This is a genomic window from Nocardioides furvisabuli (assembly GCF_021083185.1).
In the GTDB taxonomy this organism is placed as follows: domain Bacteria; phylum Actinomycetota; class Actinomycetes; order Propionibacteriales; family Nocardioidaceae; genus Nocardioides; species Nocardioides furvisabuli.
In genome coordinates this window covers 54,769-102,120 of record NZ_JAIGQB010000012.1, presented here as the reverse complement: position 1 = coordinate 102,120, position 47,352 = coordinate 54,769, and the positions used below count along the sequence as shown (strand labels likewise).

Below are 47,352 nucleotides of genomic sequence, written 5' to 3'. Positions count from 1 at the left end.
GCGTTAACGTGGGCCATGAAGGCCTCCCTCTGGAAGTGAAGTCCTAGACAGCTCCACTCCACACCGGGAGGCCTTCACCTATCTACGGCTCGCCGTGCCCGATCGCACAACGTGACTGGGCATCACACCTAGACCTTCGATCTTCGCGCATCTTGCGGACAGGTCGCGGATGCTCTGCCAGACAGCCGCTCGGGGCGCGTCGATCTTGAGTGCTCGGATGTATTCGTCGAGACGCTGCGGGCGATCTCGGAGGTAGGTGACTGCTTTGTCGAGGCTCTCGCCGACTGTCTTGCCGTACGCATCGACTGCCTTGCGCGCGCCGGCCTTCAGGGCGGTGGTGTCGGGTTTCATCATGGCCAGGTCGATCAGGTCGCGACTGAACGTCGACGTGTCTGCCCAACGGTCGTCGTTGGCGAGCAGCTTGGTTGCGACCTGGTCAGTTCGCGTCAGGATCCGTACGCCGCAGATCTCATCGCCCGGGGCGGGAGTGTCGAGGTCGATGCGGCCTTCATGGATGATCTCGATCTTGATCGCAACCCCCGCAACGAGCGCCGAGGTCCTGATCCCGTAGCCGTCGACAGAGGGTGTTCGACCCAGGTCCAGTGCTCGGGTAGCCAGAGCGTCGAGCCCGTGGTCCCTGACCATCTGGCGCAGCGCGCGGTAGGACTGCGGGTCGGAGACCAGGAAGTCGATGTCAACCGATTCGCGGAACTCGCCGTTGGCAAGGACGATCGCGGTCCCGCCTCCGAACCAGCAGTTGTGCTCTGCCAGGAGCGGTGCGTCGAGGATCGACAGCAGCTCGGCCACCTGTTGATGGTGCAGCCGCCTAAACAAGGAGCCTCCCGTTGCTGTAGGTGTCCGCCAGGTGCTGGATGAACGCCTTCTCGTGATCGGTCAGCGTCTCCTGGTCGAGGTGTCGCCAGCCGCGTTCGTAGAGGTTGAGTGCCTCTGTCTCGGTGACGGTGGTGCCGGCGTCGGTCTGCCATGCCAGAGTGCGGAGGCCGGGGTAGTCGCCGACCGTGATCGTCGCCGGTTCTGCTGTCGGAGCGTCGAGGATCGGGACGACGAGGTGAAGTCCGAGTGCGGCGGCAACATTGACGTAGGCGCCGATCGTGACCGAGGGGTTGCCCGCTTCGATCCTGTGCAGGGTGACACGCGAAACGCCAGCAGCTTCGGCACAGGCGACTGCGGTGACACCGAGGGCCTTTCGGCGTTCGCGCAGCCGAGCGCCTAGGCGTTCGAGGTCCGCCTGCTGCTCGCGGCTCGTGTGCGGGCTGGGGGCTGGCATGTTTCTCATTTTAGTCGTTCGATCCCTCAGGTCAACAATGAGAAACGTTTCGGAGGACTTCTTGGTCAACTGAACTAGCCCAGCGCGCAGCTCGCCGCGCCCGCTGACGACCTCGTCCACGCGGGGACGAAGCCCAGTGGTCACGGTCGAGTCGACCGTGTCGCCATCACCTGATCCGACCGACTCGTACAGCCGGATGGCGAAGCCCACTGCGCCGTCGAAGGGGCGCCTTGCGACGGGTTCGCTCGTAGCACGCCGGGGTCCGGAGATCGGCCCTTCGAGCGGCGCAAACGTGCCGGGTTCAGACGTTGAAGCGGAACTCCACCACGTCACCGTCGGCCATGACGTAGTCCTTGCCCTCCATGCGCACCTTGCCGGCCTCCTTGGCCTTGAGCATGGAGCCGGCGGCCATCAGGTCGTCGAAGGAGACGACCTCGGCCTTGATGAAGCCCTTCTGGAAGTCGGTGTGGATGACACCGGCGGCCTCGGGAGCGGTGGCGCCCTTCCTGATCGTCCAGGCCCGCGTCTCCTTGGGCCCGGCGGTCAGGTAGGTCTGCAGGCCGAGGGTGTCGAAACCGACGCGCGCGAGCTGGTCGAGGCCGGACTCGGTGATGCCCATCTCGGCGAGCATCTCGTGCGCCATCTCGTCGTCGTCCATCTCGGCGAGGTCGGCCTCGAACTTGGCGTCGAGGAAGATTGCCTCGGCCGGCGCGATGATCGCGCGCATCTTGTCCTTGAGTGCCTCGTCGGCGAGCTCGTCGGCGTCGCAGTTGAAGACGTAGATGAACGGCTTGGCCGTCAGCAGCGACAGCTCGCGCAGCAGCGAACGGTCGATGTCGGTGGCGATGACCGGGGTGCCCGACTCCAGCGCGTCCTTGGCAGCCCTGGCGGCCTCGAGGTTCGCCACGAGGTCCTTGACCTTGCGCGACTCCTTCTCGAGCCGGGCGATCGCCTTCTCGACGGTCTCGAGGTCGGCGAAGATCAGCTCGGTCTGGATCGTCGAGATGTCGTTGGCGGGGTTGACCTCGCCGTCGACGTGGGTGACGTCCTCGTCGCGGAAGACGCGCGTCACCTGGCAGATCGCTGCGGACTCACGGATGTGGGCGAGGAACTTGTTGCCGAGGCCCTCGCCCTGCGAGGCGCCGCGGACGATGCCGGCGATGTCGACGAACTCGACGGTGGCCGGCAGCTGCTTGGCGGACTCGAACACCTCCGCGAGCTGCGGCAGCCGCTCGTCGGGGACACCCACGACACCCACGTTGGGCTCGATCGTCGCGAACGGGTAGTTCGCCGCGAGGACGTCGTTCTTGGTCAGAGCGTTGAAGAGCGTCGACTTGCCCGCATTGGGGAGACCGACGATGCCGATGGTGAGAGCCACGGGCGGGGAGTCTACGGGCGCGACGCTCCCCCGCGCGAAACGTCACCGGGACGCGAACCGGACGTGACCTGGACGCGCCCCGGACGCGACAGAGGGCCCGACCGTGCAGGGTCGGGCCCTCTGTCCTGGAGCGTCAGCGTCGCGTCAGGAGCCGTACACCGCGCGGATGCCGGCGCGGTCGGTGCTGGTCATCGAGAGGTTGCTCGAGGTGCCGTTGCACTGCGGGTAGTGCATGATCGACGACGAGTCGTACGGCGTCAGCGGGCGCCAGTTGTTGTCCTCGAAGCAGGTGCCGGACTCGGGTCGCGTGTGCTCGTGGCGGAAGCCGAGGGCGTGCCCGAGCTCGTGGGCCATGATGTTGCCCGGCGTCCAGGAGCCGCTGTTCATCAGCGACGAGGCGTTGACCAGCACGTTGCGCTGGCTGTCCGAGGAGCTCGGGAAGAACGCGCGGGCGATGTACTGCGTCGTGTAGGTCGGCTCGACGGAGAACAGCACCGCGTTGTTGCTGGTGCGACAGTTGGAGTCGGCCGAGGGGACGTAGGTGAAGTTCACCCCGGACGAGGCGGCCTCCCACTGGGCTGCACCGTTGGCCATCGCGTTGACGATGTTGGTCTTCTGGGAGCCGAAGTTGTTGGACACGCAGTAGGTGAGGTTGCGCGCCGTCGTCGCCGACCACTTGTCGTCCACGCCGTAGATGCGGTTGATGATGAGCTGCGTCGACGGCTCGTCGCCGGCCTCGTAGGACGCGACCATCTCGTCGTAGTAGTCGCGCAGCATGCGGGTGCTGCCGATGGTCTCGTCGCCGTTGACGACGTACTGGCCGGCGACGTCGCGGAAGGTCGCGGCCTGGAACTCGCCGAAGGTGGGCACGCGGTCCCGGGCCGGGGCCGCGGTGGCGGACGGGGCGAGGGAGCAGGCGAGCGCGGCGGCTGCGAGGGTCGCGGTGGCGGCTCGCAGCATCATGCGGAGTGACATCGAGGTGGTCCTTCTGGTCATCGGATGGATGGGTGGGCGCCGGGACACACTCAAACCGGACCAGACCACCGGGCGGAAGGCGTGCGTTGGGCCATGAGTGTGCATTGCACGAACCTGCAGAACCTCGGTGCTGCATCGACGATGCGTCGTCCGTTGCACAACTTCGCCGACGCGGGACCACCTGCAAGACTCGCCCCATGAGTCACGTGGGGGGTACGCCGGTGCTGCGGGAGCCTGCGTACCAGGTCTCGCCGCAGGCGATCGGCTTCTGGACGGTGTCGGCGCTCATCGGTGACGTGCTGCTGGTGCTCGGCGCGGTCCTCGCCTGGCTGGTCGTCCCGGGCGCCCCGGGCTGGGTCGGCCTCCTGGTCCTCCTCCTCGCCCTCGTCGCGGTCGCCCACGTCGTGCTGATGCCGCGGATCCGCTTCCGCGTCCACCGCTGGGAGGTCACCGACACCGCCGTCCACACCCGCGAGGGCTGGATCGGCCGCCAGACCCGGATCGCGCCCATCAGCCGGGTGCAGACCGTCGACTCGCGGCAGGGCGCACTGCAGCGGTTGTTCGGCCTCGCGTCGATCACTGTCACCACCGCCTCGGCCGCCGGCCCCATCACCGTCGACTGTCTCGACGCCGAGACCGCACGCCACGTCGTGGCGCGGCTGACGGCGATCACCGCCACGACCGAGGACGACGCCACGTGATCCCCGCCCCCGGCTCCCCGGGCGAGGGGTGGTCGAGGCTCAGCCCCCGCAAGCTCCTGCTCGACCCGGTCAAGGCGATCGGCCAGGCGATCGTGCCGGTGGTGATCGCCCTCGTGGGCATCAGCCAGAGCGACACCCGTTTCTGGCCCTTCATCTTCCCCGTGGTGGTCGTCGCACCGCTCGTCTTCGGCGCCCTGCCGTGGCTCACCACGCACTACCGGCTCACCGACTCACAGATCCAGGTGCGCAGCGGCGTGCTCAACAAGACGACGTCGACCGCGCCGCTCGACCGGGTGCGCAGCGTCGACCTCGAGGCCTCGCTGCTCCACCGTGTCCTGGGCCTGCAGAAGGTGCAGGTCGGCACCGGCGTCGACGACGACCGGATCACCCTCGATGCCCTGGCGCTCGCCGACGCGCAGGCACTGCGGACGACTCTCCTGCGCCGGCGCGAGGCCGAGCAGCCCGCCGCCGCCCCGGTCCTGCCCGCGGAGGACGGAGCTCCCGCACCCGCCGTCGTCCCCACCCCGCCTCCGTCGCCCACCCTCCTCGCGCGCATCGACTGGTCATGGCTGCGCTTCGCCCCCTTCAGCCTCGCGCGCCTCGTCCTGCTCGCCGGCGCCGTCGGCGTCGTGGCGCAGTTCGGCGACGACCTGCCCATCTGGAACGAGGAGACCGCGACGTCGGCGTGGGCGTGGATCACCCAGTTCGCGATCGCCCTGGTCGCCCTCGTGCTCGCCGTGGGCGGGCTCGCCCTGTGGCTCGTCGTGTCCGTGGCCGGCTACGTCGTGCAGTGGTGGGGCTTCCGCCTGGTGCGCGAGCACGGCTCGCTGCACCTGACCTCCGGGCTCTTCACGACGCGGTCCATCACCGTCGAGGAGGCCAAGGTGCGCGGCGTCGAGCTCGTCGACCCGCTGCTGATGCGCCTGGTCGGCGGCGCCGAGCTCTCCACCCTCGCCACGGGCGTGGAGGACGGTGTCACCCAGGTGCTGCCACCGTGCCCGCGCGCGGTCGCGATCGGCGTCGGCGAGTCGGTGCTCGACCAGCCCGGCCCGCTGACCGAGCCGCTCGTCGAGCACGGACCGCGGGCGCACCGCCGGGCGTGGTTCCGTCAGCTCGGCAACGCCGTCGACGTCACCGTGGTGGCGGGCGTCGCGTGGTGGCTCCTCGACTTCTCGGGCCTGTGGGTGCTCGGCGTGGCGCTCGCCGCGCTGCTCCTCGCCGCGGTGGCGGGCGAGGCGTCCTATCGCCACCTCGGGCACGCGTTGCACGAGCGGCACCTCGTCGCCGGGAGCGGCACGTTGGCACGGGTGCGCACCGTGCTGGAGACCGACGGCATCATCGGCTGGGTGGTGTCCCAGTCGTGGTGGCAGCGCCGGATCGGCCTCGCCGACCTCACGGCCACCACCGCGGCCGGCGCCGAGCGGGTGCTCGTGCGGGACGTACGCGTCGACGTGGCCGTCGCGCTGGCCGACCGGGCGACGCCCGGACTGCTGACCGACTTCCTCGAGCCTGCCTAGAACCAGTCCTCGCGCATCTCCAACGTGGTGGTGTCGCCCGAGGCGAGCAGGTCGAGCTGGGGCGCCACCTTCGGCAGCTCCCAGCGGAAGAAGTAGCGCGCGGCCGCCCGCTTGCCGTCGTAGAAGTCGCCGGTCCGCTCCCCCACGGCCACCAGCTGCTCGAGCCACATCCAGGCGATCACCACGTGACCGGCGGCCTCGAGGTAGACGGTGGCGTTGGCGAGCATCCGGTCCGGGTCGCCCAGACCGGCCAGGCCCATCGTGACCTCGCCGAGGCGGTCGACCGCGGCCTTCAGCGCATCGGCGTACGCCGTCGGCTCCCCGCCTAGCTCGCTGGCGCGAGCAACGGTCTGCTCGATCCGCCCCGCGAGGGCCATCAGCGCGGCACCTCCCCCACCGAGGATCTTGCGCCCCAGCAGGTCGAGGGCCTGGATGCCGTGGGTGCCCTCGTGGATCGGGTTCAGACGCTGGTCGCGCCAGTGGGCCTCCAGGTCGTGGTCGCGGGTGTAGCCCGAGCCGCCGAGCACCTGGATCGCGAGGCTGCAGCTCTCCTGCCCCCACTGCGAGGGCCACGACTTGGCGATCGGCGTCAGCACGTCGAGGAGCTGGCCCGTCGCGAGCCGTTCAGCGTCGTCCTCGGCGCTGGCCTGCTCGTCGAGGAGCCGCGAGCAGTAGAGGTTCAGCGCCAGCGCGCCCTCGACGTAGGACTTCTGCGCCAGCAGCATCCGGCGCACATCGGCGTGCTGGATGATCGGCACCTGAGGGCCCGCCGGGTCGGCGGCGGTGAGCGCACGACCCTGCGGCCGGGTGCGGGCGTAGTCCAGCGACTTCAGGTAGGCGGTGTAGGCCGTCGTGGTCGCCGACATCCCCACGCCGAGACGCGCGGCGTTCATCATGTGGAACATGTAGGACAAGCCCTTGTGGGCCTCGCCGACGAGGTATCCCACCGCGCCCGCTGCTCCGCCCGGCGTGAAGGCACCGCTGCCGAAGACCGGCGCGGTGTTGACCGTCCCGCGACTGCCGAGCTTGTGGTTGATGCCGGCGAGCACGACGTCGTTGCGCTCCCCGATCGAGCCGTCCTCGCCGACGAGGTGCTTGGGCACGATGAACAGCGAGATGCCGCGCGACCCGGCGGGGGCGTCGGGCAGCTTGGCGAGCACCAGGTGGACGATGTTGTCGCCCATCTCGTGGTCGCCGCCGGAGATCCACATCTTGCTGCCGAAGATGCGGTGGGTGCCGTCGTCGGCGGGCACCGCGCGGGTGGTCACGTCGCCCAGGCTCGAGCCGGCGTGCGGCTCCGAGAGCGTCATGGTGCCGAAGAAGCGGCCCTCGAGCATCGGCTGCACGTAGCGCTCGACCTGCTCGGGGGTGCCGTGGGCCAGCAGCAGCCCGGCGTTGGCGACGGTGAGGAAGGAGTACGCCGCGGTGCCGATGTTGGCCGCGGTGAACCACGCCATGCAGGCCGAGGCCACCACGTGCGGCAGCTGGAGCCCGCCGTGCTCCTCGTCGATGGTGAGGCCCATGAGGTCGGCCTGGGCGAACTTCTGCAGCGCGGACTCGATCTCGGGGATCAGCCGCACCTTCTCACCGTCGAACACCGGCTCCTCGGTGTCGCTCTTGCGGTAGTGGGGGGCGAAGTGCTCGGTGGCGATCTCCTCGCAGAGCCCCAGCAGGGCGTCGTACGACTCGCGGTCGTGCTCTGCGAAGCGGGGGCGTGCGCTGAGGTCCTCGACGTGGAGCCACTCGAAGAGGAGGAACTCCAGGTCACGGGCGGAGAGGATGGTGGACACGCCATGACGCTACCGGCCGCGCCGGTGCGGACATGACGAACGCCCCCTCCGCTCGGGACGGAAGGGGCGTTCGCGACTGCGGTCGAGCCTAGCCGATCAGGCGCCGTAGAGCGCGGCTGCGCCCTGACGGTCCGTCGCAGTCATGCTCAGGTTGCTCGAGGTGCCGTTGCACTGCGGGTAGTGCATGATCGAGGAGGAGTCGTACGGCGTCAGCGGGCGCCAGTTGTTGTCCTCGAAGCAGGTGCCGGACTCGGGGCGGGTGTGCTCGTGACGGAAGCCGAGCGTGTGGCCGAGCTCGTGGCCCATGATGTTCGCCGGGGTCCAGGAGCCCGAGGTCCAGATCGAGTCGTCGACCAGGACGTTGCGTGAGCGCTTGGGCGTGCTCGGGAAGAACGCGCGGGCGATGTACTGCGTGGTCTGCACCGGCTCGACGGAGAACAGCACCGACTTGTTGCGCGTGGTGCAGCTCGCGTCCTGGGACGGCACGTGGACGTAGTCGATGCGCGAGGACGCGCCCTCCCACAGGGCCGCACCGGCCGCCATCGCGTTGACGACGTCGGAGTGGCGCGAGCCGAACTTGGTGCTCACGCAGTAGGTCAGGTTGCCGACCTGCGAGGTCGACCACTTGTCGTCGACGCCGTAGACGGTGTTGACGACCAGGCCCTCCTCCATGGCCTCCTCCGAGCCGTGGACCATCCGGTCGTAGTAGGCCTTCAGGTCACCGCTGTTGGAGATGGGCTCGTCGCCGTTGACGATGTACTGCCGGTCGGTGTCCTTGAACGTCGAGGACGCGAACTGCTGGAACGTCGGGATCTCCGAGTCCGTGCCCGCCACGGCCGAAGGGGCCAGGGCGGTGCCGAGGAGGGCCGTTGCACCGAGGGCGATCGCCCCGAGTCGAGTGCGCTGCATGGTGGTTGTTCTCCTAGATGGGGGGATGTGGACACACGCCATCTCGGAAAGGTCGAGCAGGTGGGCACGAGTTCCCGAGACCAGTGCGTTGCCGACGAACCTCTCCCACGGAGGCCGCATCTGTAAAGGGTTTCCTGCACAAAGCCTCATCTGCCCCGTGACGTCCGGCGTGGGACCCTTCCCTAGGGTGGAGCGGTGCGCATCGCCACCTGGAACGTCAACTCCCTCCGCTCCCGCATCGACCGCGTCGAGGCGTTCCTCCAGCGCCACGACGTCGACGTCCTCGCGCTGCAGGAGACCAAGGCCCGCGAGGACCAGCTGCCGCTGATGGGCTTCCAGGCCCTCGGCTACGAGGTCGCGGTGGCGGGGGTCAACCAGTGGAACGGCGTCGCGCTGCTGTCGCGTGTCGGCCTGGAGGACGTCGAGGTCGGCTTCGCGGACATGCCGCCGTACGGCGACCCTGCCGCCGCGGAGGCGCGGGCGATCGGGGCCACCTGCGGCGGGGTGCGCGTGTGGTCCCTCTACGTCCCCAACGGCCGCAAGCCCGACGACCCGCACTACGTCTACAAGCTCGACTGGCTGGCCCGGCTGCGCGACAGCGCCCGCGACTGGCTCGACGTGCCGACCGCACTCGTCGGCGACTGGAACATCTGCCCGACCGACGACGACGTCTTCGACGTCCGGCAGTTCGCGAAGTCCACCCACGTCACCCCGCCCGAGCGCGCGGCCTTCCAGGGCTTCCTCGACGACGGCTGGGTGGAGACGACGCGCGCCCACGCGCCGGGCTACACCTACTGGGACTACTACCGCCAGCGCTTCGAGCGCGACCGCGGGCTGAAGATCGACTTCGTCCTCGGGTCACCGGCACTGGCCTCGCGCGTCACGGGTGCGTTCATCGACCGCGACGAGCGCGACCCGGCCCAGGGCTCCGGCTCGCCGTCGGACCACGCCCCGGTGGTCGTCGACCTGGACTGAAGCCGCCCCGGTGTCGGTGGGCACGTCCATGCTGGGCCCATGGACACCTTCCCCCTCCTGATCGTCCTGGCCCTGGTCCTCGCGGTCGGTCTCGCCCTCGGCGCGCTGATCGGAGTGCTGTGGGCCCGCAGCCGCCCTGGCGACGACGCGGCCGTCGCGGCGCTCGAGCAGCGGGTTGCCGACCACGCCGTGGTGCAGGACGGCCTCGAGCGGCTGCAGGACCAGCTCAGCGACCTCGCGCACGACCGCGTCGCCTGGCAGGCCCAGCTGCACCAGCAGGTCGCCGACATGCGGCTGTCCACCGAGACGCTGCGCCGCGAGACCACCACCCTCGCCACCGCGCTGCGCAAGCCGCAGGTGCGCGGTCAGTGGGGCGAGCTGCACCTGCGCCGCACCGTCGAGCTGGCCGGGCTGGTTGACCACTGCGACTTCGCCGAACAGGTCCGCATGGACGACGGTCGGCTGCGTCCGGACCTGGTGGTGACGCTCGCGGGCGGGCGCACCATCGCCGTCGACGCCAAGGCGCCACTGGCGGCGTTCCTCGACCTGACCGGGACCGACGATCCGGCCGAGCACGACAGGGCGCTGGCCCGGCTCGGTGAGCACATGCGCACCCACATCACCGACCTCGGCTCGCGGCGCTACTGGGAGGCGCTGTCCGGCACCCCGGAGTTCGTCGTCCTCTTCGTGCCCGGTGAGGCGATCCTGCAGGCCGCGCTGCAGGCGGTGCCCGACCTGGTCGAGCAGGCATCGGCGAAGAACGTCGTGCTGGCCACGCCGTCCACCCTGATCGCGCTGCTGCGCACCGTCGCCCAGGGGTGGCAGCACGAGGTCCTCAACGAGCAGGCCCAGGCCGTGCAGCGGCTCGGCCAGGAGCTCCACGCCCGGCTCGGCTCGATGGCCGGCCACCTCGACCGCGTCGGCCGCTCGCTCAACGCCAGCGTCGTGGCCTACAACCAGGCGATGGGCTCGCTCGAGGGCCGCGTGCTGGTGTCCGCACGCCGGTTCGCCGAGCTGGGAGTCACCTCCGAGCCTCTCGTCGAGCCGCGCCAGGTCGAGACCGTCCCTCGCTCGGCCGCAGCCCCCGAGCTGGCCGCGCTCGACGGCGTACGAGGTGCGACGCAGGAGCCCTCGATCGACGACCTGCTCGCCCAGCAGGCGCGCTCGCCGGGCGAGCCCCCGGCGCGCCGCGCCCGGGGAGCGTGAGACCGGTCCTAGGTTGAAGGACGTGACACTGGCCGAGGCGTGGTGGCAGGTCGGGCGCGAGCCCGGCCGTCAGGTCGTGTCCCTCGGCGTCGCCGTCACCCTCACCGCGGTGAGCATCGACGTGCTGCTGGTGGGGCGGCTGACGTTGTTCTTCGACCTGTGCTTCATGGTGCTCTGCCTGGGCCTGGCCGCGCTGGTGCGCCGGCGCGACTTCTTCTTCGTGGCGCTGCTGCCCCCCGTGCTGCTGACGACGGTCTTCACCTTCGTCGCGCTCGTGGCCCGCGGCGCGATCGCCGACCCCAGCGACAGCTTGCTCCAGGCCGTGGTCTCCGGCGTCGCCACTCACGGCATCGCCCTCGGCGTCGGTTACGCGCTGTGCCTGGGCTGGCTGGCCTGGCGCCTCCACCGCGAGGGCGAGGCCGACATCGCCACCGAGCTCGAGCGTGAGCTGAGCCAGCCGACCGGCTGACCGGGCGCTTCGCTGCGCTGCGCCGTGCCGACCGGGCGCTTCGTTGCGCTGCGCCGTGCCGACCGGGCGCTTCGTTGCGCTGCGCCGTGCCGACCGGGCGCTTCGTTGCGCTGCGCCGTGCCGACCGGGCGATCACTTCCGCACCAAGCGCCCGCTCAGCGGGTTGCAGCGCGAGGAAGTGCCCACTCAGGCCTCGAAGCGCTCCACGTCGCCGGCCCCGCGGCGTACGACGACGGGCTCGACCTCGGACCAGTCGATCACGGAGGTCGGCTCGGCGGTGACCTCGCCGGACTCGACCACGACGTCGACGACGTGGTCGAGGTCCTCCTTGATCTCCCAGCCCATGGTCCGCGCCTCGGTCTCGCCGGGCAGGATCAAGGTGCTGGTGAGGATCGGCTCACCGAGCTCCTCGAGCAGCGCGCACACGAGCGTGTGGTCGGGGATGCGGACCCCGACGGTGCGCTTCTTCGGGTGCATCAGCCGCTTCGGCACCTCGCCGGTCGCGGGCAGGATGAACGTGTAGGGCCCCGGCGTCGCCGCCTTGATCGCGCGGAAGGCCGCGTTGTCGACGTGCACGAACTGCCCGAGCTGCGAGAAGTCCTTGCACATCAAGGTGAAGTGGTGGCGGTCGTCGAGCTCGCGGATGCGCAGGATGCGGTCGCGGCCGTCGCGGTTGCCGAGCTGGGCGCCGAGGGCGTAGCCGGAGTCGGTCGGATAGGCGATCAGCTCGTCGTTGCGGAGCGCGTCGACGACCTGGGTCACCAGCCGCGGCTGCGGGTTGTCGGGGTGGACGTCGACGTAGCGGGCCATGACCTGCTCCCCGTCAGGCCTTCTGGGCGGCGCGCAGGTCGCGGCGCAGCTCCGGGGGCAGCGCGAAGATCAGCGACTCCTCCGCGGAGTGCACGGCCTTGGCGTCGGGGTAGCCGCGCTCGGAGAGGAAGGCGAGCACACCCTCGACGAGGTCCTCCGGCACCGAGGCACCCGAGGTCACCGACACCGTCTCGACACCGTCGAGCCACGCCTCGTCGATCTCGGTGTGGTCGTCGACGAGGTAGGACGCCTTGGCACCGGCCTCGAGGGCGACCTCGACCAGGCGCACGGAGTTCGACGAGTTGCGCGAGCCGACCACGATCACGAGGTCGGCGGACGGCGAGATCTCCTTGACCGCGAGCTGGCGGTTCTGGGTGGCGTAGCAGATGTCGTCGCTCGGCGGGTCCAGCAGCAGGGGGAACTTCTCCCGGATCGCCGCGACCGTCTCGAGCGTCTCGTCGACGCTGAGCGTGGTCTGCGAGAGCCAGGCGACCTTCGCCGGGTCGCGCACGACGATGCCGTCGACGTCGTCGGGGCTCTGCACGAGCTGGATGTGGTCGGGCGCCTCGCCCGCGGTGCCCTCGACCTCCTCGTGCCCCTCGTGGCCGATCAGCAGGATGTCGTAGTCGTCGGAGGCGAAGCGGCGCGCCTCGTGGTGGACCTTGGTCACCAGCGGGCACGTGGCGTCGATGGTCTTGAGGCTGCGCTCGGCGGCCTGCGCGTGGACGGCCGGCGAGACGCCGTGGGCCGAGAACACCACGGTCTGGCCCTCGGGCACCTCGTCGAGCTCCTCGACGAAGATCGCCCCGCGAGACTCCAGGTTGGCCACGACGTGCTTGTTGTGCACGATCTGCTTGCGGACGTAGACCGGCGCGCCGTAGAGGTCCAGCGCCTTCTCCACGGTGATCACGGCCCGGTCCACGCCGGCGCAGTAGCCGCGGGGGGCCGCCAGCAGCACGTTCTTCGCGCTCTCGGGGTCGAGGACGGGAGGAAGGCCGAGGTCGGTGCTCATGGGGGCGAGTCTACGGGCCCACCCGCCACTGTCCCTCCCCTCGCCTATCCTCGCCGCGTGCCCTCACTCCGCGACGCCACGGCCGAGTCCCCGGCACCGGTGCGCGCGGTGGCCAACGCGGTGGCGCAGTGGATCGACAAGCTGGGCGGCGTGTGGGTCGAGGGCCAGATCGCCCAGGTCAACCGGCGCCCCGGCGTCAACACCGTCTTCATGACGCTGCGCGACACCGTCGCCGACATCTCGGTGACCCTCACGTGCGCGCGCTCGCTCTTCGACTCGATGAACCCGCCCCTGGTGGAGGGGGCGAGCGTCGTGGTCCACGCGCGTCCCAGCTTCTACGCCAACCGCGGTTCCTTCTCGCTGGCCGCGCGCGAGATCAAGATGGTCGGGCTCGGCGAGCTGCTCGCCCGCCTCGAACGCCGCCGGCAGCTGCTGGCCGCCGAAGGGCTCTTCGCCCCCGAGCTCAAGCGCGACCTGCCGTTCCTCCCGGGCCGGGTCGGTCTGGTGACCGCGCCCAACAGCGCTGCGGAGCGCGACGTCCTGGACAACGCGCGCCGCCGCTGGCCGGGGGTGCAGTTCGAGGTGGCCTACGCCGCGATGCAGGGACAGCGGTGCGCGGCCGAGGTGATCGAGGCGCTGCAGCGGCTCGAGCGCAACGCCGACGTCGACGTCGTCGTGGTGGCCCGCGGCGGCGGCTCGATCGAGGACCTGCTGCCCTTCTCCGACGAGGCCGTCATCCGCGCCGTCCACGCCATGCGCACCCCCGTGGTCTCGGCCATCGGCCACGAGCCCGACCAGCCGCTGCTCGACCTCGTCGCCGACGTGCGCGCCTCCACGCCGACCGACGCCGCCAAGCTGGTCGTGCCCGACATGGCCGAGGAGGCACAGGGCGTCACGTGGGCGCGCGACCGTCTCCGCCAGGTCATCACCCAGCGCATCGCGCGCGAGCAGGAGTGGCTCGGGCAGGTCCGCTCGCGGCCCGCGATGGCCGACCCGCGCCACCTGCTCGCCGTGAGGTCCGACGAGGTCGACGAGCTGCTGGCGCGCGCCCGGCGTACGCTCTCGCACCGCCTCGACCGCGCCGCCGACGACATCGGCCACCAGCGCGCCCGGGCCCAGGCCCTCTCGCCGCTCGCCACCCTCCAGCGGGGCTACGCCGTGCTGCAGGACGCCGACGGGCACGTCGTCACGTCCGTCGCGCAGACCACCGCGGGCGCGGCCGTCTCGGTGCGGGTCGCCGACGGCCGCATCCATGCCACCACCGATCGCGTCGAGCCCGACGCCCCTGTGCCAGACCCCGTCCAGGAGGACCCCGATGAGTGACGCTTCCCCCCAGCCCGCCCCGGACCAGCCCAGCTACGAGGAGGCGCGCGAGGAGCTCATCGAGGTGGTCCGCACCCTCGAGGCCGGCGGCACGACCCTCGAGGAGTCGCTGGCGTTGTGGGAGCGCGGCGAGGCGCTCGCCAAGGTCTGCCAGTCCTGGCTCGACGGTGCCCGCACCCGGCTCGACGAAGCCATGGGCACCGACTCCGACGGCTAACGGGTCAGCAGCCCCATGAAGGCCTCGATGTCCCCGACCGGCGCGGAGCCGTAGACGAGCAGCGCCTCGTCCCCGATCTCGGTGGCGTAGCCGGTGTCCCCACCGTCGTCGGTGAAGGTCTGCCAGGTGTCGGCGACCTCGGAGCTCACGCTCGCCTCGTCGCCGGCCTCGGCGTCCTCGTCGACGTACAGCTCCACGAGGTCGTCGACCGATGCGTCCTGCTGGCGGATGCCGACGAAGTCGCCGTCGTCGGTGAGCACCCCGAGGCCCCACCGCGGGTCGTCGCCGGCGGACAGCTCCACGCTCGTCGCGATCCACCCCGCCGGCAGGTCGCGCGGATGCACGACCGACAGGTTCGCCTGCTGCGCGACCTCGACGCTGTCGCGCCAGTCGACGGCCACCGGGGTGTCGTCGACCTCGCCGCGGAACATGCCCCGCCAGGCCACGAACACCAGCACGAAGAGCACGGTCACGATCAGCGCGCCGGTCATGCCACCGAAGGAACGGTTGTACCTGCCCGGCTGCCCTTGCGCACTCACGGCCTCATCCTCCCAGCCCCTCGGTAGTCCGGACGCCAGCGGGGCACCGCGGATCCGCACGAGCGGATCTCTCCGCCGAAGATGACCGCAGATGCGGCATACTGCCAGCGTGATCACCTACCGAATCGCGGAGGCCGCAGAGATCCTGGCCGTCAGCGACGACACCGTACGCCGCTGGGTGGACGCCGGTCGGCTCCCCTCCCAGCGCGTCGGCGGCCGCACCACCGTGGCCGGGACGGACCTCGCCGAGCTGGCCGAGCACCTGGCCGAGACCGGCGAGGTGACCGAGCGCGACCGCACCCGGGCCAGCTCGGTGAGCGCGCGCAACCGGATGAGCGGCATCGTCACCCGGGTCAAGCGCGACCACGTGATGGCCCAGGTCGAGATGATCTGCGGGCCCTACCGCGTGGTGTCCCTGATGAGCAGCGACGCCGCCGACGAGCTCGGGCTCGAGCCGGGCGCGCGCGCGATCGCCAGCGTGAAGTCGACGAACGTGATCGTCGAGGTGCCTTCATGAGGAGGACGGCGCTCGCGGGGCTCCTTCTGCTCGTGCCCCTCGCCGCCTGCAGCGGGGACGGCGACGACGGCGAGCAGACCCTCACCGTGCTCGCCGCCGCGAGCCTCACCGAGACCTTCACCGAGCTCGCCGCGACCTTCGAGGACGAGCACCCCGGGGTCGAGGTCGAGCTGGTCTTCGGCTCCTCGACGACGCTGGCCGAGCAGGCGGCCGACGGCGCACCGGGGCGGGTGCTGGCCACCGCGGACGAGGTCTCGATGGGCGTGGCCGACGACGCCGGCGTGCTCGCCACGGCACCGGAGCCGTTCGTGGGCAACACCCTCACCGTCGTCACCCCGCCCGACAACCCGGCCGGCATCACCTCCCTCGACGACCTCGACGCCCCCGGTGTCGACTACGTCGTGTGCGCGTCCACCGCTCCGTGCGGCGCCGCCGCCGAAGAACTCCTCGACTCCGCGGGCATCGAGGCCCCGCCCGCGAGCGAGGAGGTCGACGTCAAGGCGGTGCTGGCGCGGGTCGTGCAGGGTGAGGCCGACGCCGGGCTCGTCTACCGCACCGACGCGGTCGCGGCCGGCGACGACGTCGCCGAGGTCGCGATCCCCGACGCGGACGACGTCACCACCACCTACGTCGTCGCCCCGCTGTCCGGCGCCGCCGGCGCGAGCGCCGACCTGGCGGCCGAGTTCGTCGCTCTGGTGCGCAGCGAGGAGGCCCGGGCGGTCTTCACCCGGGCGGGCTTCGGCGAGGTCGCGTCCCCGTGACCGGCCCGCGGCTCGGCCGCGCTCCCGCGGTCCTGCTCGTCCCCGCCGTCGTCGGCGTCGCGCTCCTCGTGGTGCCGCTGGTCACCCTCGTCGTGGCCACCCCGTGGCGCACGCTGCCCGAGCACCTCGGATCGCAGGTGGTGCGCGAGGCGCTGGTGATCACCGCGCTCAGCAGCCTGCTGACCGTGGTGGCGTGCGTCCTGCTCGGCACCCCCCTGGCCTGGCTGCTGGCCCGCGTCGACTTCCGCGGCCGGCGCGTCGTGCGCGCCCTCGTGCTCGTCCCCCTGGTCCTGCCTCCGGTCGTGGCGGGAGTCGCGCTGGTCACCGCCCTCGGGCGCAGCGGGCTCATCGGGCAGCACCTGCCGTTCACGCTCCCCTACACGACCTCCGGCGTCGTGGTGGCCCACACGTTCGTGTCCCTCCCGTTCTACGTGCTCGCCGTCGAGGGGGCGCTGCGCACCCACGGGGCGTCGTACGACGTCGTGGCAGCGACGCTGGGCGCCGACAGGTGGACCGCCTTCCGCCGCGTCACCCTGCCGCTCGCGCTGCCGGGGGTGCTGGCCGGCAGCGCGCTGGCCTGGGCGCGCAGCCTGGGCGAGTTCGGCGCGACGATCACCTTCGCGGGCAACTACCCCGGCACCACACAGACGATGCCGAGCCTGATCTACGTCGCCCTCAACTCCGACCCGACGGTCGCGCGCACCCTCAGCCTGATCCTGCTGGCGCTGTCGGTGGGCGTGCTGGTGCTGCTCCGCGAGCGTTGGGCGGTGGGCCGGTGATGCGCGTCGAGGTCGACCTCAGGGGACGGGTGTGCGCCGACGTCAGCGCGGCGGCCGGTGAGGTGCTGGTGGTCATCGGACCCAACGGCGCCGGCAAGTCCACGCTGCTGCGCGCGATCGCCGGCCTCGAGCCCGGGCGGGTCCGGGTCGGGGACGACGACTGGACCGACCGCGAGGTCCCCCGCCGCCGGGTCGGCTACGTCTTCCAGGACCAGAGCCTCTTCCCGCACCTGTCCGCCCTCGACAACGTCGCCTTCGGACCGCGAGCGCGCGGTCGCAGCCGGCGCGAGGCCGACGCCGCCGCCCGTGGGTGGCTGGAGCGCTTCGGCATCCCCGACCTCGCCGGCCGCAAGCCGCGCGAGCTCTCCGGGGGCCAGGCGCAGCGCGTGGCCATCGCCCGGGCCCTCGCCACCGACCCCGACGTGCTGCTCCTCGACGAGCCCTTCACCGGACTCGACGTCTCAGCCCAGATGGCCCTGCGCAACGAGCTGGGCGAGCACCTGCGCGACTTCGCCGGCGTCACCCTGCTCGTCACCCACGACGCGATCGACGCCGCCACCCTGGCCGACCGGGTGCTCGTGCTCGACGAGGGCCGGGTGGCGCAGGTCGGTCACCCGGCCGAGGTCGCCGCCGAGCCGCGTACGCCCCACGTCGCCCGGCTGGTCGGGCTCAACCTCGTCCCCGGCGGCGACGAGCTGATCGCCTTCCCCCCCGACGCGGTCACGGTGTCGCTGACGGAGCCGGAGGGGTCGTCGCGGCTGCGCTGGCGCGGCCCGGTCGCCACCCTCGCCCCGCACGGGGACGCCGTACGCCTGCTGGTGCACGCCGCCCCCGACCTGCTCGCCGACCTCACGCCGGCCGCGGCCGCCGAGCTCGGCCTCGTGCCCGGCCGCGAGGTCTGGTTGTCGGCCAAGGCGACGGCGGTGAGTCGCTACGGAGCCCGTGGCTGACCGCGGCGGGCGGTCGATACCATGCGCGCCATGAGCCCCTCTGCAGTCAAGCCCGACCGCAACCTCGCCCTCGAGCTGGTGCGGGTCACCGAGGCCGCCGCCATGGCCGCGGGCCGCTGGGTGGGCCGCGGCGACAAGAACGACGCCGACGGCGTGGCCGTCGAGGCCATGCGCGAGATGATCTCCACCATCGGCATGCGCGGCACCGTCGTGATCGGCGAGGGCGAGAAGGACAACGCCCCGATGCTCTTCAACGGTGAGGAGGTCGGCGACGGCACCGGCCCCGAGTGCGACGTCGCGGTCGACCCGATCGACGGCACCACGCTGACCGCCAAGGGCATGAACAACGCCATCGCCGTGCTCGCGGTGTCACCACGCGGCACGATGTACGACCCGAGTGCGGTCTTCTACATGGACAAGCTGGTCACCGGTCCCGAGGCCGCCGACGTCGTCGACATCCGCCTGCCGGTGAAGGAGAACATCTCCCGCGTGGCGAAGGCCAAGGGCCTCTCGATCCACGACGTCACCGTCGTGCTGCTCGACCGCCCGCGCCACGCCAGGCTGGTGGAGGACATCCGCGAGACCGGTGCCCGCATCAAGTACATCACCGACGGCGACGTGGCCGGCGCGATCATGGCCGCGCGCCCCGACACCGGCGTCGACCTGATGCTCGGCGTCGGCGGCACCCCGGAGGGCATCATCGCCGCCTGCGCGATGAAGTGCATCGGCGGCAAGATCCAGGGCAGGCTGTGGCCGCAGGACGACGACGAGCGCCAGCGCGCGCTGGAAGCGGGCCACAACCTCGACGCGGACTTCGTGCTCGGCACCGACGACCTCGTCACCGGCGACGACGCCTTCTTCGTGGCCACCGGCATCACCGACGGCGAGCTGATGCGCGGCGTGCGCTACCGCGGGGAGGGCGTCACGACGCACTCGCTGGTGATGCGCTCGCGCAGCGGGACGGTGCGCGAGATCACCGCCGAGCACCGGCTCTCGAAGCTACGCGCTCTCACCATGATCGACTTCGACAACTGACGGCACGCTGACCGGCCGCAACGCGACCGCGACCGCGGCGATCACCACGGGGTCGAAGGCCATGCCCACGTGGGAGGTGCGGACCTCGACCGCGCGGGCTGCGGGGTCGACGCACGCACGCCAGTCGACGATGCCGTCGCGGCGCGAGAAGATCGCGGTGAAGTCCACGTCGGCTCCGAGCACCGCACGCGCCTGCTCGAAGCTCTCCTGCGCGCAGTGGCCGGCGACGCAGTCCTCGGCCATCAGGTTGCGCAGGCCGGCGCGGTTGAGCCGCACCAGGAGATCGACGCTCCGCGCCAGCGACGCGTGGTGCGCGCCGGGAGCGAGCATCGGGCTGCCCATGGTGACGATGCCGGACACGAGGTCGGGGCGCCGGGCCGCGACGCCGCGCGCGAGCATGCCGCCGAGGCTGTGGCCCACCACGCGCACCCGCGAGCCGCGGCGCTGGGAGATCTCCTCCAGTCGCTCCTCGAGCTGGGCCGCGGCCGCCAGGGTGCACCCGACGTTGGCGCGGATGTCGGCGCGGTAGGTGCGGAAGCCTGCGTGACGCAGGGTGCGACTCATCGGCGCCAGCGAGGAGTCGCCGGCCAGGAAGCCGGGGACGAGCAGCACCGGCTCGCCGACCCGCACCGGGCGCGAGCCGTAGGGCGTACGACGACGAGCGCCGCGTGTCGTGAGGGCCTGCACGGCGTAGCGCGAGGCCTCGGTGACCAGCGATCCCTCGCGCAGCACCGCTGCCACCGATGGCTGGGAGAAGCCTTCCGGTGTCAGGAACGATGCCACTGTGCGCTGGGTCACAATCATCGAACCTAGCCCAGAGCCCGCAAGGAATGGGGGACGTGGCTCACTCTTACCCCTGTCGGGGTGAGGCGTCGTGTTCACTGGGGGCATGTCACCGCGTCGCCCCAGCACCGAGGATCCCACCGTCTCGGCGGAGCTGTTCGCACCCGTCGGCACCGAGGTCGAGCTGTGCTACCAGACCTTCGGCGACCCCGACGGCGAGCCGCTGCTGCTCGTGATGGGCCTCAGCGGACCCATGACGTGGTGGGACCAGGTCTTCTGCGAGCAGCTCGCGTCGGCCGGCTTCCACGTGGTGCGCTACGACAACCGCGACACCGGTCGCTCGTCGCGGATCGCGGCACCGGCGCGACCCGACCAGCTGGTCAAGGCGTTCGCCACCGGTCGGGCCAGCACGCCGTACACGATGTCGGACCTGGCCGGCGACGCCGTCGCGCTGCTGGACCACCTCGGCCTGGAGTCGGCGCACGTCGCGGGGGTGTCGATGGGCGGGATGATCGCCCAGACCGTCGCGATCGAGCACACCGCCCGCGTGCGGTCCCTGACGAGCATCAGCTCCACGACCGGCCGCCGGACGGTCGGCTGGCAGCACCCGTCGCTGCTGCCGCGGCTCATCGCCCCGCGCAAGGCCGGGCGCGACGCCTACGTCGAGAGCAGCCTGGTGATGTGGTCGCTGATCGGTTCGGCCGCCTATGCCTCGGACCCCGACGAGCTCCGCACCCGGGCGGAGGCCACCTTCGACCGCGGCGTCAGCGCCAGCGGCGCGGTGCGCCAGATGCTGGCGATCCTGACCCAGGACGACCGCACCCCGCGGCTGCGGAGCCTGCGGGTCCCGGCACTCGTGATCCACGGGACGGCCGACAAGATGGTCCACGTCAGCGGTGGCCGGTCCACCGCGGCAGCGATCCCCGGCGCCGAGCTGCTGCTGGTCGACGGCATGGGGCACGACCTGCCGGCGGAGCTCTTCGAGACGTTCGTCGAGGCGATCGGGCGTACGGCCGACCGGGCGTCTTGAGCCCCGAGGGATCCCCGGCTACCCGGGGAATCTCGAGGTTCCAGTGCGAAGTTTCGGGGGTGAGGCTTCAGCTTCCCCGGGTACCCGGGGAAAGCGACCGCGCTCCCGCCGCGGGCGCTGCGGTGAACAGGCTCGGCTGGCCGAAGCCGGCCTCGGCGAAGGCACGGCGCACGCCGTCACCGGCCACGTCGAGCAGCTCCTCGGGCACCAGGCCGATCACGCAGCCACCGAACCCGCCGCCGGTCATCCGGGCTCCGAGCGCCCCCGACTCGTGGAGGGCGTCGACCGCCGTGTCGACCTCGGGCACGGTGATGCGGAAGTCGTCGCGCATCGAGACGTGGGAGGCACTCAGCAGCGGGCCGAGGTCCTCCACCCGACCCTCGCGCAGCACCTCGACGGCCGCGAGCACCCGGGCGTCCTCGGTCACGACGTGGCGGACGTAGCGGCGCAGCTCGTCGTCGTTCAGCTCGGCGAGCGCGCCGTCGAGGTCGGCCTCGGTGACGTCGCGCAGCGCCGGCACGCCGAGGCGGCGCGCGGCCTCCTCGCAGCCGGCGCGACGCGCGGCGTACTCCCCGTCCGCGTGGCGGTGCGGCGCGCGGGTGTCGACGACCAGCACCGCGAGGCCGGAGCTTGCGGGGTCGAAGGGCACCGACTGCGACGTGAGGTCGCGCATGTCGCAGAAGAGCACGTGGCCGGCCTCGCCGCGCAGGCTGGCCAGCTGGTCCATCCCTCCGGTGGGGGCACCGACCGCGTCGTTCTCCACCCGCCGGCTCAGCGCGAGCCGCCCGTCCGGACCGAGGTCGAGCCCGAGGTGGTCGTCCAGCGCGCACACGACCGAGCAGACCAGCGCCGCCGACGACGAGAGACCGGCTCCGGTCGGCACGTCGGAGTCGACCTCGATGCGCAGGGCCGGCACGTCCACCCCGTCGTCGTGCAGCAGCCACAACGCACCCAGGACGTACGCCGCCCAGTCCGGCACGGCCTCCCGGTCGGCCAGGCCGGAGGGGCGCACGACGACGTCGCCGGACGCCTGTGCGGAAGAGACCGCCCAGCCGTCGGAGGCATCGGCCACCGTTGCGGTGCAACCCGCGTCCAGGGCGAAGGGCAGGACGAAGCCGTCGTTGTAGTCGGTGTGCTCACCGATGAGGTTGATGCGTCCGGGCGCGATCCAGCGACTCACGACGGGTCCTTCCGGGGGCTCATGCGAAGGGCGGTGGTGCGGTTGCCAAACCCTATCGCCAGAGGCTAGACCAGTGACCCGAGTCACTCATGAGGGAGGACGCATGGCATCCCGATCCAGGACCCGACCACGGGGTCGACCAGGAGCGAGGCGGATCGGCGGGCCGGCGGTCTCGCTGGCGCTCGCCTGCACCCTGCTCGCCGCATGCGGCGACGACAGCGGCACCCCCGAGCTGGTCTGGTACATCAACCCGGACAGTGGGGGCCAGGCCGCCGTCGCCGAGAACTGCTCGACCGACGACTACACGATCACCACCCAGGTGCTGCCGCAGGACGCCGGACAGCAGCGCATCCAGCTGGCTCGCCGCCTGGCAGCGGGTGACACCGAGATCGACCTGATGTCGCTGGACCCGCCGTTCACGGCCGAGTTCGCCGCAGCGGGCTACCTGGCCGAGATCCCCGAGGACCTCCAGCAGAAGTTCCGCGAGCAGGCCTTCGAGAGCGCCGCGGAGGCGGCGACCTGGGAGGACCAGCTCGTGGTGGCGCCGTTCTGGTCCAACACCCAGGTCCTCTGGTATCGCAAGTCCTTCGTGGACCAGACCGACCTCGACATGTCCCAGCCCGTCACGTGGGACCAGGTCATCGAGGCGGCGTCCCAGAACGGCGGCAAGATCGGCGTCCAGGCCAACAAGTACGAGGGCTACAGCGTGTGGGTCAACGCGCTCATCACCGGAGCCGGCGGCCAGATCGCCGAGAACACCGAGGCGGGGAACGAGGCCGACATCACCATCGACTCCGAGGCCGGCCGGGCCGCTGCCGAGGTGATCCAGAAGCTGGCCTCCTCCGAGGCGGCCCCCGCCGACATCTCGGTCTCCAACGAGGGCACCGCCGGGACGACCTTCGGCAGCGACCAGGGGTCGTTCCTCGTCAACTGGACCTACATCTGGGGCAACTACGGCGACGACCGGCTGGGCGGCGACATCGGGTTCGCCCGCTACCCGCAGACGGTCGAGGGCGAGGAGTCACGTCCGCCCTACGGCGGCATCGGGATCGGCGTCAGCGCCTTCTCCGACGAGGAGGAACGGGCCGTGCAGGCGCTGGAGTGCCTCACCGACCCGGAGAACCAGGCCGTCAACGCCGAGCTGACCGGCAACATGCCCTCGAGCTCCGCGGGCTATGACGAGCAGGCGGTGCAGGACCTGTTCCCGCCGGAGCTGATCGCCCTGTTCCAGGAGAGTCTCGAGGCGGCTGCTCCGCGCACCCTCACGCCCTACTGGAGCGACATCTCCGGAGCCATCCAGAGCACCTGGCACCCGCCGTCCAGCGTCGACGACCAGACGCCGGAGCAGTCGGCACAGTTCATCGAGGACGTGCTGCAGGGAAGGAGACTGCTGTGACCACCACCCTCTCGCGGCCACCGGCCGACACCAAGGTCCCGGCCGCGGAGTCCGATCGGTCCAAGGCCGAGAACCGGCTCGGGCAGAAGCTCGTCGCCCCCGCCGTCGTCCTGATGCTCCTGGTCACGGCGTACCCGATGATGCAGGCGCTCTACCTGTCGCTGTTCAACTACCGCCTCACCGCGCCCGACGACCGTGAGTTCGTCGGGCTCGGGAACTACGGGACGGTACTGACCGACAGCCTGTTCTGGCAGGACATGTGGAACACCGTGCTGATCATGGTCGTGACCGTCGCGGTGGAGCTGGTGATCGGCTTCGCGTTCGCGATGGTCATGCACCGTGTGATCTTCGCGCGCGGCGTGATCCGGACCTCGATCCTCATCCCGTACGGCATCATCACCGTCGTCTCGGCCTTCGCCTGGCAGTTCGCCTTCAGCCTCAACAACGGCTTCGTGAACTCGTGGGTGCCGTTCATCGAGGACAACTTCAACTGGTTCGGCGACCACTGGCCGGCGATGTTCGCCATCATGGTCTCGGAGATCTGGAAGACGACGCCGTTCATGGCGCTGCTCCTGCTGGCCGGTCTGTCGCAGGTGTCGGAGGACATGCTCGAGGCCGCCAAGGTCGACGGCGCCACGTGGTGGCAGCGGCTGTGGAAGGTGATCCTGCCCAACATGCGAGCGGCGATCATGGTCGCGGTCCTCTTCCGCGCACTCGACGCCTACCGCATCTTCGACAACATCTTCGTGATGACGCGAGGTGCCCAGGAGACCGAGTCGGTGTCGTTCCTGACCTATCGCCAGGTCATCGAGCAGGTCCAGCTGGGAGTGGGCTCCGCACTGTCGGTCCTCCTCTTCCTCAGCGTGCTGCTGCTGGCGTGGTTGATCATCAAGCTGTTCCGGGTGGACCTGGCGCAGGCGAGGGGTGAAGGCTGATGAGCCAGAAGAACAACATCGGGACCTGGATCGGCTTCGCGGCGATCCTGGTGTGGTGCCTGCTGCCAGTCGTGTGGATCATCTCGCTGTCCTTCAAGTCGGTCGACGAGACGGCCAGCGGCAGTCCGCAGTTCCTGCCCAAGGACCCGACCCTCGACAACTATCGCGACATCCTGTCCAACGGGGACTTCCTCGCCGCCCTGCGCAACTCGTTCGGGATCGCCCTCATCGCGACCTTCCTGGCCGTGGTGTTCGCGACCCTGGCGGCGTACGCGATCGCCCGGCTGGAGTTCAAGGGCAAGCGGCTGGTGCTGTCGCTGGCGCTGGCGATCGCGATGTTCCCGGTCGTCTCGCTCGTGGGACCCCTGTTCGACATGTGGCGCACGTTCGGCCTCTTCAACACCTGGCCGGGCCTGATCATCCCCTACATGTCGTTCACGCTGCCGCTGGCGATCTGGACCCTGTCAGCCTTCTTCCGCGAGATCCCGTGGGAGATGGAGCAAGCCGCCCAGGTGGACGGCGCCACGTCGTGGCAGGCCTTCCGCAAGGTCATCGTCCCGCTCGCCGCACCTGGCGTCTTCACGGCAGCGATCCTGACCTTCTTCTTCGCGTGGAACGAGTTCGTGCTCGCGATCTCGCTCACGTCCACGACCGGATCGCGGACGGTGCCGGCCCAGCTGTCCTACTTCGTGGGACCTGACCCGTTCAACCCGCCGTACGGGCAGCTGGCGACCGCCTCCGTGGTCGTCACGGTCCCCATCATCGTCATCGTCCTGTTGTTCCAGCGCAAGATCGTCGCCGGCCTCACCTCCGGCGCAGTGAAGGGGTGAAGCTCTCATGGCCGCCATCGAGATGAAGAACATCGTCAAGAGGTACGGCGACGGCTTCCCGGCCGTCAACGACATCAGCATCGACGTCGCGGACGGGGAGTTCCTCATCCTCGTCGGACCGTCGGGCTGCGGGAAGTCCACCCTGCTGCGCATGATCGTGGGGCTCGAGGACATCACCGACGGCGACATGATGATCGGGGGCAAGCGGGTCAACGACCTCGCTCCCCGCGACCGCAACCTCGCCATGGTGTTCCAGAACTACGCCCTCTATCCCCACCTGACGGTCTACGAGAACATCGCGTTCCCGTTGCGACTGGCCGGCGCCTCCGACTCCGAGGTGGACGAGAAGGTGCGCGAGGCGTCCAAGACGCTCGACCTCGACGAGCACCTCGATCGCAAGCCGGGCAACCTGTCGGGCGGCCAGCGCCAGCGCGTCGCCATGGGGCGCGCGATCGTGCGTGAGGCGGAGGCGTTCCTCTTCGACGAGCCGCTGTCGAACCTCGACGCCAAGCTGCGTGGGCAGATGCGCACGGAGATCTCCCGGCTCCAGAAGCGGCTGGGCATCACCACGGTCTACGTCACCCACGACCAGACCGAGGCGATGACGCTGGGTGACCGCGTCGCGGTGCTCAAGCGCGGGATCCTCCAGCAGCTCGCGTCGCCGCGCGAGCTCTACGAGAACCCGGCCAACCTGTTCGTCGCGGGCTTCATCGGCTCCCCGCCCATGAACTTCGTGCCCGCGAAGGTGGACGGCGACTACGTCGAGCTGCCCTTCGGCAAGGTCAGGATGCCGTCCGACAAGATCGCCACGGCCCAGGGCAAGGGCCTGCTCATCGCGGGCATCCGGCCCGAGCACTTCGAGGACGCCTCGGTGGTCGACTCGGACAAGCTCACCGACGAGACGACGTTCGACGCGCAGGTCGACGTCGTGGAGTGGCTGGGCAACGAGGCCTACGCCTACGTCCCGTTCGAGGCGCCCCCGGAGGTCCAGGAGCAGCTCACCCAGCTCGAGAAGGACCTCGACGGGGAGTCGATGCGCACCCAGCTCGTGATCTCCCTCGACGGTGCCAGTCGCATCAGCGAGGGCGACACCGCCACGATCTGGGTCGATGCCCGCAAGATCCACCTGTTCGACCCGGCAACGGGGGACAACCTCACGCTGGACGCCGAGCACGCCGGCATCGTCCCCGGCGCCGAGGCGGCCGCGAGGGCCGAGGAGGTCGGCAAGGAGCAGGACGCGGTACAGAGCTGAACCGCCGAGGCCCCGGGAGCGGTGCTCCCGGGGCCTCGTCGCGTCAGGTCACCGCGCCGACGTGGAGCCAGGCCGAGGCAAGGGGTGCCAGCCGCACCGCCCCGTCGCGGAGCTCGGGCACTGCGCCGGTGAGGGCGTCACGGAGCCCGTCGACGTGCAGCCCGAGCCAGTGCAGGACGTCGGCGGCCACCCAGGCCTCCTCGCCCGACACGTTGTGCGCGGCCAGCAGGGGGCCGTCGGGGTGGCGGCGCACGACCAGCAGCACCCGCGGGTCGCGGGGGTCCCAGATCTCGGTGGGCGAGGCGGCGTGCAGCTGCGGCAGACCGGCACGTACGCCGAGCAGGTGGCGCAGGCCGGCGGTGATGCCGTGCGGGTCCTCCCCCGCCGCGACCACGTCCCACGGCATCCGGGGCCGGTGCACCCAGCGGTTGTCGTCGGCGTGCGCCGGGTCGTCGGCCCAGCCCGCGTCGTTGAGCAGCCCGAGCTCGTCACCCATCCACACCACCGGGATGCCCCCGAAGGAGCAGACCACGGCGTACGCCAGCAGGATCCGCGCCGCGGCACCCGGGTCGCCGGCCTCCAGGCCGGCGAGCGATGCAGTGCTGCCCGAGATGCGCCGGTCCCCGGTCGCCTCGTTGTGCTGGAAGACCAGGCCGCGCGCCCACGAGCCGGGGAACGCCCCGCAGTACCAGTCGGACAGGAAGCGACGGTGGGCGAACGGGTCGATCCCGACTGCGAGCGCGTCGTCGTCGGCGATCGCCCAGCCGATGTCGTCGTGGCAGCGGACGTAGGTGATCCAGGCCGTCGTGGACGGCGGTTGCGGCAGCTGTTGGAGGGCACGGGTGGCGAGCCGCACCTCCCCCGAGGCGAGCATCGACCAGACCTGGACCATCAGCCCGTTGTGGTAGGCCAGGTCGCTCACCCGACCGGCGTGCTCGCCGACCCCCAGGTAGGCCGGCAGGTCGGCCGGACCGACGATCGCCTCGGCCTTGAACGCCACGGCCGGGGCCGCGACCCGGGCCACCGTCCGCAGCGCCCGGGTGAGCTCGTGCACCTCCGGCTGGTTCTGGCAGTCGGTGCCCAGCCGCTTCCACAGGAACGCGATCGCGTCGAGACGGAACACCTCGACGCCCACGTTGGCCAGGGCCAGGATGATGTCGGCGAACTCGCAGAGCACCGCCGGGTTCGACCAGTCGAGGTCCCACTGGTAGTCGTTGAAGGTCGTCCAGACCCAGGCGTCGAGCTCGTCGTCGAAGGTGAAGTTGCCCGGCGCGAAGTCGGGGAAGACCTCCGGCAGCGTGGCCTCGTAGGCGTCGGGCACCGCGCGGTCCTCGTGGACGTGGAAGTAGGCGCGCCGGTCCCGGTCGCCGGCGCGCGCGGCCGCGGCCCAGGCGTGCTCCCGGGCCACGTGGTTGAGCACCAGGTCCAGGCACAGGCTGATCCCCTCGGCGCGCAGCGTCCGGGTGAGTGCGCGCAGGTCGTCGACGTCACCGAGGTCGGGGCGCACGGAGCGGTAGTCCATGACGGCGTAGCCACCGTCGTTGGGCGCTGGACGGGGCGTCAGCAGCGGCATCAGGTGGAGGTATCCCACGCCCAGGTCGCGGAGGTACGCCGTGCGCTCGCCCACGCCGCGCAGGGTGCCGGCGAAGCGGTCCGCGTAGGCGGCGTAGCCGACCATCGAGGGTCGCTGGAACCAGTCCGGCTCGCGCAGCCGTTGGTCGTCGAGCGCGCGCAGGTCGTCGGGGCGCTCGGCGTGGGCCGCGCGCGCGATCGCGACGAGGCGCTCGGCGACGTCGGGGGCGGCGTCGCCGTAGACCCGCTCGAGGGTGGCGCGGAGGTCGGGGAGGTCCGCCTCGAGGCGGGCGGCGAAGCCCGGGTCAGGATCCGGGGTGCTGGCGGTCACGGGAGCGGAGGGGCGCGATGTCCGGCGACACCCGGTGCGCGGCGCGCAGGTCGGTCGGACCCGCACGCCGCGCAACCGGGGACGCTCAGTCGGACAGCCGCTCGCCGGACTCGGTGTCGAACACGTGGACGTGCTCGGGATCCGTGGTGACGTACAGCGTCTCCCCCTTGTGCGGGTGGTGCCGGCCTGCCACGCGCACGATCACGCTGGACGGCAGGCCCTCGACGTCGCAGGTGCCGTAGACGAAGCTGTCGGCACCGAGCTCCTCGACGACCGTCACCTTCACGGGCAGGCCGCCCTCCTCGGCGGTGACGAGGCGCCAGTTCTCCGGGCGTACGCCCACGGTCACCGCACCACGCATCTTCTTCTTGGCCCCGGGGTCGACCGGCACGGCGTAGCCGCCGACCTTGACCGTGCCGTCCTCACCGGCGACGCCCTCGAGGAGGTTCATCTGGGGCGAGCCGATGAAGCCGGCCACGAAGAGATTGGCGGGCTTGTCGTAGAGCTTGAGCGGGGTGTCGACCTGCTGGAGCACGCCGAGCTTCATGACCGCCACGCGGTCGCCCATCGTCATCGCCTCGACCTGGTCGTGCGTGACGTAGACGGTGGTGACGCCGAGGTCCTGCTGGAGGCGGGCGATGTCGGTGCGCGTCTGGACGCGCATCTTCGCGTCGAGGTTGGACAGCGGCTCGTCCATGCAGAAGACCTGAGGGGCGCGCACGATCGCGCGACCCATCGCGACGCGCTGGCGCTGGCCACCCGAGAGCGCCTTGGGCTTGCGCTGGAGGAACTCGGTCAGGCCGAGGATCTCCGCAGCCTTCGCCACCCGCTGCTTGCGCTCCTCAGTGGGGACCTTGGCCATCTTGAGCGAGAACGCCATGTTCTCCTCGACCGACATGTGGGGGTAGAGGGCGTAGTTCTGGAAGACCATCGCGATGTCGCGGTCCTTGGGCGGGATGGTGGTCACGTCGCGGTCACCGATGTAGATGTGTCCGTCGTTGACCTCCTCCAGGCCGGCGAGCATGCGCAGCGTGGTGGACTTGCCGCAGCCCGACGGGCCGACGAGGACCATGAACTCGCCGTCCTCGATCTCCAGGCTGATGCCCGGAACCGCTGGTTCGTCGGCCCCGGGATACCACCGCTGGGCCTTGTCGAACGTCACTGATGCCATAGCTGTTCTTCTCCTTCACCGGCAGGTACGTGCCGGACGATCCGAGTGGAAGGTGGGGCGTGGACCCGCGTGATGCGTGTCACACGCGACCCACCCTAACCCGGCGCCCCGGACCTCGGCCGGGGCGGTCGCCGGAGAGCCGGAGTTACTCAATCGTGACTAGACCAGCGTTGACGTGCGCCATGCGCAAACGTTTTCATCGAAGGGTGACGGCTGTCACATGCAAGGACAGCCACCCGCGCAGACCAGGAGCCGGGGCGCAGATCCCGCCGTGGCCGCACCCAGAGGAGAGGGAAACCGCGACATGAGAAACATTCGGACCCGAAAGGGCATCGCGACGATCGCCGTCGTGGCGATGTCCGGACTCGGACTCGCCGCATGCGCCGACGACAGCGGCGACGGAGGCACCAACGAAGCCGGTGGCACGGCGCCGGGCGCAGGCCAGGAGGAGTGCGCCCAGCTCGAGCAGTTCGGCGACCTGACCGGCAGGGAGGTCAGCGTCTACACCTCGATCATCGCTCCCGAGGACGCCGTCCACAAGGAGTCCTACAAGGTCTTCGAGGAGTGCACCGGAGCGACCGTGGCCTACGAGGGCTCCTCGGAGTTCGAGGCCCAGCTCGTCGTGCGCGTCCAGGGCGGCAACGCGCCCGACGTGGCCTACATCCCGCAGCCCGGCCTGCTCCAGACGCTGGTCCGCGACACCGGGTCCGTGGTGGAGGGCCCCAATCCGGTCTCCGACAACGTGGACGAGTTCTGGGGCGAGGACTGGAAGGCGTACGGCACCGTCGACGACACCTTCTACGCCGCCCCGCTCGGCGCCAACGTGAAGTCGTTCGTGTGGTACTCCCCGAAGATGTTCGAGAAGAACGGCTGGGAGATCCCCGAGACGTGGGACGACATGATCGCGCTGTCCGACGAGATCGCCGACTCGGGCACCAAGCCGTGGTGCGCGGGCATCGAGTCCGGTGACGCCACCGGCTGGCCGACCACCGACTGGCTCGAGGACGCCGTCCTGCGCGACGCCGGGCCCGAGGTCTACGACCAGTGGGTCAACCACGAGATCCCGTTCGACGACCCGGCCATCGTCGAGTCGCTGGACCGCGTGGGCGGCATCTTGAAGAACCCCGACTACGTCAACGGAGGCATCGGCGACGTGAAGTCCATCGCCACCACCTCCTTCCAGGAGGGCGGCATGCCGATCCTCGACGACAAGTGCGCCATGCACCGCCAGGCGTCCTTCTACGCCGCCCAGTGGCCCGAGGGCACCGACGTCTCCGAGAACGGCGACGTCTTCGCCTTCTACCTGCCGACCACGAGTGACGAGTTCGGCAACCCGGTGCTCGGTGGTGGCGAGTTCGTCGCAGCGTTCTCCGACGAGCCCGAGGTGCAGGCGTTCCAGACCTACCTGTCCTCCGACATCTGGGCCAACGAGAAGGCCAAGGCCGGCACGGGCTGGGTGAGCGCCAACAAGGGGCTCGACATCGCCAACCTGAGGAGCCCGGTCGACCAGCTGTCGGCGGAGATCCTGCAGGACCCCGACGCCGTGTTCCGCTTCGACGCCTCCGACCAGATGCCGGGCGCCGTGGGTGCCGGTTCCTTCTGGACCGGGATGACCGACTGGATCACCGGGGCGGACACCGAGAGCACCTTGAGCAAGATCGAGGGCACCTGGCCGAGCTGACCCGGTGAACGGGGCGCCCTGGCAGAGCCCGGGCGCCCCGTTCCCTCTCCCCCGAACCAGGAGGTCCGGATGACATCCACCGACAAGCTCATCCAGATGGCGATCGCCGTCGCGCTCTTCTTCGCCGTGACGGGCGCGATCCTGCTCCTCACCACGCGGTTGCGCTCGCGCAGCGGCGAGAGGGTGCAGGCGGCTGCGTTCATCGCGCCGTCGCTGCTGCTGATCGCGATCGGGCTGCTCTACCCCGCACTGCGCACCATCTACCAATCGTTCTTCGGATCGTCCTACGAGCCACTCGTCGGCGCCGACGGGGCCAACTTCGTCGGGCTCGACAACTACCGCCGGATCTTCACCAGCGAGGACCTGCTCCAGGTGCTGCAGAACACGGCCATCTGGGTCGTGCTCACACCGATCCTGGCCACGGGCTTCGGACTGATCTACGCGGTGCTCGTGGATCGCACGCGGTTCGAGAAGTTCGCCAAGGCGCTGATCTTCCTGCCGATGGCGATCTCGCTGGTCGGCGCCTCGATCATCTGGAAGTTCGTCTACGACTACAAGGCCAGTGAGCAGGGCCAGCTCGGTGTGCTCAACGGACTCCTCAAGGCCGTCGGCCTCGACACCTATCGCTTCTTGCTGACCGAGCCGTGGAACACGTTCTTCCTCATCGTGATCATCGTCTGGGTGCAAGCCGGTTTCGCGATGACCATCCTCTCCGCCGCCATCAAGGCGATCCCCGACGACATCGTCGAGGCGGCCAAGCTCGACGGCGTCAACGGCCTCAAGCTCTTCCGCTACATCACGGTGCCCAGCATCCGGCCTTCCCTGATCGTCGTGCTGACCACCATCAGCATCACCACGCTCAAGGTCTTCGACATCGTGCGCACCGCGACGGGCGGTCAGTTCGGCACCAGCGTGCTGGCCTACGAGTTCTACGTGCAGAGCTTCCGGTCCTTCGACTTCGGCCTCGGAGCGGCGCTCGCCACGTTGATCTTCATCCTCGTCCTGCCGATCGTCGTCTACAACATCCGACAGATGCGTCGCCTGGAGGCACGATGACCACCACGACACCCCCGGCACCACCCGTCCGCTCCACCCCCGCTCCGCCCAAGACCGCGAGCTCCGCTGCTCGTGACGCACTGTCCGGCAGGTGGGCCTCGGCCGCCGCCATCGTGATCGCGATCCTCTGGACACTGCCGACCTTCGGCCTCCTCGTCTCCTCCTTCCGACCGGAGGCCGAGGTGAAGAGCAACGGCTGGTGGAACGTCGTCACCGACCCGCAGTTCACCCTGGACTCCTACCGGCAGGTGATCACCGGTGCGGACGTCGACCTGGCGACCTACCTGATCAACTCGGTGGTCATCACGATCCCGGCGGTGCTGATCCCGATCAGCCTCGCCGTGATGGCCTCCTACGCCTTCGCGTGGATCCCGTTCCGCGGTCGCGACACCTTGTTCGTGGCGGTGTTCGCGCTCCAGATCGTCCCGATCCAGGTGACGATGATCCCGCTGCTCCGGCTCTACGTGGACCCGCCGTTCAACCTGATGCCGCTGGCCGGCAACGACGCGCCCGGCGGTGGTTTCTACACCGTGTGGATCTCGCACACGATCTTCGCGCTGCCGCTGGCGATCTTCCTGCTGCACAACTTCATGCGGGAGATCCCCGGCGAGCTGATCGAGTCCGCCCGCGTCGACGGCGCCGGGCACGTGCAGATCTTCTCCAAGATCATGCTCCCGCTGATGACACCCGCGATCGCGGCGTTCGGCATCTTCCAGTTCCTGTGGGTCTGGAACGACCTGCTGGTCGCGCTCGTCTTCGCCGGCGGCAACCCCTCGGTGTCCCCGTTGACGGTGCGACTGGCGGCCCTGGCCGGCCAGCGCGGCGAGGACTGGCACCTGCTCTCCGCAGGCGCGTTCGTCTCCCTGGTGGTCCCGCTGATCGTGTTCCTGTCGCTGCAGCGCTACTTCGTGCGTGGCCTGCTGGCCGGCAGCGTCAAGGGGTGAGCAGGCCGGCGGCGCCCCGTCCCCCGGCGGGCGCCGCCACCTGCTCTGCAAACCAGTGGTAGGACGCCTTGGGCGTCCGCGTGAGAGACGGAGAGGACCGGTCGACGTGCACCAGGCCGAACGTCTTGGCGTACCCCTCGGCCCACTCGAAGTTGTCGAGGAGCGTCCACACGAAGTATCCGCGCACGTCTGCGCCGGCGTCCCGCGCGCGGTCCACCGCGGCGAGGTGGTCACGCAGGTAGTCGATGCGGTCGGTGTCCTCGACCCGTCCGTCGACGACCTCGGTGTCGGCGCACGCGGCGCCGTTCTCGGTGATCACCAGCGGCAGCCCGGTGCGGCGGTGGGTCTCGACCAGCAGCTCCTCGAGCCCGCGGGGCTCGATCTCCCAGCCGATGTCGGTGCGCGGCTCGCGCACCACCAGGTCGAGTCGTTCCACGCCGGGGTAGGCCCCCTGCTCGGGGTGCGGCTCGCCCTCGCCTGTCCCCAGGGCGGGCCGGATCGGCGTGTAGTAGTTGATGCCGAGCCAGTCAGCGGATCCCTTGATGGCGTCGAGGTCGCCGGGCCGGACCAGGCCGGGGTCGGCCAGGACGGGGGCGATCGCCAGCATCCGCTCGTCGTACGCCCCGTCGACCAGCGGCCCCAGCCAGACGCGGTTGCGGATCGCGTCGACGCCGTCGGCGACGTCCGCGGCCTCGGGCGACTCGGGCCAGACGGGCGCCAGGTTGAGCACGATCCCGACGTGCGCGCCCGGCAGCGCCTCGCGGGCCCAGGCGTGGCCCAGCAGCAGGTGGTGGGCAGCCCTGTGCCCGGCCGCGCCCTCGCTGCGTCCCGGCGCGTGCACGCCCGCGGCGTAACCGAGGTAGGCCGCGCACCACGGCTCGTTGTGGGTCGCCCAGGACGTCACCCGGTCACCGAGGCGCTGGTGCGCCACACCGGCGTAATCGACGAACGCCTCGGCGGTCCGGCGCTCGAGCCAGCCGCCCTCGTCCTCGAGGGCCTGCGGCAGGTCCCAGTGGTAGAGCGTGGCGACCGGCTCGATGCCGGCCTCCAGCAGCCCGTCGACGAGGCGCTCGTAGTAGTCGAGGCCGCGCGTCTCGACGCGCCCCCGACCCTCGGGCAGGATGCGCGGCCACGCCAGGGAGAAGCGGTAGGCGTCGACGCCCAGGCCACGGATGAGCGCGATGTCGTCCTCGACGCGGTGGTAGGAGTCGCAGGCATCGACACCGTCGTCGCCGCCGACGACCCGGCCGGGCTCGGCGGTGAAGGTGTCCCAGATCGACGGGCCGCGGCCGTCCTCGGCCACCGCCCCCTCGATCTGGTACGACGCCGTGGCGACGCCGAGAGCGAGCGGGGACGAAGTGGTGGGCGTGGTCACACCCTCACTGTAGTGCCGGCCGGCGAGGGGGGAGGGCTGTGACCGAGGAGCACGATCCCGTTCCTGTCTCGCCCACGAGCCAGGTCAACATGGCCGACGTCGCGCGGCGTGCGGGTGTGTCCATCGCCACCGTGTCCCGGGCCCTGCGCGGGCTGCCGGGCGTCAGCCCCCGGACCCGCAGCCGCGTGCTGTCCACGGTCGAGGAGCTCGACTACGTGGTCTCCCCGGCCGCGTCCTCGCTGCGTGGGTCGACGCGGCGGGTGGCGGTGGTGCTCCCCCGTCTCGACAGCTGGTTCTCCTCCACGATGCTCGCCACCGTCGAGTCGACGCTGCGGCAGGCCGACCTCGACGTGCTCGTCTACCAGGTCGGCACCGAGGAGAAGCGCAGGCACTTCTTCCGCGACCTGCCGACCCGCCGCAAGGTGGACGCGGTCGTGCTGATCACGCTTCCGATCCGGGCCGAGGAGGAGGAGCGGCTCGACCTGATGGGCGTCGAGGTCGTGGTCGCCGGGTCGCGGCTGCGCGACTTCCCCTCGGTCAGCGTCGACGACGTCGCGATCGGCCGGGAGGCGGTCGAGCACCTCGTCGGGCTGGGCCACACCCGCATCGGCATGATCCGCACCAGCGACACCGACGGCGCCACGTGGGCCAGCGACGCCCACCGGCGCGCCGGCTACCTCGAGGCCCTGGCGCGCCACGGCCTGACCCCCGATCCCGCGCTCCTGGTGACGGCCGCCTACGGCGTCGACGCCGGAGCCGTCGGGATGGAGCAGCTGCTCGCCCTCCCCGACCCGCCGACGGCGGTCTTCTGCTACTCCGACGACATCGCGGTGGCCGCGACCACCGTGCTGCGCCACCACGGGCTGCGCGTGCCCGAGGACATCTCCCTCATCAGCGTCGACGGCCACGACCTCGGTGCGCTCTTCGGTCTGACCACCATCGACCAGCACGTCGTCGAGCAGGCCCGCGCGGCGAGCAGGATGGTGCTCGACCTCCTCGCCGGCCTCGACCTGGCCGAGGACCGCATCACGCTGCCCACCCACCTGGTCGTGCGCGGCTCCACCGCGCCGCCCGCGAGGTCACGCAGCCGCTCGCGCCAGCACGTCCGTCAGTAGGTGCCGAGGTACTTGCGGGGCGTGCCGGGGGCGGGCAGCCGCTGCACCTGCACCGAGCCCATGAGCGCGACGCCGCGCACGCGCACCGTCGGTGAGTCGGGCCCCACCTCGGCCGGCACGCGGTCCTTGCCTTGGCCGTAGTCGCCCATGATCGGCGTGCCGTCGACGACGACGTGCATGTGCGCGGGAACCACGATCTTCACCTCGCCCATGATCGCGCTGGCGTTGATCTGGATGTGCGGTCCGGCGAGGATCGCCTCGCGCAGGTCGAGGGTCACGCTGCCCATCAGCGAGAACGCCGAGTGGTGCTCCGGGACGTGCCACACGCCACGGCGCGTGCAGTCGCCCATGACGGCCGTCGAGGAGGTGTGCCCGACGGCAGGCACCCCGGACGGCGTACGCCGAACGGGAGCCGCAGCCGGGGGCGCGACCGGTCCGGCGGCCTGGAGGTCGAGGGTGATGGGCACCAGGTCGCCGTAGGTCTTGGCCTGCCAGGTCAGCTCCAGCCGCTCCTCGAGCTCGTCGAGGTCGATGCGTCCCTCGCCCGCGGCGTCGCGCAGCACGTCGGCGACGCGCTGGCGGTCGGCGTCGGAGACGCGCATCTGCGACGGGTCGTGCGGGCGGTCCTCGATCTCCCCCATGCCCGTCAGGATAGCGAGGCGGCGCGGGACTGCTCCGTGACAGTCGTCAGGGGCCCGCGACGTGCTGGTGGCCCTTGCCGTCAGGCGCTCAGTCCCTCGGTCCCGCCCGGAGCGAGGAACCGCGACACCGCGAGGGCTGCCTGGCGACCCGCCCGGGAAGCACCGACGGTGCTGGCCGAGGGCCCGTAGCCGACCAGCTGCACCCGCGGGTCCCGCACGGCCGTCGTCGCGCCCTGGACGTTGCCGCGCACGGGCTCGAGGGCGATCCCGCCCTCTGCCGAGCGCAGGCCCAGCGGGGCCAGGTGGTCGAGCGCCGGACGGAACCCGGTGGCCCACACGATCGCGTCGACCGGCTCGAAGCGGCCATCCGCCCAGCGGACGCCGTCCGACTCGATGCGCGCGAACGCCGGCAGCCGGTCGTACGCCCCGAGCCGGGCCGCCTCCCACTCCTGGGGTCGCAGCGCCAGGCCGGTCACGCTGACCACGCTGGCCGGCGGCAGCCCGCGGCGTACGCGCTCCTCGACCGCGGTCACCGCGGCGAGCCCGGCGGCCGCGTCGAAGCCCTCGCGCCACACCGGCTCGCGCCTGGTCACCCACAGCGTGTCGGCCACGGGCGCGAGCTCGCCGAGGTGCTGCACGGCCGACGCACCACCGCCCACCACCAGCACCCGCAGGCCACGGAAGTGCGCGGGCCCGGGATAGTCGGCGGTGTGCACCTGCTCGCCGGCGAACGTGTCGATGCCCGGGTAGTAGGGCACGAACGGCCGGGTCCAGGTGCCGGTGGCGTTGACCAACGTGCGGGTGCGCCACTCGCCGCGGTCGGTCCGCACGACCAGCAGGTCGTCCTCGCTGTCGACGCGGCTCACGCGCACCGGCCGCACGACCGGCAGGTCGTGGCGTCGCTCGTAGGCGTCGAAGTAGTCCGGGACCACGACGTTGGCCGGCAGCCGTGAGGCCTGAGGCGCCTCCGAGCCGGGGAGGTCCGCGACACCGTGCACGTCGTCCATGCCGAGCGACCCCCAGCGGTGCTGCCAGGCTCCCCCGGCACGCGGGTTGGCGTCGAGCACCTGGTGCTCGATCCCGCGACGACGCAGGAAGTACGACGACGCGAGGCCGGCCTGGCCGGCGCCGACGACGAGCGAGTCCCAGACCTCCACGTCGGCAGAACGACCGGCAGGCCGCATCTATGCCCGCCCTGTCCCCGCGCCCAGCACCGTGGCAGCCTCGGGCCATGGACACCGCCACTCGCGCCACGACCCTGCTCGAGCTCCACCACACCGGCTCCACGCTGGTCCTGCCCAACGTCTGGGACGCCTGGTCGGCCCGCGTCATCGCCGACGCCGGCTTCGCCGCCCTGAGCATCGGCAGCCACCCGCTCGCCGACTCGCGCGGGCAGGGCGACAACGAGGACATGTCGCTCGACGACGCCCTCGACGGCGTACGCCGCATCTGCTCCGCGGTGCCCGACGTGCCGGTCACCGCCGACATGGAGGCCGGCTACGGGGTCCCGCCCGCCGAGCTGGTCGAGCGCCTGCTCGAGGCGGGGGCCGTGGGCCTCAACGTCGAGGACACCGTGCACTCCGAGGGCGGTCGGCTGCGGACGGTCGCCGAGCACGCCGACTACATCGGCGGGCTGCGCCAGGCGGCCGACGCGGCCGGGGTCGACGTGGTGGTCAACGCCCGCACCGACGCCTTCGTCAAGGCCGACCAGTTCGAGGACCCCGTCGCCGAGGCGATCACCCGACTCCTGGCCTGCGAGGAGGCGGGTGCGCGCTGCGTCTACCCCGTGAAGGTCCCCGACGCCGCCACCCTCCAGCAGGTCCTCGACGCGCTCTCCGGCCCGGTGAACGTGATCGCCGACCCGCGTGCCGGGTCGTCCGCCGGCTCGCTCGAGGACCTCCAGGTCATGGGCGTGCACCGGGTGACCTTCGGCCCGCTGCTGCAGAAGCAGCTCGCAACAGACCTCGCCGCGCTCGTCGCCCCCTGGAAGTAGGACGTCCTCACGCCACGACCAGGACGGGCACCGGGTCCACCTCGAGGCGTACGGCATCGCCCGGCCGCAGCCGCAGCGCGTCCGAGCTGGCCAGCTGGGCGACGACGTCCGTCCCGTCGGCCAGGGTGCTGGTGACGCGCGACAGCGGGCCGAGGAACATCACGGTCGCCACGGTGGCCGTGCCGGCGGCGTCCGCCACCACCGACACTGACTCGGGCCGGACCAGGGCGTGGCCCGCGCCGCTGGTCGAGCCGGGCAGGACCGGCACCTGGCGACCCAGCACCGCAGCGACTCCGTCGCTCACGTGAGCCGGAAGCCGGTTGCTGAGCCCGACGAACTCCCCCACGAAGCGGCTGGCCGGGGCGGAGTAGAGCTCCGCAGGCGGAGCGAGCTGCTCGAGGCGGCCCGCGTTCATCACTCCCACCCGGTCGGCGACGGCGAGCGCCTCCTCCTGGTCGTGGGTGACGAAGAGCGTCGTGGTGCCGACCTCGATCTGGACGCGCCTGATCTCGTCGCGCAGCTGCACGCGCACCTTGGCGTCGAGGGCCGACAGCGGCTCGTCGAGGAGCAGGACGGACGGCTCGATCGCCAGCGCGCGGGCCAGGGCCACGCGCTGCTGCTGGCCGCCGGAGAGCTGGTGGGCGTAGCGGTCTGCGTGCTCGCCGAGGCCGACCAGCTCGAGCATGTCGCCCGCGCGCCCCCGGCGGGTGGCACCGTCGCGACCGCGCATCTTGAGGCCGAAGGCGACGTTGTCGATCACCGTCATGTGCGGGAAGAGGCTGTAGGCCTGGAAGACCATCCCCATGTCGCGCTTGCTGGCCGGCACCCGGGTCAGGTCCTTGCCGCCCACCGACACCGTGCCCGACGTGGCCCGGTCGAGGCCCGCGAGGATGCGCAGCGCCGTGGTCTTGCCGCAGCCCGAGGGGCCGAGCAGGGCGACGAGCTCGCCGGGGGCGAGATCCAGGGTGAACCCGTCGAGGGCCTTCACCGTGCCGTAGGCACGGGTGAGGTCGGACAGGGCGACGGCGAGACCGCGCGACGTCTGGTCGGTCATGAGGAGGCTCCTTGGTTGCGCCGGTGCCGGTCACGGCTGAGGAAGGTGAGGCCGACGAGCAGCACGGACACCAGCAGCATCGAGGCCAGCGCGGCCGCCATGGCAGCGGGCCCGTTGCTCTTGTAGAGGGCGGCCATCGCCACCGGGAGGGTGTCGAAGTGGAGCAGGGAGGCGAAGACGTACTCACCGAGCACCAGGGCCACCGAGATGAAGGCGGCACCGAGGATGCCGCCGGTGATGTTGGGCATGATGACCCGCACGACGACGGTGAACCAGCCGGCGCCGAGCGACCGGGCCGCCTCCGACAGCGTCGTGGCGTCGATCCCCGACAGCGAGGCGTCCACGGCGCGGAACGAGTAGGGCAGCACCAGCACGACGTAGGCGAACGTCAGCACCAGCGCGCTGTCGCCCAGCAGGTAGGTCACCCATGAGTAGACGTTGCCGATGCCCACCACGATCACGAGGGCCGGGATGGTCAGCGGGAGCAGGCACAGGAACTCGATCAGCTTCTTGGCGCGGGGCACCCGCAGCCGGACCCACACCATCGTCGGCACCAGCAGGGCGACCATCAGCACGACGGTGAACAGCGCGAGCAGGAGCGAGGCGACGATCGAGGACCGCAGGTCCTCGTCGCGGAACATGAAGGTCCAGTTGTCCCACGTGCGCCCCGGGGCGCTCCCGCGGACCTGGGTGGAGAAGTCGAACATCGCCAGCAGCGGCACGAAGAAGTAGGCCGCGAAGACCAGCAGCACCGCCGCGCGGGCGATCCGGAAGCTCCTCGACGGGGTCATCGCATCCACCTCGACGTACGCCGCAGCAGCAGGCTGTAGGCCACCATCACCAGCGTCACCACGACGATCATCTCCAACGCGAGCGCGAACCCGACGTTGGCCTGGCCCAGGAGGACCTCGCTCGTGATGGCCTGCCGGATCAGCAGCGGCACGATGGGCTGGCCCTGGCTGACCAGGACCGCCGCCGTGGCATAGGCGGCGAAGGCGTTGGCGAAGAGCAGCAGGACCGCGCCGAGGAAGGCGGGCGCCAGCAGGGGAAGGGCCACGTGGCGCCAGTAGGACCAGGTGCTCGCCCCGAGGTTCACCGCGGCCTCGCGCCATTGGGGGCGCAGCCCCTCGAAGGCGGGCGCGAAGACGATCACCATCAGCGGGATCTGGAAGTAGCAGTAGACGACGACCAGCCCGGGCAGCCCGAAGAGCCACCCCGAGCCGTAGAGGTCGGCACCGAAGAGGTCGCTGACGAGCTGGGTGAGGATCCCGACCGGTCCGATCGTCGCGATCCACGCGAAGGCGAGCACCACTCCACCGAACTGGGCCAGCACGCCGCTGATGGCGAGCGTCGTACGGCGCAGGAGGCTGTGCGGTGGCATCGACACGATGAAGTAGGCGAGGAGTCCCCCGACCACGGCGCCGATCAGCGCCGTGGTCGCGGACAGGATCAGCGATCCCTTCAGCGCCGAGACGGCAGCTTCGCTGGTCAGGGCGTCGAGGTTGCCCAGCGTCAGCGCGCCGTCCTCGTCCTGGAACGCGCCGAGCACGACGGTGAGCGTCGGGACGACGAGGAACACCAGGACGAAGACGAGGAACGGCAGGAGCGGAAGGGCGGGGGCGACGGCGAGCCGTCGTCCCCGCCCCCCACGAGTGGCGGGCGTGCTCAGCGGATGGCCTTGGACCAGTTCGCTGCGAGGTACTCGCCGGCCGTGACGGTCTGGTCGTCGGTCGGGACCACCGGGTCGCCGCTGACCTCCGGGAGGGCACCCCAGAGCTCGGCGTCGATCGTGCCGGCCTCGGCCATCGCGTCGCCGCGGACCGGGCGGGCACCGCCCTCGAGCCAGAGGTTCTGTCCCTCGTCGCTGTAGAGGAACTCCTGCCACAGCCGCGCCGCGGCCGGGTGCGGCGCGTCGGCGTTGATGGCCTGGAAGTAGTAGCCGGCGACGACGGCCTCCTCGGGGACCACGGTCTTCCAGGTGTCGACGTTGGCCGCGGCGGCCGCCCCGAGGTAGTCCCAGTCGATCACGACCGGCGTCGTGCCCTGCTCGATCGTGGTCGAGTCGGGGTCGACGGTGAGGAAGTTGCCAGCCTCCTTGAGCTCGGTGAAGAAGTCCACACCGGGTGCGATGTCGTCGGCGGACCCGCCGTTGGCGATGGCCGCCATCATCACGCCGCTGAAGGCCGCGCCGGCCTGCGTCGGGTCGCCGTTGAGAGCGACCTTGCCCTTGAACTCGGGCTTCAGGAGGTCGGACAGCGACGTCACCTCGGGGACCACGGCCGAGTCGTAGCCGATCGACATGTAGCCGCCGTAGTCGTTGACCCAGGCGCCGTCCGGGTCCTTGAACTCGTCGGGGATGTCGTCCCACGTCTCGACCTGGTAGGGCGCGAACATGTCGGTGTTGGCGAGGGCGACCGACTGGCCGAGGTCGAAGACGTCGGGCGCGCGGTCGGTGCCGGCGAGCTCGTTGGCCGCGTTGATCTCGTCCTGCGAGGCAGCGTCCGGCTGGGCGGAGTTGACCTCGATGCCGTACTTCTCCTCGAAGGTCGAGATCACCTCGCCGTAGTTGGCCCAGTCCGGCGGGAGGGCGATGACGTTGAGCTCGCCCTCGTCCTGGGCGGCCTGGACGAGCTCGTCCAGGCCACCGAAGTCCTCGGTCGAGGTGGCGGCCGCGGCGTCCACCCCACTCTCGGTGGTGGTGTCGTTCTCCTGCTCGGGGGCGGCGCAGGCCGCCACGGACATGAGCGTGGCCGTCGCAGTGAGCGAGACGAGCATCGTGCGGGTGTTCATCGGACCTCCAGTGAGCAACTGCTGCGGGTCGGCGGGGTGTGCCGCGCGGAGCCTCGTGGGTCCCGTCGTTGCGGAGGCTACTCCCGGATGGCCACCACGCGTCCGACCAGTGAACACCCGGTCGTCGTCCCGTACCGGTCCGGACGGGCGGATCGGCCACGTGCCGGACAGCAAGCTCGGCGCGAGCGTGCACGTCCGGGAGCACGACGGCACCTGAGCCGCGTCACACCACCGCCGCGGCGCGGCGTACGCTCGGGTCCCGTGACGACCGCTGCCGCCGGCCCCGAGTTCCACTACTCCGACCTCCTCCCGACCGCCGGGTCCAACGGCGCGGACGAGACCCCCTACCGGTTGATCACCACCGAGGGCGTCTCCACGACCGAGGTCGACGGACGCACCTTCTTGAAGGTCGAGCCCGAGGCGATCCGCCGGCTCACCGAGGAGGCGATGCACGACATCAGCCACTACCTGCGCCCGGGCCACCTGGCGCAGCTGCGGAAGATCATCGACGACCCCGAGGCCTCGGGCAACGATCGCTTCGTCGCGCTCGACCTGCTCAAGAACGTCAACATCTCCGCCGGCGGCGTGCTGCCGATGTGCCAGGACACCGGCACCGCGATCGTGATGGGCAAGAAGTCCGAGGGCGTGCTGACCGGCGCCGACGACGGCGAGGCGATCAGCCGGGGCGTGTACGACGCCTACACCCGGCTGAACCTCCGCTACTCCCAGCTCGCGCCGCTGACGACCTTCGAGGAGAAGAACACCGGCACCAACCTGCCGGCGCAGATCGAGCTCTACTCCACGCCCGCCAGGGACGTCCCGGAGTACAAGTTCCTCTTCATGGCCAAGGGCGGCGGTTCGGCCAACAAGTCGTTCCTCTTCCAGGAGACCAAGGCCGTCCTCAACCCGACGCGGCTGATGGAGTTCCTCGACGAGAAGATCCGCTCCCTCGGCACCGCCGCCTGCCCGCCGTACCACCTCGCCGTCGTCATCGGCGGCACGAGCGCCGAGTTCGCGCTCAAGACCGCGAAGTACGCCTCCGCGCACTACCTCGACGACCTCCCGACCGAGGGCTCGATGAGCGCGCACGGCATCCGCGACGTCGAGCTGGAGGAGAAGGTCTTCGAGCTGACCCAGTCCTTCGGCATCGGCGCGCAGTTCGGCGGCAAGTACTTCTGCCACGACGTCAGGGTCGTGCGCCTGCCCCGCCACGGCGCCTCCTGCCCCGTCGCGATCGCCGTCTCGTGCTCGGCGGACCGGCAGGCGCTGGGCAGGATCACCCCGGAGGGCGTCTTCCTCGAGCAGCTCGAGACCGACCCGGCGCACTACATGCCCGACGCCGGCCTGGCCCACGACATCGAGGGCGGCGCGGTCGTGCCGATCGACCTCAACCAACCGATGCCGGACATCCTCGCCGAGCTGTCGAAGCACCCGGTCAAGACCCGCCTGTCGCTGACCGGCCCGCTCGTCGTGGCGCGCGACATCGCGCACGCCAAGATCAAGGAACGCCTCGACGCCGGCGAGGAGATGCCGGCCTACCTGAGGGACCACCCGGTCTACTACGCCGGTCCTGCCAAGACCCCCGAGGGCATGCCGTCGGGCTCGTTCGGCCCGACCACCGCCGGTCGCATGGACTCCTACGTCGAGCAGTTCCAGGCCGCGGGCGGCTCGATGGTGATGCTCGCCAAGGGCAACCGGTCCAAGCAGGTGACCGAGGCGTGCGGCACGCACGGCGGCTTCTACCTCGGCTCCATCGGTGGCCCGGCCGCGCGGCTCGCCCAGGACTGCATCCGGTCCGTGGAGGTCGTGGAGTACGAGGAGCTCGGCATGGAGGCGGTCTGGAAGATCGAGGTCGAGGACTTCCCCGCCTTCATCGTCGTCGACGACAAGGGCAACGACTTCTTCACCGACCCGTCCGGCGCCGTGACCGTCCCGTTGAGCTCGTTGACCGGAGCCGGGATCCGGGTGCGCTCGGCGGAGTAGTCCCCTCAGCCCGCGACGAGGCGGCCGGCCAGTGACGCGGCGGCCTCGCCGGGCTGGTGACCGAGCGGTTCTGCGCCCTCGATGCGCCCTTGCTGGGCACCACCGAGGAGGACGGTCGTCGAGGTGGAGATGGCCTCCACCGCCTCGCGGACCGCCGGGAGGTCCTCGACCGTCGGGACCGCGAGCACCACGGCGTCGGGCCCGAGCTCGCGCACGGTGTCGACCCAGGCCTCGACGGGCAGGTCGGCGCCGAGGTAGGTGACCTGCACCCCGCGGCTGCGGAGCACCATCGCGAAGCCCATCACGCCGAGCTCGTGGCGCGAGCCGCGTGCCAGTCCGACCAGCACTCGAGGCGACTCGCCGTCGGGGTGCGGGAGCTGGTGGAAGGCCTGGGAGAGACGTCGCAGCACCGCGGCGCTGACGAAGTGCTCCCCGGCCACCGTCACGTCACCGCGCTGCCAGGCCTCGCCCAGCCGCACCAGCGAGGGCATCAGCCACTCGTCCACCACGTCGGCGAGGTCGGCCTGCGCGAAGACCTTGTCCAGGGTGCTCTCGAGGCGCACCACGTCGAAGTCCTGCCCGCACGTCACCAGCTCGTCGAGGTGCGACAGCGGCGAGCCCGGTGACGGGACGTCGCCGGCGATGGCACTCGACCGGTCCTCGAGGACCTTTCTCGCGGCCTCGCGCGGGGTCCACCCGGAATCGACGAGGTCACGCATCACGGCCAGTCGCCGCACGGCCTCGTCGTCGTACAGGCGGTAGTTGCCCTCGGAGCGCACGGGCTCGACGACCCCGTAGCGCTGCTCCCACTTGCGGAGCGTCTCGCGGGGCACGCCGGTGAGCTGCGAGGTCCGGCCGACGGTGTACACACCCCGAAAGGTACACCACGTTGGACAAACCCTGTACATACCCTCTACGTTCGTCTTGCCCACAACAGTGGACAAACTGTGGACAACCCGGGAGCGCGACCATGTCGGACACCTACCAGCCCACCGCCGAGGACCAGCGCATCGGTGTGTGGCTGCGCTCCGCCGGCATCGCCGTCATCGCCGCCGCCGCCCTCGGCTCGGTCCTCTTCGTCCACCCGGCCGCCTCCGAGGTGCCGGCGACCGACAGCACCTGCCAGATCAAGGTCGTCGGCGACGCCTGGACCGGCCAGGGCTGCGACGACGTCGCCGAGGGCGCAGCAGAGGGCGCCGCGGACTGACGCGGTCAGCCCTTCACGGGGATGCCAGCGAGCCGGTGCGCCAGCGCCACGGCCGCGGCGCCGGGCAGGTGGCCCAGGTGCGTCCCCCCGGCCACCGCGTCCTGGTGTGCCCCGCCGAGCAGCACCTGCGTCAGTGCCTCGAGGGCCTCCACCGCCTCGCGCACCGCAGGCAGGTCCTCCAGGGACGGCACGGCGAGCACGGCGGCCGCGGGCTCGATCAGCCCGACCGCACCGAGCCAGGCCTCCAGCGGGAGGTCCGCCCCGAGGTAGGTGACCATGACGCCGCGCGAGCGGAGCACCGTCGCGAACGCGAGGACCCCCATCTCGTGCCGGGACCCGCGCGCGAGCCCGACGACCACGCGAGGACTCGCGGGAGGGGCAGGCGGCAGCGACGCGAAGAGCAGGCCGAGCCTGCGGTGCACCGCGGCCGTCACGAAGTGCTCGCCGGCCACCGACACCTCGCCGCGTTGCCACGCCCGGCCCAGGCCCCCGAGCGCCGGCATCAGCCAGTCGTCCACCACGCTCGCAAGGTCGGCGCCCGCGAGATCGGCGTCGGCGAACGCCTCGGCCACCAGACGCTCGAGCCGCGGCACGTCGAAGTCGACCGCGCACCCCACCAGCTCCTGGATGCGCACGTCGGTGCTGGTGGCCTCGCGACGGGGCAGCTCGGCCTCGGCCGCCGCCGGGTCCTCGACCACGTGGCGCGCGGCCTCCTGCGCCGACCAGCCGGCGTCGACCAGGCTGCGCATGACGCTGAGGCGGCGCACCGCGTCGTCGTCGTAGAGCCGGTAGTTGCCCGCTGAGCGCTGCGGGACCACCACGCCGTAGCGCTGCTCCCACTTGCGCAGCGTCCCGGTCGGCACGCCGGTGAGCTCAGCAGCCCTCCCGACGGTGTACACCCGACCACCGTAGAACGCGAACGGCCCCGCGAGAAGGCCTTTCGCCCCGTCCGCGGACACCCCGGGGTGAGGCCGCACAGCGCCGGCGTGGGCAGGATGGTGGCGTGGACAGCGTGAGCAGCGTGGACAGCGTCGAGATCGCCCGGGCCGAGACCGAGCGCGGAGAGGTCGTGCTGCGACGGCGTACGTCGGACAGCGCGGCCGACGTGCTGGAGCTGCGCGTCAACGGCGTCTTCGTGATGGACACCCTCGAGACGACCAGCGAGATCGAGCTGGCCGCGCAGGCGCTCGCCCTCGTCGAGCAGCCCGCGTCGGTGCTCATCGGCGGGCTGGGGCTGGGCTTCACTCTCCAACGCGTCCTCGCCGACCCCCGTGTGGAGCGGGCGGTGGTGGTCGAGATCGAGGAGGTCCTCATCCGCTGGATGCGCGACGGCACCGTGCCCCACGGGCCCGCGGTGCTCGCCGACACCCGCGCGACGGTGCTCAACGCCGACATCACGATGGCGATCGCCGAGGCCCGCTCGACCTACGACCTCGTGCTGCTCGACGTCGACAACGGACCGGGCTACCTCGTCCACGACGGCAACGAGTCGGTCTACGAGGCGGAGTTCCTCACCCGCTGCCGCGAGCTGCTGAGCCCCGGCGGGGTCCTGGTGGTGTGGTCGGCCAGCGCCGCACCGGAGCTGCTGGCGGTGCTGCGGGACGTCTTCGGAGCAGCTGAGGAGCAGGCCCACCACGTGCTGCTCCAGGACCGCCCCGAGGAGTACTTCCTCTACCTCGCGCGCCGGACCTGACCCCTCAGCGCAGGAACGCCTCCAGCACCGGGCCCGCGGTCTGCGACCCCGAGACGCCGGTCTCGACGAACACCGCCACCGCGAGGTCGCCGCGCGTGGCGATCATCCAGGCGTGGGTGGGCAGGTCACCTGCGGCACCGGGCTCGCCGTACTCCGCGGTGCCGGTCTTGGCCCCGATCTCCCCCGGTA

Annotated in this window: 48 protein-coding genes (1 of these 48 only partly in view); 25 read left to right on the top strand and 23 right to left on the bottom strand. The window is 71.0% G+C overall.

What is annotated here, in order from left to right; genetic code table 11:
- Window positions 1-78: 78 nt before the first annotated feature.
- From K4G59_RS18580 to K4G59_RS18565, 4 genes are all read right to left on the bottom strand, one after another.
- Window positions 79-807, bottom strand: coding sequence for a nucleotidyl transferase AbiEii/AbiGii toxin family protein (locus K4G59_RS18580; protein WP_231252552.1), 729 nt, complete (start codon window positions 805-807; stop codon window positions 79-81).
- A gap of 19 nt (window positions 808-826) precedes the next feature.
- Window positions 827-1,498, bottom strand: a complete 672-nt coding sequence (locus K4G59_RS18575; RefSeq protein WP_231252551.1) for a helix-turn-helix domain-containing protein — start codon at window positions 1,496-1,498, stop codon at window positions 827-829.
- 91 nt (window positions 1,499-1,589) lie between these two features.
- The gene (ychF, locus tag K4G59_RS18570) at window positions 1,590-2,666 is read right to left on the bottom strand and encodes a redox-regulated ATPase YchF (RefSeq protein WP_231252550.1); all 1,077 of its coding nucleotides are present in this window, start codon (window positions 2,664-2,666) and stop codon (window positions 1,590-1,592) included.
- A gap of 144 nt (window positions 2,667-2,810) precedes the next feature.
- Complete coding sequence (locus tag K4G59_RS18565; RefSeq protein WP_231252549.1) at window positions 2,811-3,641, bottom strand: M12 family metallo-peptidase; 831 nt, start codon at window positions 3,639-3,641, stop codon at window positions 2,811-2,813.
- Window positions 3,642-3,838: 197 nt separating this feature from the next.
- Here K4G59_RS18565 and K4G59_RS18560 point away from each other — a divergent pair, with 197 nt between their 5' ends.
- Complete coding sequence (locus tag K4G59_RS18560; RefSeq protein ID WP_231252548.1) at window positions 3,839-4,342, top strand: PH domain-containing protein; 504 nt, start codon at window positions 3,839-3,841, stop codon at window positions 4,340-4,342.
- Complete coding sequence (locus K4G59_RS18555) at window positions 4,339-5,859, top strand: PH domain-containing protein (RefSeq protein ID WP_231252547.1); 1,521 nt, start codon at window positions 4,339-4,341, stop codon at window positions 5,857-5,859. The genes K4G59_RS18560 and K4G59_RS18555 overlap by 4 nt, the downstream gene beginning before the upstream one ends.
- On the opposite strand, the gene K4G59_RS18550 is transcribed toward K4G59_RS18555, so the two are convergent.
- Together K4G59_RS18550 and K4G59_RS18545 are read right to left on the bottom strand one after the other, a co-directional pair.
- Window positions 5,856-7,649, bottom strand: a complete 1,794-nt coding sequence (locus tag K4G59_RS18550) for an acyl-CoA dehydrogenase (RefSeq protein WP_231252546.1) — start codon at window positions 7,647-7,649, stop codon at window positions 5,856-5,858. The two genes, K4G59_RS18555 and K4G59_RS18550, sit on opposite strands and share 4 nt — an antisense overlap.
- A gap of 96 nt (window positions 7,650-7,745) precedes the next feature.
- The gene (locus K4G59_RS18545; RefSeq protein ID WP_231252545.1) at window positions 7,746-8,558 is read right to left on the bottom strand and encodes a matrixin family metalloprotease; all 813 of its coding nucleotides are present in this window, start codon (window positions 8,556-8,558) and stop codon (window positions 7,746-7,748) included.
- A 195-nt stretch (window positions 8,559-8,753) separates the two neighbouring features.
- Between K4G59_RS18545 and K4G59_RS18540 the strand changes: the two genes are divergently transcribed.
- Genes K4G59_RS18540 through K4G59_RS18530 form a run of 3 tightly spaced genes read left to right on the top strand, consistent with a single transcriptional unit; the run spans window position 8,754 to window position 11,208 of the window.
- Window positions 8,754-9,533, top strand: coding sequence for an exodeoxyribonuclease III (locus K4G59_RS18540; protein WP_231252544.1), 780 nt, complete (start codon window positions 8,754-8,756; stop codon window positions 9,531-9,533).
- A gap of 39 nt (window positions 9,534-9,572) precedes the next feature.
- On the top strand, window positions 9,573-10,739 hold the full coding sequence (locus K4G59_RS18535; protein ID WP_231252543.1) for a DNA recombination protein RmuC: 1,167 nt from the start codon (window positions 9,573-9,575) through the stop codon (window positions 10,737-10,739).
- 22 nt (window positions 10,740-10,761) lie between these two features.
- Window positions 10,762-11,208, top strand: coding sequence for a DUF6542 domain-containing protein (locus K4G59_RS18530; protein ID WP_231252542.1), 447 nt, complete (start codon window positions 10,762-10,764; stop codon window positions 11,206-11,208).
- Window positions 11,209-11,394: 186 nt separating this feature from the next.
- Here the strand turns inward: K4G59_RS18530 and K4G59_RS18525 are convergent, their stop codons facing one another.
- Together K4G59_RS18525 and K4G59_RS18520 are read right to left on the bottom strand one after the other, a co-directional pair.
- Window positions 11,395-12,018 carry an L-threonylcarbamoyladenylate synthase gene (locus K4G59_RS18525; RefSeq protein ID WP_231252541.1) on the bottom strand — a complete coding sequence of 208 codons (624 nt, stop codon included), beginning with the start codon at window positions 12,016-12,018 and terminating at the stop codon, window positions 11,395-11,397.
- Between the two features lie 13 nt (window positions 12,019-12,031).
- Complete coding sequence (locus K4G59_RS18520; RefSeq protein WP_231252540.1) at window positions 12,032-13,030, bottom strand: 4-hydroxy-3-methylbut-2-enyl diphosphate reductase; 999 nt, start codon at window positions 13,028-13,030, stop codon at window positions 12,032-12,034.
- A gap of 57 nt (window positions 13,031-13,087) precedes the next feature.
- Here K4G59_RS18520 and xseA point away from each other — a divergent pair, with 57 nt between their 5' ends.
- Together xseA and K4G59_RS18510 are read left to right on the top strand one after the other, a co-directional pair.
- The gene (xseA, locus tag K4G59_RS18515; RefSeq protein ID WP_231252539.1) at window positions 13,088-14,353 is read left to right on the top strand and encodes an exodeoxyribonuclease VII large subunit; all 1,266 of its coding nucleotides are present in this window, start codon (window positions 13,088-13,090) and stop codon (window positions 14,351-14,353) included.
- Window positions 14,346-14,570 carry an exodeoxyribonuclease VII small subunit gene (locus K4G59_RS18510; protein WP_231252538.1) on the top strand — a complete coding sequence of 75 codons (225 nt, stop codon included), beginning with the start codon at window positions 14,346-14,348 and terminating at the stop codon, window positions 14,568-14,570. The genes xseA and K4G59_RS18510 overlap by 8 nt, the downstream gene beginning before the upstream one ends.
- Here K4G59_RS18510 and K4G59_RS18505 read toward each other — a convergent pair.
- The gene (locus K4G59_RS18505; RefSeq protein ID WP_231252537.1) at window positions 14,567-15,109 is read right to left on the bottom strand and encodes a DUF4245 family protein; all 543 of its coding nucleotides are present in this window, start codon (window positions 15,107-15,109) and stop codon (window positions 14,567-14,569) included. The genes K4G59_RS18510 and K4G59_RS18505 overlap by 4 nt on opposite strands.
- 109 nt (window positions 15,110-15,218) lie before the next feature.
- Here K4G59_RS18505 and K4G59_RS18500 point away from each other — a divergent pair, with 109 nt between their 5' ends.
- The 5 genes from K4G59_RS18500 to glpX are packed head-to-tail and all read left to right on the top strand — an operon-like array spanning window position 15,219 to window position 19,151.
- A complete protein-coding gene (locus tag K4G59_RS18500; RefSeq protein ID WP_231252536.1) occupies window positions 15,219-15,626 on the top strand; it encodes a TOBE domain-containing protein in 408 nt (135 codons plus the stop codon).
- Complete coding sequence (gene modA, locus K4G59_RS18495) at window positions 15,623-16,387, top strand: molybdate ABC transporter substrate-binding protein (protein WP_231252535.1); 765 nt, start codon at window positions 15,623-15,625, stop codon at window positions 16,385-16,387. The genes K4G59_RS18500 and modA overlap by 4 nt, the downstream gene beginning before the upstream one ends.
- On the top strand, window positions 16,384-17,166 hold the full coding sequence (gene modB / locus K4G59_RS18490) for a molybdate ABC transporter permease subunit (protein ID WP_231252534.1): 783 nt from the start codon (window positions 16,384-16,386) through the stop codon (window positions 17,164-17,166). The genes modA and modB overlap by 4 nt, the downstream gene beginning before the upstream one ends.
- On the top strand, window positions 17,166-18,116 hold the full coding sequence (locus K4G59_RS18485; RefSeq protein ID WP_231252557.1) for a sulfate/molybdate ABC transporter ATP-binding protein: 951 nt from the start codon (window positions 17,166-17,168) through the stop codon (window positions 18,114-18,116). Before modB ends, K4G59_RS18485 begins: the two co-directional genes overlap by 1 nt.
- A 30-nt stretch (window positions 18,117-18,146) precedes the next feature.
- Window positions 18,147-19,151 (top strand): class II fructose-bisphosphatase, encoded by a 1,005-nt coding sequence (gene glpX / locus K4G59_RS18480; RefSeq protein ID WP_231252533.1) that lies wholly within the window; start codon window positions 18,147-18,149, stop codon window positions 19,149-19,151.
- Here glpX and K4G59_RS18475 read toward each other — a convergent pair.
- Window positions 19,116-19,949 carry an alpha/beta fold hydrolase gene (locus K4G59_RS18475; RefSeq protein ID WP_231252532.1) on the bottom strand — a complete coding sequence of 278 codons (834 nt, stop codon included), beginning with the start codon at window positions 19,947-19,949 and terminating at the stop codon, window positions 19,116-19,118. The genes glpX and K4G59_RS18475 overlap by 36 nt on opposite strands.
- A 91-nt stretch (window positions 19,950-20,040) precedes the next feature.
- Between K4G59_RS18475 and K4G59_RS18470 the strand changes: the two genes are divergently transcribed.
- The gene (locus K4G59_RS18470; RefSeq protein ID WP_231252531.1) at window positions 20,041-20,964 is read left to right on the top strand and encodes an alpha/beta fold hydrolase; all 924 of its coding nucleotides are present in this window, start codon (window positions 20,041-20,043) and stop codon (window positions 20,962-20,964) included.
- A gap of 67 nt (window positions 20,965-21,031) precedes the next feature.
- Here the strand turns inward: K4G59_RS18470 and galK are convergent, their stop codons facing one another.
- Entirely contained in the window at window positions 21,032-22,144 is a 1,113-nt protein-coding gene (gene galK, locus K4G59_RS18465) for a galactokinase (protein WP_231252530.1), read from the bottom strand.
- 103 nt (window positions 22,145-22,247) lie between these two features.
- On the opposite strand from galK, the gene K4G59_RS18460 reads away from it, so the two are divergent.
- Genes K4G59_RS18460 through K4G59_RS18445 form a run of 4 tightly spaced genes read left to right on the top strand, consistent with a single transcriptional unit; the run spans window position 22,248 to window position 26,557 of the window.
- Complete coding sequence (locus K4G59_RS18460; protein WP_231252529.1) at window positions 22,248-23,540, top strand: extracellular solute-binding protein; 1,293 nt, start codon at window positions 22,248-22,250, stop codon at window positions 23,538-23,540.
- A complete protein-coding gene (locus K4G59_RS18455) occupies window positions 23,537-24,475 on the top strand; it encodes a carbohydrate ABC transporter permease (RefSeq protein WP_231252528.1) in 939 nt (312 codons plus the stop codon). Before K4G59_RS18460 ends, K4G59_RS18455 begins: the two co-directional genes overlap by 4 nt.
- A complete protein-coding gene (locus tag K4G59_RS18450) occupies window positions 24,475-25,305 on the top strand; it encodes a carbohydrate ABC transporter permease (protein ID WP_231252527.1) in 831 nt (276 codons plus the stop codon). Before K4G59_RS18455 ends, K4G59_RS18450 begins: the two co-directional genes overlap by 1 nt.
- Before the next feature lie 7 nt (window positions 25,306-25,312).
- Window positions 25,313-26,557 (top strand): ABC transporter ATP-binding protein, encoded by a 1,245-nt coding sequence (locus K4G59_RS18445; RefSeq protein WP_231252526.1) that lies wholly within the window; start codon window positions 25,313-25,315, stop codon window positions 26,555-26,557.
- A gap of 43 nt (window positions 26,558-26,600) precedes the next feature.
- Here K4G59_RS18445 and K4G59_RS18440 read toward each other — a convergent pair whose 3' ends face one another.
- A complete protein-coding gene (locus tag K4G59_RS18440) occupies window positions 26,601-28,235 on the bottom strand; it encodes an alpha-amylase family glycosyl hydrolase (protein WP_269210423.1) in 1,635 nt (544 codons plus the stop codon).
- Between the two features lie 310 nt (window positions 28,236-28,545).
- Window positions 28,546-29,631, bottom strand: a complete 1,086-nt coding sequence (locus tag K4G59_RS18435; protein WP_231252524.1) for an ABC transporter ATP-binding protein — start codon at window positions 29,629-29,631, stop codon at window positions 28,546-28,548.
- 304 nt (window positions 29,632-29,935) lie between these two features.
- Here K4G59_RS18435 and K4G59_RS18430 point away from each other — a divergent pair, with 304 nt between their 5' ends.
- The 3 genes from K4G59_RS18430 (at window position 29,936) to K4G59_RS18420 (ending at window position 33,312) form a co-directional block, all read left to right on the top strand.
- Window positions 29,936-31,312, top strand: coding sequence for an ABC transporter substrate-binding protein (locus K4G59_RS18430; protein WP_231252523.1), 1,377 nt, complete (start codon window positions 29,936-29,938; stop codon window positions 31,310-31,312).
- Window positions 31,313-31,381: 69 nt separating this feature from the next.
- On the top strand, window positions 31,382-32,368 hold the full coding sequence (locus K4G59_RS18425) for a carbohydrate ABC transporter permease (RefSeq protein ID WP_231252522.1): 987 nt from the start codon (window positions 31,382-31,384) through the stop codon (window positions 32,366-32,368).
- Window positions 32,365-33,312: a carbohydrate ABC transporter permease gene (locus K4G59_RS18420; protein WP_231252521.1), complete on the top strand. Its 948-nt coding sequence runs from the start codon at window positions 32,365-32,367 to the stop codon at window positions 33,310-33,312. Before K4G59_RS18425 ends, K4G59_RS18420 begins: the two co-directional genes overlap by 4 nt.
- Here the strand turns inward: K4G59_RS18420 and K4G59_RS18415 are convergent.
- On the bottom strand, window positions 33,302-34,687 hold the full coding sequence (locus K4G59_RS18415; RefSeq protein ID WP_231252520.1) for a GH1 family beta-glucosidase: 1,386 nt from the start codon (window positions 34,685-34,687) through the stop codon (window positions 33,302-33,304). The genes K4G59_RS18420 and K4G59_RS18415 overlap by 11 nt on opposite strands.
- 38 nt (window positions 34,688-34,725) lie before the next feature.
- Here K4G59_RS18415 and K4G59_RS18410 point away from each other — a divergent pair, with 38 nt between their 5' ends.
- Window positions 34,726-35,802: a LacI family DNA-binding transcriptional regulator gene (locus K4G59_RS18410; RefSeq protein WP_231252519.1), complete on the top strand. Its 1,077-nt coding sequence runs from the start codon at window positions 34,726-34,728 to the stop codon at window positions 35,800-35,802.
- Here the strand turns inward: K4G59_RS18410 and K4G59_RS18405 are convergent.
- Window positions 35,796-36,443 carry a DUF1707 SHOCT-like domain-containing protein gene (locus K4G59_RS18405; protein ID WP_231252518.1) on the bottom strand — a complete coding sequence of 216 codons (648 nt, stop codon included), beginning with the start codon at window positions 36,441-36,443 and terminating at the stop codon, window positions 35,796-35,798. The genes K4G59_RS18410 and K4G59_RS18405 overlap by 7 nt on opposite strands.
- Window positions 36,444-36,523: 80 nt before the next feature.
- On the bottom strand, window positions 36,524-37,600 hold the full coding sequence (locus K4G59_RS18400; protein ID WP_231252517.1) for a flavin-containing monooxygenase: 1,077 nt from the start codon (window positions 37,598-37,600) through the stop codon (window positions 36,524-36,526).
- Between the two features lie 74 nt (window positions 37,601-37,674).
- Between K4G59_RS18400 and K4G59_RS18395 the strand changes: the two genes are divergently transcribed.
- The gene (locus K4G59_RS18395; protein WP_231252516.1) at window positions 37,675-38,436 is read left to right on the top strand and encodes an isocitrate lyase/PEP mutase family protein; all 762 of its coding nucleotides are present in this window, start codon (window positions 37,675-37,677) and stop codon (window positions 38,434-38,436) included.
- Between the two features lie 7 nt (window positions 38,437-38,443).
- Here the strand turns inward: K4G59_RS18395 and K4G59_RS18390 are convergent, their stop codons facing one another.
- The 4 genes from K4G59_RS18390 to K4G59_RS18375 form a co-directional block, all read right to left on the bottom strand.
- On the bottom strand, window positions 38,444-39,490 hold the full coding sequence (locus K4G59_RS18390) for an ABC transporter ATP-binding protein (protein WP_231252515.1): 1,047 nt from the start codon (window positions 39,488-39,490) through the stop codon (window positions 38,444-38,446).
- Window positions 39,487-40,281 carry an ABC transporter permease gene (locus K4G59_RS18385; protein ID WP_231252514.1) on the bottom strand — a complete coding sequence of 265 codons (795 nt, stop codon included), beginning with the start codon at window positions 40,279-40,281 and terminating at the stop codon, window positions 39,487-39,489. Before K4G59_RS18385 ends, K4G59_RS18390 begins: the two co-directional genes overlap by 4 nt.
- Window positions 40,278-41,069 carry an ABC transporter permease gene (locus K4G59_RS18380; protein WP_231252513.1) on the bottom strand — a complete coding sequence of 264 codons (792 nt, stop codon included), beginning with the start codon at window positions 41,067-41,069 and terminating at the stop codon, window positions 40,278-40,280. The genes K4G59_RS18385 and K4G59_RS18380 overlap by 4 nt, the downstream gene beginning before the upstream one ends.
- A gap of 86 nt (window positions 41,070-41,155) precedes the next feature.
- Window positions 41,156-42,280 (bottom strand): ABC transporter substrate-binding protein, encoded by a 1,125-nt coding sequence (locus K4G59_RS18375; RefSeq protein WP_231252512.1) that lies wholly within the window; start codon window positions 42,278-42,280, stop codon window positions 41,156-41,158.
- Window positions 42,281-42,541: 261 nt separating this feature from the next.
- Between K4G59_RS18375 and K4G59_RS18370 the strand changes: the two genes are divergently transcribed.
- Window positions 42,542-44,263 (top strand): fumarate hydratase, encoded by a 1,722-nt coding sequence (locus tag K4G59_RS18370; protein ID WP_231252511.1) that lies wholly within the window; start codon window positions 42,542-42,544, stop codon window positions 44,261-44,263.
- A 5-nt stretch (window positions 44,264-44,268) separates the two neighbouring features.
- On the opposite strand, the gene K4G59_RS18365 is transcribed toward K4G59_RS18370, so the two are convergent.
- A complete protein-coding gene (locus K4G59_RS18365; RefSeq protein ID WP_231252510.1) occupies window positions 44,269-45,132 on the bottom strand; it encodes a MerR family transcriptional regulator in 864 nt (287 codons plus the stop codon).
- A 101-nt stretch (window positions 45,133-45,233) separates the two neighbouring features.
- On the opposite strand from K4G59_RS18365, the gene K4G59_RS18360 reads away from it, so the two are divergent.
- A complete protein-coding gene (locus K4G59_RS18360) occupies window positions 45,234-45,470 on the top strand; it encodes a hypothetical protein (protein WP_231252509.1) in 237 nt (78 codons plus the stop codon).
- 5 nt (window positions 45,471-45,475) lie between these two features.
- Here K4G59_RS18360 and K4G59_RS18355 read toward each other — a convergent pair whose 3' ends face one another.
- Window positions 45,476-46,369, bottom strand: a complete 894-nt coding sequence (locus K4G59_RS18355) for a MerR family transcriptional regulator (RefSeq protein ID WP_231252508.1) — start codon at window positions 46,367-46,369, stop codon at window positions 45,476-45,478.
- 104 nt (window positions 46,370-46,473) lie between these two features.
- Between K4G59_RS18355 and K4G59_RS18350 the strand changes: the two genes are divergently transcribed.
- A complete protein-coding gene (locus K4G59_RS18350) occupies window positions 46,474-47,163 on the top strand; it encodes a spermidine synthase (RefSeq protein WP_231252507.1) in 690 nt (229 codons plus the stop codon).
- A 4-nt stretch (window positions 47,164-47,167) separates the two neighbouring features.
- On the opposite strand, the gene K4G59_RS18345 is transcribed toward K4G59_RS18350, so the two are convergent.
- Window positions 47,168-47,352, bottom strand: the 3' end of a protein-coding gene (locus tag K4G59_RS18345; protein ID WP_231252506.1) for a penicillin-binding transpeptidase domain-containing protein. It continues 1,702 nt past the right edge of the window; 185 of the gene's 1,887 nt are visible here — the last part of the coding sequence; the start codon falls outside the window, past its right edge; the stop codon is at window positions 47,168-47,170.

Excerpts from the sequence above, each read along its gene's own strand:
- K4G59_RS18440 (WP_269210423.1), bottom strand. The coding sequence starts at position 28,235 with ATGGTCGGCTACGCCGCCTACGCGGACCGCTTCGCCGGCACCCTGCGC.
- K4G59_RS18485 (WP_231252557.1), top strand. The coding sequence starts at position 17,166 with ATGCGCGTCGAGGTCGACCTCAGGGGACGGGTGTGCGCCGACGTCAGC.
- K4G59_RS18430 (WP_231252523.1), top strand. The coding sequence starts at position 29,936 with ATGAGAAACATTCGGACCCGAAAGGGCATCGCGACGATCGCCGTCGTG.
- K4G59_RS18525 (WP_231252541.1), bottom strand. The coding sequence starts at position 12,018 with ATGGCCCGCTACGTCGACGTCCACCCCGACAACCCGCAGCCGCGGCTG.
- K4G59_RS18450 (WP_231252527.1), top strand. The coding sequence starts at position 24,475 with ATGAGCCAGAAGAACAACATCGGGACCTGGATCGGCTTCGCGGCGATC.
- K4G59_RS18435 (WP_231252524.1), bottom strand. The coding sequence starts at position 29,631 with ATGGCATCAGTGACGTTCGACAAGGCCCAGCGGTGGTATCCCGGGGCC.
- K4G59_RS18565 (WP_231252549.1), bottom strand. The coding sequence starts at position 3,641 with ATGTCACTCCGCATGATGCTGCGAGCCGCCACCGCGACCCTCGCAGCC.
- K4G59_RS18535 (WP_231252543.1), top strand. The coding sequence starts at position 9,573 with ATGGACACCTTCCCCCTCCTGATCGTCCTGGCCCTGGTCCTCGCGGTC.
- glpX (WP_231252533.1), top strand. The coding sequence starts at position 18,147 with ATGAGCCCCTCTGCAGTCAAGCCCGACCGCAACCTCGCCCTCGAGCTG.
- K4G59_RS18360 (WP_231252509.1), top strand. The coding sequence starts at position 45,234 with ATGTCGGACACCTACCAGCCCACCGCCGAGGACCAGCGCATCGGTGTG.
- K4G59_RS18405 (WP_231252518.1), bottom strand. The coding sequence starts at position 36,443 with ATGGGGGAGATCGAGGACCGCCCGCACGACCCGTCGCAGATGCGCGTC.
- K4G59_RS18510 (WP_231252538.1), top strand. The coding sequence starts at position 14,346 with ATGAGTGACGCTTCCCCCCAGCCCGCCCCGGACCAGCCCAGCTACGAG.
- K4G59_RS18560 (WP_231252548.1), top strand. The coding sequence starts at position 3,839 with ATGAGTCACGTGGGGGGTACGCCGGTGCTGCGGGAGCCTGCGTACCAG.
- K4G59_RS18420 (WP_231252521.1), top strand. The coding sequence starts at position 32,365 with ATGACCACCACGACACCCCCGGCACCACCCGTCCGCTCCACCCCCGCT.
- K4G59_RS18470 (WP_231252531.1), top strand. The coding sequence starts at position 20,041 with ATGTCACCGCGTCGCCCCAGCACCGAGGATCCCACCGTCTCGGCGGAG.
- K4G59_RS18520 (WP_231252540.1), bottom strand. The coding sequence starts at position 13,030 with ATGAGCACCGACCTCGGCCTTCCTCCCGTCCTCGACCCCGAGAGCGCG.
- K4G59_RS18460 (WP_231252529.1), top strand. The coding sequence starts at position 22,248 with ATGGCATCCCGATCCAGGACCCGACCACGGGGTCGACCAGGAGCGAGG.
- K4G59_RS18375 (WP_231252512.1), bottom strand. The coding sequence starts at position 42,280 with ATGAACACCCGCACGATGCTCGTCTCGCTCACTGCGACGGCCACGCTC.
- K4G59_RS18425 (WP_231252522.1), top strand. The coding sequence starts at position 31,382 with ATGACATCCACCGACAAGCTCATCCAGATGGCGATCGCCGTCGCGCTC.
- K4G59_RS18390 (WP_231252515.1), bottom strand. The coding sequence starts at position 39,490 with ATGACCGACCAGACGTCGCGCGGTCTCGCCGTCGCCCTGTCCGACCTC.
- K4G59_RS18385 (WP_231252514.1), bottom strand. The coding sequence starts at position 40,281 with ATGACCCCGTCGAGGAGCTTCCGGATCGCCCGCGCGGCGGTGCTGCTG.
- K4G59_RS18445 (WP_231252526.1), top strand. The coding sequence starts at position 25,313 with ATGGCCGCCATCGAGATGAAGAACATCGTCAAGAGGTACGGCGACGGC.
- modA (WP_231252535.1), top strand. The coding sequence starts at position 15,623 with ATGAGGAGGACGGCGCTCGCGGGGCTCCTTCTGCTCGTGCCCCTCGCC.
- K4G59_RS18545 (WP_231252545.1), bottom strand. The coding sequence starts at position 8,558 with ATGCAGCGCACTCGACTCGGGGCGATCGCCCTCGGTGCAACGGCCCTC.
- K4G59_RS18395 (WP_231252516.1), top strand. The coding sequence starts at position 37,675 with ATGGACACCGCCACTCGCGCCACGACCCTGCTCGAGCTCCACCACACC.